41 protein-coding genes and 1 tRNA gene (1 of these 42 running past the window's edge) are annotated in these 57,671 nt (G+C 61.6%); 27 read left to right on the top strand and 15 right to left on the bottom strand.

What is annotated here, in order from left to right; translation table 11 throughout:
• A protein-coding gene (locus OKA04_RS16875) for a hypothetical protein (RefSeq protein ID WP_264502369.1) crosses the window boundary here: on the bottom strand, window positions 1–2,786 show its 5' portion. It extends 715 nt beyond the left edge of the window; the window shows 2,786 of its 3,501 coding nt (coding positions 1–2,786); it begins with the start codon at window positions 2,784–2,786; the stop codon falls past the left edge of the window.
• A gap of 403 nt (window positions 2,787–3,189) precedes the next feature.
• Between OKA04_RS16875 and OKA04_RS16870 the strand changes: the two genes are divergently transcribed.
• The 6 genes from OKA04_RS16870 to OKA04_RS16845 all read left to right on the top strand — a co-directional run bounded on the left by OKA04_RS16870 (window position 3,190) and on the right by OKA04_RS16845 (window position 10,617).
• Window positions 3,190–4,350: a DUF2891 domain-containing protein gene (locus OKA04_RS16870; protein ID WP_319800622.1), complete on the top strand. Its 1,161-nt coding sequence runs from the start codon at window positions 3,190–3,192 to the stop codon at window positions 4,348–4,350.
• Window positions 4,351–4,444: 94 nt separating this feature from the next.
• On the top strand, window positions 4,445–5,314 hold the full coding sequence (locus OKA04_RS16865) for a phosphoenolpyruvate hydrolase family protein (protein WP_264502367.1): 870 nt from the start codon (window positions 4,445–4,447) through the stop codon (window positions 5,312–5,314).
• A 14-nt stretch (window positions 5,315–5,328) separates the two neighbouring features.
• The gene (locus OKA04_RS16860; protein ID WP_264502366.1) at window positions 5,329–6,540 is read left to right on the top strand and encodes a Tm-1-like ATP-binding domain-containing protein; all 1,212 of its coding nucleotides are present in this window, start codon (window positions 5,329–5,331) and stop codon (window positions 6,538–6,540) included.
• Between the two features lie 59 nt (window positions 6,541–6,599).
• A complete protein-coding gene (locus OKA04_RS16855; RefSeq protein WP_264502365.1) occupies window positions 6,600–7,268 on the top strand; it encodes a 3-keto-disaccharide hydrolase in 669 nt (222 codons plus the stop codon).
• Between the two features lie 452 nt (window positions 7,269–7,720).
• On the top strand, window positions 7,721–9,199 hold the full coding sequence (locus tag OKA04_RS16850) for an SMEK domain-containing protein (RefSeq protein WP_264502364.1): 1,479 nt from the start codon (window positions 7,721–7,723) through the stop codon (window positions 9,197–9,199).
• Window positions 9,196–10,617 carry an argonaute/piwi family protein gene (locus tag OKA04_RS16845; protein WP_264502363.1) on the top strand — a complete coding sequence of 474 codons (1,422 nt, stop codon included), beginning with the start codon at window positions 9,196–9,198 and terminating at the stop codon, window positions 10,615–10,617. The genes OKA04_RS16850 and OKA04_RS16845 overlap by 4 nt, the downstream gene beginning before the upstream one ends.
• Before the next feature lie 214 nt (window positions 10,618–10,831).
• On the opposite strand, the gene OKA04_RS16840 is transcribed toward OKA04_RS16845, so the two are convergent.
• Both OKA04_RS16840 and OKA04_RS16835 read right to left on the bottom strand, forming a co-directional pair.
• Window positions 10,832–11,488, bottom strand: a complete 657-nt coding sequence (locus OKA04_RS16840; RefSeq protein ID WP_264502362.1) for a response regulator — start codon at window positions 11,486–11,488, stop codon at window positions 10,832–10,834.
• On the bottom strand, window positions 11,481–13,514 hold the full coding sequence (locus OKA04_RS16835) for a histidine kinase (protein ID WP_264502361.1): 2,034 nt from the start codon (window positions 13,512–13,514) through the stop codon (window positions 11,481–11,483). Before OKA04_RS16835 ends, OKA04_RS16840 begins: the two co-directional genes overlap by 8 nt.
• Window positions 13,515–13,663: 149 nt before the next feature.
• On the opposite strand from OKA04_RS16835, the gene OKA04_RS16830 reads away from it, so the two are divergent.
• Window positions 13,664–14,674, top strand: a complete 1,011-nt coding sequence (locus OKA04_RS16830; protein ID WP_264502360.1) for a DNA polymerase III delta subunit-related protein — start codon at window positions 13,664–13,666, stop codon at window positions 14,672–14,674.
• A 5-nt stretch (window positions 14,675–14,679) separates the two neighbouring features.
• On the opposite strand, the gene OKA04_RS16825 is transcribed toward OKA04_RS16830, so the two are convergent.
• A complete protein-coding gene (locus OKA04_RS16825; RefSeq protein WP_264502359.1) occupies window positions 14,680–15,267 on the bottom strand; it encodes a TPM domain-containing protein in 588 nt (195 codons plus the stop codon).
• Between the two features lie 95 nt (window positions 15,268–15,362).
• Here OKA04_RS16825 and fabG point away from each other — a divergent pair, with 95 nt between their 5' ends.
• The 6 genes from fabG to OKA04_RS16795 all read left to right on the top strand — a co-directional run bounded on the left by fabG (window position 15,363) and on the right by OKA04_RS16795 (window position 25,785).
• Window positions 15,363–16,109, top strand: coding sequence for a 3-oxoacyl-[acyl-carrier-protein] reductase (gene fabG, locus OKA04_RS16820; RefSeq protein WP_264502358.1), 747 nt, complete (start codon window positions 15,363–15,365; stop codon window positions 16,107–16,109).
• A 12-nt stretch (window positions 16,110–16,121) separates the two neighbouring features.
• Window positions 16,122–16,598, top strand: a complete 477-nt coding sequence (locus tag OKA04_RS16815) for a SixA phosphatase family protein (protein ID WP_264502357.1) — start codon at window positions 16,122–16,124, stop codon at window positions 16,596–16,598.
• A gap of 156 nt (window positions 16,599–16,754) precedes the next feature.
• Window positions 16,755–20,957: an alpha-amylase family protein gene (locus tag OKA04_RS16810; RefSeq protein WP_264502356.1), complete on the top strand. Its 4,203-nt coding sequence runs from the start codon at window positions 16,755–16,757 to the stop codon at window positions 20,955–20,957.
• Between the two features lie 145 nt (window positions 20,958–21,102).
• Entirely contained in the window at window positions 21,103–23,238 is a 2,136-nt protein-coding gene (locus OKA04_RS16805; RefSeq protein ID WP_264502355.1) for a glycoside hydrolase family 32 protein, read from the top strand.
• Window positions 23,239–23,438: 200 nt separating this feature from the next.
• Window positions 23,439–24,302, top strand: a complete 864-nt coding sequence (locus OKA04_RS16800) for a hypothetical protein (protein ID WP_264502354.1) — start codon at window positions 23,439–23,441, stop codon at window positions 24,300–24,302.
• Window positions 24,303–24,405: 103 nt separating this feature from the next.
• Window positions 24,406–25,785: a DUF4832 domain-containing protein gene (locus OKA04_RS16795; protein ID WP_264502353.1), complete on the top strand. Its 1,380-nt coding sequence runs from the start codon at window positions 24,406–24,408 to the stop codon at window positions 25,783–25,785.
• A gap of 44 nt (window positions 25,786–25,829) precedes the next feature.
• On the opposite strand, the gene OKA04_RS16790 is transcribed toward OKA04_RS16795, so the two are convergent.
• A complete protein-coding gene (locus tag OKA04_RS16790; RefSeq protein ID WP_264502352.1) occupies window positions 25,830–26,711 on the bottom strand; it encodes a sugar phosphate isomerase/epimerase family protein in 882 nt (293 codons plus the stop codon).
• 136 nt (window positions 26,712–26,847) lie between these two features.
• On the bottom strand, window positions 26,848–27,807 hold the full coding sequence (tal, locus tag OKA04_RS16785) for a transaldolase (RefSeq protein WP_264502351.1): 960 nt from the start codon (window positions 27,805–27,807) through the stop codon (window positions 26,848–26,850).
• 277 nt (window positions 27,808–28,084) lie between these two features.
• On the opposite strand from tal, the gene glmM reads away from it, so the two are divergent.
• From glmM to OKA04_RS16745, 8 genes are all read left to right on the top strand, one after another.
• The gene (gene glmM / locus OKA04_RS16780) at window positions 28,085–29,440 is read left to right on the top strand and encodes a phosphoglucosamine mutase (protein ID WP_425503694.1); all 1,356 of its coding nucleotides are present in this window, start codon (window positions 28,085–28,087) and stop codon (window positions 29,438–29,440) included.
• Between the two features lie 270 nt (window positions 29,441–29,710).
• Window positions 29,711–30,547 carry a hypothetical protein gene (locus OKA04_RS16775; protein WP_264502349.1) on the top strand — a complete coding sequence of 279 codons (837 nt, stop codon included), beginning with the start codon at window positions 29,711–29,713 and terminating at the stop codon, window positions 30,545–30,547.
• A 29-nt stretch (window positions 30,548–30,576) separates the two neighbouring features.
• Entirely contained in the window at window positions 30,577–31,416 is an 840-nt protein-coding gene (locus tag OKA04_RS16770; protein WP_264502348.1) for a DapH/DapD/GlmU-related protein, read from the top strand.
• A 70-nt stretch (window positions 31,417–31,486) separates the two neighbouring features.
• Window positions 31,487–33,328 carry a glutamine--fructose-6-phosphate transaminase (isomerizing) gene (glmS, locus tag OKA04_RS16765; protein ID WP_264502347.1) on the top strand — a complete coding sequence of 614 codons (1,842 nt, stop codon included), beginning with the start codon at window positions 31,487–31,489 and terminating at the stop codon, window positions 33,326–33,328.
• Between the two features lie 89 nt (window positions 33,329–33,417).
• On the top strand, window positions 33,418–35,376 hold the full coding sequence (locus tag OKA04_RS16760; RefSeq protein WP_264502346.1) for a TIM barrel protein: 1,959 nt from the start codon (window positions 33,418–33,420) through the stop codon (window positions 35,374–35,376).
• Between the two features lie 37 nt (window positions 35,377–35,413).
• A complete protein-coding gene (locus tag OKA04_RS16755; RefSeq protein WP_264502345.1) occupies window positions 35,414–35,797 on the top strand; it encodes a hypothetical protein in 384 nt (127 codons plus the stop codon).
• 45 nt (window positions 35,798–35,842) lie between these two features.
• Window positions 35,843–36,550: an NAD-dependent deacylase gene (locus tag OKA04_RS16750; RefSeq protein ID WP_264502344.1), complete on the top strand. Its 708-nt coding sequence runs from the start codon at window positions 35,843–35,845 to the stop codon at window positions 36,548–36,550.
• Window positions 36,551–36,594: 44 nt separating this feature from the next.
• Window positions 36,595–39,237: a tetratricopeptide repeat protein gene (locus tag OKA04_RS16745; protein ID WP_264502343.1), complete on the top strand. Its 2,643-nt coding sequence runs from the start codon at window positions 36,595–36,597 to the stop codon at window positions 39,235–39,237.
• Window positions 39,238–39,272: 35 nt separating this feature from the next.
• On the opposite strand, the gene OKA04_RS16740 is transcribed toward OKA04_RS16745, so the two are convergent.
• Window positions 39,273–40,085, bottom strand: coding sequence for a hypothetical protein (locus OKA04_RS16740; protein WP_264502342.1), 813 nt, complete (start codon window positions 40,083–40,085; stop codon window positions 39,273–39,275).
• A 199-nt stretch (window positions 40,086–40,284) separates the two neighbouring features.
• Here OKA04_RS16740 and OKA04_RS16735 point away from each other — a divergent pair, with 199 nt between their 5' ends.
• A complete protein-coding gene (locus tag OKA04_RS16735) occupies window positions 40,285–40,653 on the top strand; it encodes a hypothetical protein (RefSeq protein ID WP_264502341.1) in 369 nt (122 codons plus the stop codon).
• A gap of 84 nt (window positions 40,654–40,737) precedes the next feature.
• Here OKA04_RS16735 and OKA04_RS16730 read toward each other — a convergent pair whose 3' ends face one another.
• On the bottom strand, window positions 40,738–44,943 hold the full coding sequence (locus OKA04_RS16730; RefSeq protein WP_264502340.1) for a beta strand repeat-containing protein: 4,206 nt from the start codon (window positions 44,941–44,943) through the stop codon (window positions 40,738–40,740).
• 277 nt (window positions 44,944–45,220) lie between these two features.
• On the opposite strand from OKA04_RS16730, the gene OKA04_RS16725 reads away from it, so the two are divergent.
• Both OKA04_RS16725 and OKA04_RS16720 read left to right on the top strand, forming a co-directional pair.
• Window positions 45,221–46,417: a hypothetical protein gene (locus tag OKA04_RS16725; protein WP_264502339.1), complete on the top strand. Its 1,197-nt coding sequence runs from the start codon at window positions 45,221–45,223 to the stop codon at window positions 46,415–46,417.
• A gap of 135 nt (window positions 46,418–46,552) precedes the next feature.
• Window positions 46,553–48,844, top strand: a complete 2,292-nt coding sequence (locus OKA04_RS16720) for a glycoside hydrolase family 2 protein (RefSeq protein WP_264502338.1) — start codon at window positions 46,553–46,555, stop codon at window positions 48,842–48,844.
• 103 nt (window positions 48,845–48,947) lie between these two features.
• Here the strand turns inward: OKA04_RS16720 and OKA04_RS16715 are convergent, their stop codons facing one another.
• From OKA04_RS16715 to OKA04_RS16700, 4 genes are all read right to left on the bottom strand, one after another.
• The gene (locus tag OKA04_RS16715) at window positions 48,948–49,307 is read right to left on the bottom strand and encodes a hypothetical protein (protein WP_264502337.1); all 360 of its coding nucleotides are present in this window, start codon (window positions 49,305–49,307) and stop codon (window positions 48,948–48,950) included.
• 13 nt (window positions 49,308–49,320) lie between these two features.
• Window positions 49,321–49,677: a hypothetical protein gene (locus OKA04_RS16710; RefSeq protein ID WP_264502336.1), complete on the bottom strand. Its 357-nt coding sequence runs from the start codon at window positions 49,675–49,677 to the stop codon at window positions 49,321–49,323.
• 68 nt (window positions 49,678–49,745) lie between these two features.
• Complete coding sequence (locus tag OKA04_RS16705) at window positions 49,746–50,294, bottom strand: SMI1/KNR4 family protein (protein WP_264502335.1); 549 nt, start codon at window positions 50,292–50,294, stop codon at window positions 49,746–49,748.
• Between the two features lie 172 nt (window positions 50,295–50,466).
• Window positions 50,467–50,646: a hypothetical protein gene (locus OKA04_RS16700; protein WP_264502334.1), complete on the bottom strand. Its 180-nt coding sequence runs from the start codon at window positions 50,644–50,646 to the stop codon at window positions 50,467–50,469.
• 580 nt (window positions 50,647–51,226) lie between these two features.
• Between OKA04_RS16700 and OKA04_RS16695 the strand changes: the two genes are divergently transcribed.
• A complete protein-coding gene (locus tag OKA04_RS16695; RefSeq protein WP_264502333.1) occupies window positions 51,227–52,039 on the top strand; it encodes a PEP-CTERM sorting domain-containing protein in 813 nt (270 codons plus the stop codon).
• Between the two features lie 67 nt (window positions 52,040–52,106).
• Window positions 52,107–52,940: a DUF480 domain-containing protein gene (locus OKA04_RS16690; RefSeq protein ID WP_264502332.1), complete on the top strand. Its 834-nt coding sequence runs from the start codon at window positions 52,107–52,109 to the stop codon at window positions 52,938–52,940.
• Between the two features lie 204 nt (window positions 52,941–53,144).
• Here the strand turns inward: OKA04_RS16690 and OKA04_RS16685 are convergent, their stop codons facing one another.
• The 3 genes from OKA04_RS16685 to thiC are packed head-to-tail and all read right to left on the bottom strand — an operon-like array spanning window position 53,145 to window position 57,100.
• Complete coding sequence (locus tag OKA04_RS16685; protein WP_264502331.1) at window positions 53,145–53,888, bottom strand: HNH endonuclease; 744 nt, start codon at window positions 53,886–53,888, stop codon at window positions 53,145–53,147.
• A 4-nt stretch (window positions 53,889–53,892) separates the two neighbouring features.
• Complete coding sequence (locus tag OKA04_RS16680) at window positions 53,893–55,062, bottom strand: AAA family ATPase (protein WP_264502330.1); 1,170 nt, start codon at window positions 55,060–55,062, stop codon at window positions 53,893–53,895.
• A 46-nt stretch (window positions 55,063–55,108) separates the two neighbouring features.
• Window positions 55,109–57,100, bottom strand: a complete 1,992-nt coding sequence (thiC, locus tag OKA04_RS16675) for a phosphomethylpyrimidine synthase ThiC (RefSeq protein ID WP_264502329.1) — start codon at window positions 57,098–57,100, stop codon at window positions 55,109–55,111.
• A gap of 389 nt (window positions 57,101–57,489) precedes the next feature.
• Between thiC and OKA04_RS16670 the strand changes: the two genes are divergently transcribed.
• Window positions 57,490–57,562: transfer RNA gene (locus tag OKA04_RS16670), tRNA-Ala, on the top strand.
• Window positions 57,563–57,671 lie beyond the last annotated feature (109 nt).

Below are 57,671 nucleotides of genomic sequence, written 5' to 3'. Positions count from 1 at the left end.
GTGGCGATCTCGTCGATCTGGGCGTCCGTCAGGCGGCGGAAGCCGGAGAAGGAGTCATTTCCGCTGCCGGTCGGCGGCTGCTCCGAGGAACTGATCTGCTCCAGGCTGCGGGGGTAGAGGGCGTCGCCCGAGCCGCCGTCGTCGGCGGGGTGGGAGAGGTGCTTACTACCGGCAAGCAGGGCCTTCCAGGCTTCCTTTTCCACCGAATTCACGTTGTGGGCACCGTTGACCAACAGGCGGGCAGCGGCTTGCTGGCCGTCTTGCAGATCGTTTGTCGTGTCGCTTGGATTCCAGACAACCAGTCGGTCATTGAGTGGCGTGGGCGAGCCCGAGCGGGGGATCGTGGAGAAGTAGTAGGTGTCCCACAGTGCAGTATTCAGGAGATACGACATGTCGTAGTAGTTCGTGGAAGCTCCCGATGCATTGTTGAAGTCCGTGATGGTGAAGTCCGTACGGTTCTGGACGGCGTAGCGGCGCATCACGAACGGCGTGGCATAGGAATTCCCGACCGCATTGCCGGGCTGGTGGGCCACGGAGACGTAGATGTCATCGGCGGTCAGGTCCGCGTGCTGAAACTGGGCCAGCGAGACGAACTGCTCCGGCGGGCTGAAGAGGATCGTCTGTCGGGAGTCAAACGGGGAGCGGCCCCAAGGCATCGGCGAGACACTCAGGTTGCGCGTGAAGTCACTGCCGGTGTCTTTGCCTGGAGGGGTGAAGGGCAGCGTGGCCGTGCTATTGGCAATCTGCATGAAGTACGGCGGCGGATTATACGAGATGATCGGCTTGCGGAAGCGGGTCGCCTGCAAGTTGAAGTCGGCGAAGGTCCGGACGGTGGAACTGCGCAGGCCGAGCTGGTCCTTCGTTGGAAGCACCGAGGCATAGTCCGCACCCGGCTGGCTGAGCTGGAAGCTGTAGAACTGGAGCGGTACGGCCTCGGTGTAGCGCTTGGCCGTCTCCGCCGTGAACTCGCGGTAGGTCTGCTGATACATCGAGTTGTCCAGTTCAAAGCGCTCGATCTTGCGCAGCAGTGTCGAGGTGGAACCGCCGGAACGGAGTTCGACGTTGATCTGGGTCGTCGTGGCATCTTCGTTCACATCCAACCGCAACGGAGTGCCGGTCATCGTGTTGATACCGCCGTGATCCAGGAAGACACTGTTCCCGAAATTCGACGGGCTGCTGGACGAGAAGTTGGCAAGCGGGATCGTGACGGTGCCAACCACACCGGCCGGACGCACGAGCGAGTTGTTCATGGTGAACGCGCGGGCTTCGCCGGGAGGCAAGGTGGTTGCCGGAATGGTGAAGATGGCGCCGTTCAGCACCGCGGGGCTGGAAGGGTTGCGCGGAAGGTAGGATGGGGAATTCGCAGCACCGCGCAGGAAGGTCGGGCCGCGGGCCGGAGTCGGCACGTGGTTCTTCACTTCGAGCTGCAGCGGGGTGGTCCACTTCAGCGGATAGGGGTAGGGATTGGCCAAGGCGACCGCGATTTTGACGCAGGGCTGGATCGTGTAGTTGTCCCCGCCCTTTGCCACCAGCCTGGCACCGAAGAGCATGCGGAAGTCGGTGATGATGGGGGCGATCGCAGCTTGGAGGTCCGAATTGGCCGGCCTCAGGTTCCCGGATTCCAAGCGGTCCGAGAGCTCGGTGAAGTCCTTCAGCGCGGACCACTTCGGGCCGCGGATACGGGGTGCCACCGAAGACGGGATGATGTTCATGTTCGCGACCGGCGAATTGAGCACGCCGGGCATCGCGGTGGTCGGCAGGGTACCGGCCAGGTAATTTGAGAGATCGAGCTTCAGGCCGCCCTGCGCCACGTCGGCGAGGACCCCGTAGCTATCGGCGGTGGCAGCGTGAAAATTGCGCTGAAGGGGAGTGTCGGAGGTGCCAGCCAGAGCGCTGTCAAGCAAAGCTACCTCGTTGCTGGTGACCACGCGGGTGAGCAGTTGCTCGTTGCCGGAGCCCGGGGTGGGGTAGTTGCCGAAGCCATCCACCGTCTCCCAGCCGCGGCGTGGGGCGGCGAGCTTGGCGTAGCTGATCTGGGCGTTGTCGCCGCCGGTCGGCGTGGCGAGGTTGAGCTTTGCCTTCACGCCTTCGTCACCGATCCACCAGGCATGGCGCCCGGAAGGAGCCTTGCCATTGCCGGAATCCTCGATCTCGACAAGCGGCGCGCTCACGTAGTCGTCGGTCTGGCTGCTGCCGACGGTGTTCTTGCCGGCAAGCACGACTGCGGACTTCGTGTCCACCTCTCCGCCGCCATCGACCGCCGCGATCGAGTCGGCCGGCGTCAGGCGGTTGCTGTCGGACTTGTTCTCGTTGCCGCTGACCAGCCACCCGAGAATGTTGGGTGTAGGGGTGCGGGTGAAGGATTGGACGAAAGTTCCCGTTTGATTGTTCCAGACTCCGGTCCAGTGGCGCGTGCCAGGCTGCACGGCGGACAGGCCCTTCTGGGTGCTGTTAACCGTGTTGTTATTCAGGGGGGCGACCCCGGCGGCGACAGGGTCACCGGTGGCGGTCCCGGCGATGTCCGCAGTGGCGGTCACGCGCTGGTCCGGGCCGGTCATCGCCTGGAGTTCGCCGATGGCGAACATGAGTGCCATGCGGGCATTTGCGCGGGCGGATGCCATGGCGTCGCCGCGGGATGAGGAGCGCAGCGAGATCGAGGACAGGCTCAGCAGGCCCACCGCGAGCACGGTCAGTAGCACCATCAGCGAAAGCGAGATCACCAGCGCGAAGCCGCGCGGGCCACGGGGTCGTGATGCTTTGGAGGGCAGGGTGAGATTCTGAATCATGGTCGTAGGGGTTTGGTCACCGGAACCTTGCTCAAGAGGTCCGGACAAAGAATTCGCCTCGGTGGATCGATTGTCTTTGTGATGACCCAGTATATTCATGTTGAGCGTGTTAAACGAGTTTGCCCCGAGATGTTTCGGGTGGCGAAAGGGAAAAAAGATCTAGGGCGGACGGCCCTAGAGAAAGCTGGATTCGTGCCGCTTGGTAGTCGTGTATTTACGAAAAGGGCGAGAATCGCTTCTTTCTGGGGTGATTTGGCCGAAATTTGGGACGAAACGGGTACAAGTTGATCAAAAACGTAGTTTCACCCCAATTGCCGTGCTGCGACTGTAAGCTAGCTAGGAGTGAGCAAAAATATCCATCGGAAAGCGATCCGTGGAATAAAGTTGCTCATGCCGGGGCGGGATGGGGATGAGAAGAGTTCATCGGTGGCGGGCGTTCCGCCTTTCCGAGTGTCCGGTCGGGAGCTTTGCTCCTCGGGTGTGCCGGAACTTCCTTCTGTCGTTTGCTGCCATCCTTGCCGGATCTGCCTCCTTCGCCAAAGAATCGCCCATGACGATTGATCAGGCGGAGGGCTTCGCAAAACTGGCTCTGGCGGGCATCGACCGTGAGTTCCCCAATAAGACCGGCCACGTGACGACCGGGACGGACGACCTGAAGACGCCACGCGAAATGCACCCGGTCTTCTACGGGCATTTCGATTGGCATTCTTCGGTTCACGGTCACTGGATGTTGGTGCGGTTACTTAAGCAATTCCCGTACGCGCCATTCGCAGACGAGGTTGGGAATACCTTACAACGTCGGTTTTCTGTAGTGGGATTAGCGCTGGAGGCAGAATATTTCAGAAAGAGTGAAAACAAGAGCTTCGAGCGCATGTATGGCTGGGCTTGGGCGCTCCGCCTCGCCGTGGAACTACGTAGCTGGGATGATCCACGTGGTCGGGAGTGGGCGAAGAACCTGGAACCTCTTGAAAAAGAGATCGTTGGCTTGGCAAAGGGCTACCTGCCAAAGCTCGATTGGCCGGTGCGTTGCGGCTTCCATCCCGAGTCTTCCTTCCCGCTCGGACAGATGCTCGACTACGCGCGTGCAGTAGGGGATTCGGAGTTAGAAAAATTGCTGATCGAGAAGAGCAAGCAGTTCTACATGGGAGATCGCGACTACCCGGTGACCTACGAGCCTTCCGGGAATGACTTCTTCTCGCCGGGTCTGAATGTGGCGGACCTCATGCGCCGTGTCCTGCCGCCCGCGGAATTCGCCACATGGCTTGAGAAGTATCTTCCCGGCCTCGCCGAGGGGAAGGCAGGCAACCTCCTCACCCCGGTTAAGGTCAGCGATCCAACCGACGGCCATCTCATCCACCTCGCCGGGCTCAATCTGAATCGCGCGTGGACCATGCAGGGCATCGCCTCCGTGCTGCCCGAGGGCGATCCGCGGAAGAAGGTCCTGCTCGATGCCGCGGATAAGCACACCAAGGACGGCCTTGAGCTGGTCGCCAGCGGCCACTACGAGGGCGATCACTGGCTCGCGTCCTTCGCCGTGTATCTGCTGAGCGAGACCGGTCGCTGAGCCGAGGGGGTGGGGATTTCCGATAGCCGATGGTGGCGGGGTTGACCCTTCCGGCGCTAGACCGCGCGGGTGGGTAGCGCCATAGAATGCCGCCATGCCAAACCCTTGGACCGGAAAAGGAAATCCCTACTCGCGCACGGAAGTGCTGGAGCGCCTGCACGACACGCTTTCGAAAGGCCTTCCCATCATCGCCGCCGGCGCGGGCACGGGCATCAGTGCGAAATTCATCGAGAAGGGCGGAGCCGATCTCATCATCATCTACAATAGCGGCCGCTTCCGCATGGCCGGCCACGGCTCCACCGCCGGCCTCATGGCCTACGGCGATGCGAATGCCGTGGCGATGGAGATCGGCGAGTACGAGGTGCTCCCCATCGTCGAGGAGACCCCCGTCATCTGCGGTGTCCACGCCACCGATCCGCGACGCCGGATGTGGCACTGGCTCGGCAAGGTGAAAGACATGGGCTTCTCCGGGGTGAACAATTTCCCGACCCACTGCATCATCGACGGCAAGTTCCGCCAGATCCTGGAAGAGACCGGGATGAGCGTGAAGAAGGAGTTCGAAATGGTGGCGCTCGCCCGCCGCATGGATCTCTTCAGCATCGTGTATGTCGATGCGCCGGAGGAGGCGAAGGCGATGGCGGAAGCCGGGGCGGACGTGATCATCGCCCACGTGGGCACCACCGTCGGCGGGTCCGTCGGCGTGGTGGATGCCACCATGAGCCTGGAGGAAGCGGCCAAGCGCACCCAGGGAATCATCGATGCCGGGCGCTCGGTGCGCGACGATATCCTCTACCTCAGCCACGGCGGACCGATCAATACGCCGGAGGACGCCGCCTACATCAACGAGCACACGGATGCCGTCGGCTTCGTCGGTGCGTCGTCGCTGGAGCGCATGGCAGTCGAACAATCGCTCACGGACTTGACCCGCGAGTTCAAGGCGATTCCTGTGAAGCGCAAACACTAGAAGTCCCCACTTCAATGGCCACCATCGCAGTCCTCGGCGCTCTCGATACCAAAGGAGAGGAGCACGCCTTCGTCGCAAATCTCATCCGTCGGCGCGGGCATGATGTCCTCCTCATCGACACGGGTAGCGGCGGGCCTCCGGTGGTGAAGCCGGACATCACCCGCGAGGAGGTGGCTGCCGCCGGGAAGATCGACCTGGCGGCGCTCTCCGCCCGGCAGGACCGCGGCGAGTGCGTCGTCGCGATGTCGAAGGCGGCGCCGAAGATGGTGGAGAAGCTTTTCCGCGACGGCCGCATCGAGGGGATCATCTCGCTCGGCGGCGGCGGTGGCACTGCCATCGGCACCGCGGCCATGCGGGCGCTGCCGCTCGGCTTTCCGAAGGTGATGGTGTCCACCCTCGCCAGCGGAAATATGGCACCGTATCTCGGGACGAAGGACATCGTGATGTTCCCGAGCATCGCCGACGTGGCGGGGCTGAACCGAGTGTCGCGCGTGATTTTCTCCCGCGCTGCCGGGGCCATCTGCGGGATGGTGGACGCCGAGATCGCGACGTCCGATGCGAAGCCGCTGATCGTGGCGAGCATGTTTGGGAATACGACCGCCTGCGTCACCGAGGCGAAGCGCATCTTGGAGGACGAGGGCTATGAGGTCCTCGTCTTCGCCGCCACCGGGGCGGGCGGGCAGGCGATGGAGGCACTCATCGGCAGCGGCATGGTGGCCGGCGTGCTGGACATCACGACCACGGAGTGGGCGGATGAATTGGTCGGCGGCGTGCTCACGGCGGGTCCCGAGCGGCTGGACGCCGCGGGCGAGGCGAACGTGCCCTGCGTGATCACCCCGGGCTGCCTCGACATGGTGAATTTCGGCGTGAAGGAGAGCGTGCCGAAGCGCTTCACCGGGCGGACCTTTTACATCCACAATCCGCAGGTCACGCTGATGCGCACCACGCCGGAGGAGTGCGCGGAGCTGGGTGCGATCATCGCGGAGAAGGTGAATGTCTTCGCCGCCCCGAGCGCGGTGATGATCCCGAAAAAGGCGATCAGCGTGATCAGCGCCCCGGGCCAGCCCTTCCATGATCCGGCTGCGGACCGTGCGCTCTTCGCCGCGCTGAAGCGCGATGCCCGGGTGCCGGTGCTGGAGTACGACATGGAGATCAATGACCCGCAGTTCGCTCGCGCCTGTGCGGAGAAGCTGCTGGAGCTGATGCGCGCGGTGGACATGGAGTAGGATTTTTCGCCGATGGTTTTTCCATCGCGGCGGCGTAGAAGGGGAGATCCACCCCTTCCATGAAACCCTTCATCCTTCTTCTCGCCCTGACTTCCGCCGCGATGGCGGAGCGGATTTCCCTGTTCGACGGCAAGACCCTCGACGGCTGGGAAGTGCGGCCCGGCGAGGAGAAATGGTGGAAGGTGCAGGACGGCCTCATCACCGGTGGCTCGCTCGACGAGCAGGTGCCGCACAATACCTTCCTCGCGAGCAAGAAGCGCTACGCGAACTTCGACCTGCGGCTGAAGGTGCGGCTGGTGAAAGGCGAGGGATTCATGAATTCCGGCATCCAGATCCGTAGCATCCGCGTGCCGGGGGATTCCGAAATGAGCGGCTATCAGGTGGATGCCGGTCCGGGATGGTGGGGTAAATTGTACGACGAGTCCCGTAGGAACAAGGTGATCGGCGAGCCCGTCGATCCGGCTGCGCTGAAGGCGCACGATTGGGCCTGGAACGACTATCGCATCCTCTGTGAGGGCCCGCGCATCCGGACGTGGATCAATGGCGTGGCGGCGCTCGATTACACCGAGGCGGACGGCAAGATCCCGCTGGAGGGTCTGATCGGCGTGCAGGCCCACAGCGGGGGCAAGGTGCTGGCGCAATTCAAGGACATCACCATCGAGGAACTCCCCGCCACTCCGGGGGCTCCGGTCTGGGAAAAAGCGGAGGTGCCTGTGCCTGCGAGGTGAGCAGCCAGCCGGGGCGACGGTGCCACGGACGCTTCCTTTAGCTTGGTAGCATAGCTGGAGAAGCGGATTTCGTCGCTATCCGCTCCAGTCCGGCTCTAGGTCTTGGCGGCGGGGAGTATGCCGCTGTCCTTCGTTCCCCTGGGCCCGGCCCCAATGCGTGATGCGTAGTTTTTCGACCCGATACTGCCGGTCATCGAAGTTCCAGAAATACACCGTCACCTTGCCCGTCTCCTCGGATTACTTGCCGACTTCGAGCCGTGGTGCGAGCGAGCAGGAGGCTGGAGAAGGCCTTGGATGCGTTCTAACAGATTCAAGTTTCAAGAATTGGTAACATTGAGGCCACGACGCCCCCAGCCAACCACGGCCACCGGAAGGGACTCGTGGGTTACGAGATAAGGCGTTGCCAATTTTTTGCCGATCAGACAATCTGCCGATAATCCTAAGGCATTTCGATGGCTCTCCCTCGGCTAGATTACGCGACAAGTATTGGCGACCAGCTAAGTGAGTTGGCCGAAGTGATTAAGACTCGATCACGCGCTGGTTTGACCGATGGCAACAAGATTCTTGAGCCAATCATGCGAAAGACTTTCAATGAGCTGTTCGGTTGGAACCTGATTAATCTCAATGGAAACCAAACGAATTACCCAGCAGCAGACCTCGGCGACCGTGAACGCCGAATTGCCATCCAAGTCACCAACGAAGAGAGGTCGGAGAAAATATCCCGCACTGCCAAAAAAGCGGAAGAACACAATCTCCATGATGAATTCGACAGGTTGATTGTATTCTTCCTGCTGGCGAAGAAGCCGGGGTTGCCGAAAGACCTTACGTCGACTTGTGGTCCGATCATTGAAACATGGGACAACTCCGACGTTGTAAAAATGGCGTCGGAAATAGATGATCTCAATGCTATCCGCCGAGCTTCCGAAATTCTTCGTGCGGAAATGCAAAATTCTCGGTTTGAGCTAACACCGAGACCTGTTTCGCTCACTGGATCAGCGACGTCTACCAAGTTTGATCACGGGACGTATGGGCTTAGCGGTGAGACAGAGTGTCTGTTTTCTAGTTTTTTTCCGGTGCACTTTCCAGGAGCTATCCAGAGAGCGAAAATCACATTGAAGCGTGGTATCAGACTTTCAGACCGAATCGAAGCTGCTTGGGAAAGTATGGGGATGAAGGGGCCTACTCCGATGGACTACTTCATCGAGTTGGGAACCGTTTATACCTTTGAGAGTTGGGAGAAACCTCTTTGGCAGGCCCTAATTAGCAGCAAGGCAATCAAGCCGGAATCTTCATTTAGCGCGGGCGATTGGTCCTGTTCGTCGGCTTTGGCGAAGAGAAATCTTTTCAGTAAGCTTCTTCATCGAAACCTGGAGCACCTGTGCAAAAATATTGGGACCGAATTTGAACTTGTCCGATCACGGCAGCTCAAATGCTTTCTGTTTCAGGCGAAACAGGGTGTTGAATCTGGGAAACTCAAAGTGGAGGCGATAAAGAAGGCGGGAACGCGTGAGGTGTTCAAGACCATTCCCAACACGCTTCCCGGCCGTGAAGGGGATATCCAGCACTGGAAGCACCAAGGATTTCGGCATCAATTTGTAACGTTTGGAGGTAATTGGTTCCTCAATATTGAGCCATTCTGGGCCTTTACCTCTGATGGGATGGGCAGTCAAAGCCGCATGCATGGATCGTCCAGCAGAAACATGAAAAAGATTGAGCGGAATCGGACCGTCTTAGGGCATGTAATGTTTTGGGCTGCGATTCTCTGTAAAGTGCCAGATATGTTTGATCCACCGGCTTTGATCAGATTGGATCGTCCAGCCCCGATCAGGGTTAGCCCTTCTATTTCCGACGTGGCATGGAAAACAATCGCCCCAGATGACGAAAAGAGGATTCTGGTTGCAGATGGAGAACAGGAGTTATTTTTTGCATGAGCTGGGACGTTAGAGTTTTTGATGAGCCGATTCTTTCCTTCGGAGGTGAGAACCAGTCATACGATATTCGAGAAGGAATTCAGAATTTTGGACCTGTCGATGCAGGGAGTTCTCGTGCGAAGTTGTCAGTTCGAATCGGGATTGTCGGAACACCCAAAACCATTTCGGCATTCAAGCAGTGGATGAAGACGTGTGAGGAGGGTATCGCAGGCCACGATGTGCAGAACCCAAATCTTCACCCCGCCTTTCCTGGGCTCGATTCGGCTGTTGGCTTCCGCTGCTCCTTTGCGATTGATCCGACATGGGAATCGGTTGTGACGGAAGCCGAAATTATATCGGCTGCCACCAAGTCTGGATCTGTCCTTGCGTTAGCTGGTCTATTTCATAAGCATATTAATGCGCTATACGAGGTCTCATCTGCGAAGCCGGATGTTGTGATCTGTCTGCCGAACGATGTAGTTCGAAAGATCGTGAAACCTCGCTATGACGATGAAGTAAACGAGGATCTTGCATCTGATGATTCCGACAAGGGGGTTGACTTTCACGACTATTTGAAGGGCCTGTGCCTTCAGGGTCGGACCGTGTTTCAATTGATCTGGCCACGAACTTATAGTGAGGGGGCTAAGGGTGTTCAGGACCCCGCGACCAGAGCTTGGAACTTGTTCGGAGCCCTGTTCTACAAGGCGGGCGGGATTCCTTGGAAGCTAACGAAAACCCCTGGAGGACACAGGACGTGTTACGTTGGCATTTCATTCTCTATTAGACCTGAGGGAGGGACTTTCCACTCGTGCCTGACTCAAGTTTTCAATGATCGAGGTGAAGGTACAATCCTTCGAGGAGGCCTGGCGCTGAAATCTGAGGAGGACCATGAATATCACCTTTCGGCGGAATCGTCAGAACAATTGTTGTCCCATGCTCTGTGCAGCTACGCATCGGCAAACAGCGAGACATTTCCTGATCGTGTCGTCATTCACAAATCTTCGGGCTACGACGAGGGGGAGCTTAGGGGATTCAATGCCGCTGCTGAGAAGCATGCTGTTCGTTTTCGTGACTTTCTGGCGCTTCGCGATTCTCGACTCAGGCTGTTCCGAGAAGGCGCTTATCCGCCGCTTCGGGGGACGCATCTGATAATGGATGACCAAAACTCGATCCTCTATACGCGGGGAAGCGTCCCGTTCTACCGAAAGTATCCTGGTCCCTACGTGCCCCGAAGCTTGCACATTCGCTACTTTCAGTCCGATAGTGCTCAATCGGATCTCGCTGAGGAGATTCTTGCGCTGACTAAGCTCAACTGGAATAAAACACAGTTCGACTCGTTCTATCCAATTACACTTGGAGGTTCGAAGCGTATTGGTGAAATTTATCAATGGTGTCTCGATGCTCCTGCTGAACCAATTAGTTACTCGTTTTTCATGTGAGGAAGATGCGGGTTTTGAGTTTTTGTATAAGTGAATATATGGTGTAAATTTGTCGAGCGCTTAATCTTCTGTTGTGTGTATTAGTGATTGGTTGTCTTTGTGTCGTTGAGCTATCTTGTTCGCCGCCGGTGAGGCGTATTTTGGCCGTCAAGGCCCCTCAAAAAAAGGCGCGGGCTGTGCGCCCGCGCCATATTCTCGGCGACGAAGGGATCGGTCAGACGAGACCTTTGCGCAGTGCCTTTGACACGGCTTCGGTCTGGGTGCGGACGTGCAGCTTCCGGTAAACGGCGCGCAGGTGCATGTCCACGGTGTGCTGGGAGATGTCGAGTTGCTCGGCGATTTCCTTCTTGATGAAGCCCTTCACGAGCAGTCGCAGCACTTCTTCCTCGCGGCTGGTCAGCGGCTCGGTTTCTTCCACCGGGCCGTGCTTGGCGAAGCCTTCGAGGATCATGCTGGCGATGGGGCTGCTCAGGGCGGCGGAGCCGCGCATCACGTCGCGGATGCCGTTGAGGATGTCATCGGGATCGGCGGTCTTCAGCAGGTAGCCCGCCGCGCCGTTACAGATGGCACGGTAGACACGCTCGCGATCGTCGAAGGAGGTGAGGATGACGATGCGTTGCTCGGGGAACTTTGCCTTCACCTCGCGCAGGACCTGGAGGCCGTCCTTGCCGGGCAGGCCGAGGTCGAGCATGAGCAGGTCGGGGGGCTGAGCGCAGAAGTTGAATTCCGCCATCAGGTCGTCGGGGTGGTTGAATGCCTTCTCGCACTCGAGGTCGTCCTCGCTTGCGATGAGGCGGCTGATCTGCTTTGCGAAGTTTGCGTGGTCCTCGCAGATCCAGATCCGGATCGGGGTGGTGCTGGTGCTATTCATGGGACATTTTTTTGGTCGCCATCAGGTTGGCGCGTTTCACGGAAAGTCGGAGGGTCGTGCCCTTGCCGGGCTCGGACTCGACCTGGAGGGTTCCTTCGAGCACGCGGGCGCGGTCGTGGATCTTCTTCACGGCAGCCATCTGGTCATTCTGGCCGCGGGGCAGGCCGACGCCATTGTCGACGACCTCCATCACCAGACGGTCGCGCACGTCGTAGAGGCGGACGATGACGGTGGTGGCCTTGGAGTGCTTCACGATGTTGTGGAGCGCTTCCTTGTAGAAGAGGAAGAGGTGGCGCTTGGCATCGAGCGTCAGCTTGGCCGTGGTCTTGGAAGAACGGCAGACCAGCGAGTATTCCACATCGCGCAGCAGTCGCGCGGCGCAGTCGCGCATGCGCTGGACGAGGTCGCCGATGGTGTCCTGCCGTCTTTCCAGCAGCCACACGATGTCGCGCATGGCGAGCGAACTCTCGCGGGCGATGGTCTCCACCTCGCCGAGGTCGTTGGTCAGGTCGTCGGGCCCGAGGCGCTTTTCCAGATCGCGCTTCGCCGAGCGGGCGATGATGGAGATGCTGCCGAGATTGCTGCCGATGTCGTCGTGCAGGTCGGATGCGATGCGCTTGCGCAGCTTGTCGAGCTGGGTGCGCGATACCAGGCGGCGGCGCTCCACGATGGCGACGGGGATGAGGAAGGTGAGGCCGAGGGCGATCGCGCCGCCCCAGGTGGTGTTGAGTTCGCTTTCCGCCGCCATGGTGATGCGGCGGGCATTGAGGTCGCCCAGCTTGCTCTCGACATTGCGGCGCTCCACGAGCTGGGTCAGCCACGAATAGATCGGCAGGATCTGGTGGCTGCCCACGCCATCGGTCAGCTCGCTGATGGGGTGATCGAGGCCGCTGTTGCGGACGGAGATCGTGAGGCCGTTCGAGCGGTTCTCATTGCCCTCCCATGCCTCGATCTCGCCGAGCGCCTGGAGATAGCGGGTGCCGAGTTGCCATGCCTTGTCGGAGACGATCCTCAGGTAGCGGCCGGCAGCCGGCTGGGTGGGCAGCACGAGCGGAGTGGTCAGGTCGGTCGGCAGGTCGTCTTTCCCGGTCGTGGCGACTTCCCTCGCATCGCTGAAGTCGGCGTTGTCGGCCACTTCCACCCTCATGCGAGGTGGCACCACACCGGGTCCGGAGAGTTCCGGCAGGGAGTAGGGGAAAAGGACGAGCCGGTCGATGGTGGCGGATTTTCCGAAGTCCAGCACCCACTCGGCACGCGGATCTTCGGCGGTGACCTCAAGGCAGTCGCCGCGGGAGGTCGTCCAGGTGGAGGCACCGCCCTCCCAGAGGCCGAGAGGCGTGCGGCCATCCACGAGATACTTCGGCGACCAGATCCCCGGGACATCCACCGATTGGCTGGAGGTCACCGTCGCACCGAATGAAACGGGATGGCGCTCGAAATTGAAGACGAAGATCTCCGACAGGGCGGCGGCATTCCGGAGTCCACGATGGTGCCCCTCGTCGAGCGTGAGGCGGATGTGGCGGGCCGGTTGGCCATCGCCGGTGAGCCGGAGCGGATATCCTCCCGGCGACACCTCGAGATTCGTCCCGCTGCTGTGGATCACCCGGGCATCGGAGAAATCCGCCTGGCAGGCGGCTTCCACCGTGAAGCGCCGGGGGAAGAGGTCGTTCATGTCGCCCGTCTGCCGCTGCGCCGGGATCAGGAAAATCTCACCGAGCGGGACATCGCGTCCCAGATCAAGCGCCACCCATGGCTTGCCCGGGGTCTCGTCGAGGCTGCCACACCGCCAGCCCAGCTCTTCCTTGAGCGGTTTTTCCTCAAAGATGGCGAGGTACCCGAGGCTGGATTGCAGCCATTGGACGCGGGCTTCGACATCGACGAGGCTGCGATTGAACAACCGGGCCACGCGCCCGATCGGGTTCATCGTCTGCGCGGGTGTGGCGGCAGCGATGGAATCGGGGAGCAGGGCTGTGAGGAGGCTCAATGCAACACAGAGGCCGGGTAGCCTCATGAGTTGGAATTTCATGATTTAGGGGTGACAGCGGCCAAGTCTTTAACATTATTTAAAAATCTCGGCAAACTTTTTATCATCGATTCCACAAGGGTTCAAATCGGGTCTGGAATTTGAAATTCGGGGTGGCACGGGAGGGGGCAAGCGGCCAGCATCCGCCCGCGATGTCCTTTTCGCCCGACCATGCCTTCGAAATGGTGAAAGCGGCCCACGAGCGGGGTCGGCTGGCCCATGCCTTCCTCATCAGCGGCCCCCGCGGCTGCGGAAAGGAGCGGCTGGCCGCGCGCATCGTGAAGCTGCTGGAGCCCGCGAAGCAGGGCGGGGGAGGCTTCGATCTCTTCGGCGAGGCCATCGTGGAAGAAGTCCCACCGCTGGACGACCTGGCGGGCGAGTGGGTGCGCATTGTCCGCCCGCAGTCGAAGTCCCGCCGCATCGTCGTGGATGCGATCCGCGATTTGGAAAAGGCGCTCTACGTTTCCTCCGGGCCGAATCGCTGGAAGATCGGCGTGATCTGTGACGCAGACCGGATGGCCGCCGCGTCGGAAAATGCTTTCCTGAAGACCCTGGAGGAGCCGCCACCACGGACGCTACTCCTGCTGCTGACTGCGAATCCGGGCGGCCTGCTGCCGACCGTGCTCTCCCGCTGCGTGAGGATGCCGCTGCTTGGCAAGCCCGACCTCAGCGAAGGGGCGGGTGGTGAATTGCTCATCGCCCTCGACCGCGCGGCGAAGGCGGGAATCGGCAGCCCGACGGTGGCTCTGACGCTGAAGTCGGTCTTCGCGGGCATCCTCGAGAGCAGCAAGGCCGAGGCCGTGTCCGCGGCAGAGGATTTGTTGAAGGAAGAGGAGAAAGCGCTCAACAAGGGCTTCGAGGGCGACTACCTCAAGCGCCGCGAGGAAGAGCTGAAGGCGGTCGCGGAGTCCGAATACATCGAGGAACGCGGTCGGCTTTTCGAAGTGCTGCAGTCCTGGATGGCCGACGTGCTGCGCTTCAAGGCAGGCGCGGGCGGGCTGGAGTTTCCAAATTCCACCGGCATCCCGACACTCGCCGCGGCCGAGGACATCGGTCGCCTGATGCGCCGGATGGACGCGGTGGGCGAAATGCGCGCGAATCTGGACACGAACGCCCAGGAGCAACTCGCGCTGGAAGTCGGCTTCCTGAAAGCCTTCGCGTGAGTTGATCAATAGTCGCCTAGTCGTGGCGGGACAGCCATGGCGTTGAGGCCGAATCCATTTGCCACTTCGAGGGCCGCGCTTTCCAGCAGACGGTCGAGCCCGGCGATCAGCTCGAGAATGCCGCGCGTCCACTCGCCGGCTTTCCATGCGGGTTCAGAGAGTTCCAGAAGATGGGCCATCGCCTCGTCGCCTAGGTAGGGCTCGAGTCCATAGCCGACCATCAGGGAGGATTTCTTCTGCTGCGGATCCAGCACGAGGAGGATGCTACGGCTGTCGCCGCCCTTGTGGCTTTCCGGAGAGAGGCCGCCCGCATTGAAGATCCAGAAGACGTGGAGGTCGAAGGGGTGCTCGGTCGGGAAGACGTGCAGGAGGACGTTCAGCGTGACCTGGGGAAAAGTCCACGTCAGGCCGTCGATGGCCTTGTTGATCTTCTTCACGTCGGACTTCGGCAATGCCCTCGTGAGATCGGAGACGCCTGCGGATAGCCGCGGCATGGGCCCGAGCAGGGCGGTTGCCCGGTCAAACGTCAGCTTGCACGACGGACACTCCGGCGATATTTCCTCCAGCCGCGTCCGGCAGTACGGGCAACGCATGGTGATTTCTAACGGCGCCGCCCGGGGACGGAAAGCGGAAAGACCGTCGAGATTCGCCATTGGCAAACCGGTCCGGCGCGTCGCACGCTTTCCCCATGCAACGCTTTGCAGGAAAGACAGCGGTGGTCACCGGTGGTGGCCGCGGGATCGGTGGAGCCATCGCCATGGCATTCGCCGCGGAAGGGGCGAAGGTCGCCGTGGTCAGCCGCAGCGAATCGAGCTGCGGAAAGTCCGCCGAGGAGATCAATGCCGTCTATCCCGGAGCCGCGAAGGCCTACGCCATCGACGTGGCCGACCACGAGGCCGTGCAGGAGCTTGGCAAGACGATCGTCGCTGATTTCGGCAGCATCAATATCCTCGTGAACAACGCCGGCGTGACCCGCGACGGCCTGCTGATGCGCATGAAGGAAGAGGACTGGGACACCGTGCTCGATACCAATCTCAAGGGTGCCTTCAATACCGTGAAGGCCTTCATGCGCACCCTGATGAAGGCGGAGGACCCGCGCATCATCAATATCGCCTCGGTCATCGGCCTCATCGGCAATGCAGGCCAGGCCAACTACGCCGCCTCGAAGGCGGGCCTGATCGGTTTCACGAAGTCCGTCGCCCGCGAACTCTCCGGCCGCCAGGTCACCTGCAACGCGGTGGCTCCCGGCTTCATCACCACGGACATGACCGGCGAGCTGCCGGAGAAGGTGCGCGAGGAAGTGCTCGGCAAGATCCCGCTTTCCAGCTTCGGCGACGTGGCGGACATCGCCTCCGCCGTGCTCTTCCTGGCCAGCAAGGACGCCCGCTACATCACCGGGCAGGTTCTTGCTGTCGATGGCGGGATGACGATGTAAGTTGCGGGTATCATGGAACTTCTCATCATCCGTCACGCGAAGGCCGAGGACCACGGGCACCCCGGGGGCGATGGCGCGCGAGCGCTGGTGGCGAAAGGTTTCGAGCAGGCGGCGAAGGTAGGCCGCCTGCTCAAGCGGGTGAACCGCCGTCCGGACGTGGTGCTGACCAGCCCGCTCGTCCGCTCCCGGCAAACCGCGGAGACGTTGTGCGAGGCCGCGGAGATGCCCGGCCCGGTGGTGCAGGGCTGGCTCGCCTGCGGCATGGACCCCGAGGAGGCCATCCGCGAACTGGTCGCCTTCAGCGATTTCGGGCGCGTGGCGATCGTCGGGCATGAGCCGGATCTTTCCTCGCTGGTCGAGTGGTTACTCGGCTGCACGGGCAGCTCGGTAGAGGTGAAGAAGGCGTGCCTCACGGGTCTGCTCGTCCATCCGCCGGCATGGCATGCCCGGCTGCTCTTCCACATCCCCCCTGCGATGATCGGGGAGTGAGGGGCGAGCCCTCGCGGACATGGTGGTAAATTCACGCGGGCGAACAGGACATGCCCGCGGCGAAATCGCTTTCAACCCGGCGCGGGCCGGTGATACTGGGTCCTTTGAAACCCAAGGTCCGGCCTGCCCAAGCCGGATCGCATGTACGGAAACCCAATGTCGTACTCCCGTGGACTTATCCTGTCGTTGCTTGTCACGGCCTCGGCCGCGCGGGCGGAAGTCATCCTCCAGTACTTCGGCACCTCGTGGAACGAGATCGAGCGGCGCGTGCCCGAGCTTGCCGAGCGCGGCTACGATTCGCTCTGGCTGCCGCCTCCATTCAAGGGTGGGGCTGGCACCTGGTCGGTCGGCTTTGACACCCTCGACCGCTTCGACCTGGGCGACCGGGATCAGGCGGGCACGGTGCGGACGAAGTATGGCACGAAGGACGACCTTCTCCGCCTGATGCGCACGGCGCACCGCTTCGGCATGCGCGTGTATTTCGACAATGTGATGGCCCACAACGCCGGGCCGTTGGACAAGAACGTCGGCCCCGGACAGTTGCTGCCCGGAGCTCCGGGATTCGTGCCGGAGGACTTCCATCTGGTCCGCGAGAGCAATGGCAACTGGAGAAAGGCAGCGGACTGGCCGGATTGGCAGGACGAGTGGCAGGTGCTCAATCGCAATCCCTTCGCCTGGGACATCGCGCAGGAGTCGCCGCAGAATGTCAGCTTCAATCCGAACGGCACCGAAGAAGGCCATACATACCCGAAGTGGAGCGGCATCCGCCACCCGGGGATGACGTGGCGCTATCCGGACACGGACCTGACCGTCGCGACGAATGGCACCGGTGGCGCGGTGCATCCCTTCGCCGACAAGGAGCCTTTCCAGGATGTCGGCTATCAGGACGGTGGCATCGTCGGTGCGAACAACGGCCGCTTCGACTTCAAGGACCTGGATGGCGATGGCCAGCACGATGCCGGCGAGCCATGCGAACCCTTCACCGATACCGGCGTGGACCCCACTGTCCCGGCACGCCGGACCGCGGCGTGGGGTCATGGCGACGGGATCTACAACATGGGGAATCCCGTGGCGGAGGATGTGAATGGCATGCTCAACCGCGCGGTTCGGTGGTTCGTCGATGAGGCAAAGCCCGATGGCTTCAGGCTCGATGCGGTGAAGCACGTGCCGTCGTATTTCTTCGGCAAGCAGGACGGCGAGGACAAGGATCGCTCGAACTGGGGCTATGGCGGGCAGATCCAGGAGCAATTCAATGTCACCCGCGGCTACTCCGACTGGGGAAACCATCGCGACTCGCTTTTCAATGGTGAGAACCATGTGCGAGACGATGCGATGCTCTTCGGCGAGCATCTCGGTGCTCCTCCCGGTGAAGGCGGCTATCTGAATGCCGGGATGCGCATCGCGAACGACAATGTGCTCAACACCATCCGGAACGCGATCGGCAGCGACCTGAGCGGCTTCGGCAATCCGAACCATGGCGGCTTCGGGAACTCCGGGCAGACGGTGAACTACGTGATGAGCCACGACAATGCGTGGCTGTGGGGCGGGGATCGTCCGCTGGCCCACGCCTACATCCTGACCCGCCAGGGTCTGCCGATCATCTACACCGACGGCTACAATGAGGCGGGTGCGCCGGATTACTTTCCGAAGCCATCGGACGTGCCCTTTCTCGGGCAATTCGGCGACAGCAGCGTGATCTCCGCGGTGGCCGTTCACCGGGACTTCGCACGCGGCGATCAGGTCGCGCGGTGGAGCGACCAGAACTTCGCCGCCTACGAGCGTGTGGACATGCGCGAGCGGAAGGACTCGGGATCTTGGAACGGTGCCACGCTGCTCTACATGATGGCGCGCGGCTATCAACCGAATGGCCAGGGGCGTCTCTTTCCCACTGGCTTCCCGGTCGGCGCCACGCTCGTGAATCACTCGGCCTACGGTGGGAACTTCCGCGTCTCGGTGAATGGCTCGACCCAGATCGTGGATGGCAGCGGAAATGCGCCACTGGTGCCGCCGGGAGGATGGTTCGCCTTTTCGTGGCACAATCCCCGGTTGCCGAAGGTGTGGCAGTCTGCGCGACACGAGGAAGAGATCCGCCCCATCACGATCCTGCAGAACGGTAGCCGTGCGCCGGAGATGGATCACTGGCGCACCGACGGGCGCGACGGCGACGAGAACTTCAATCCCTATGGCGTGCCGGCTTCGGATCGCGGAGGGAAATCCTACCGCGTGAAGATCCCGCGCGTCACCGATGGCTCGGACCTGTCATTCATCGCACGGGCGGACGGTTCGGCGCACAATATCCGGCTGAAGCTCGATGGCGGCATCGATGTGAACTCGCATCTAGCCCTCGGCCCGCAGTCCGGTGACCTGCGGGACTTTCCACCCGGGGCCACGGGAGATCAGGTGAATGCAGCCGACCCGAACGACCTTCGTCTGGAAAACTCGACCGACACCTATCTCGGCTACGAGCAGATGAAATTCGTCCGCCGTGGAGCGGAGAAATTCGCCGCACGAGACATCGCCCGCAACGTCATCGGCTCGCCCGGCGCGGAAACCTACGAGGTGGTGATCGGGAGCGCTGGCTTCACGGTGAACAACGGCGGCGGCGTGAACAGCAACCGCGGCACGGCGGCATGGGCCTACCATGACCCTGCCGCGGGTAACCAGCTTACACCGGCTTTGCCACAATTCAGCCCCGCTCCGGAGAATGCCGCCGGGCAACCGGTGGGCGTCTTCGTGAAGACTGGCTACTCCTTCCAGGTGGACAGGGTGAGGATCTACTACACCACCGACGGCACCAGCTATCCGGAAGGCAGCGGTGGGGTGGGCAAGGGGACCACGAAGGTTGTGGAGGCGGTTTTCCATGCCAATGGCAACCACGACGGCACGGGTACGACGGACTGGTGGCGTGCCACCTTGCCCGCGCTCCCGCAGGGGACGGTGCTTCGCTACAAGCTCGGGGTCACGAGGCTCGATGCCGGATCGGTCTTTTCCTTCACCGGCGGCGACATCGATCTGGCCGAGCGGATGGAGACGGTCTTCGAGGTCACGGGCTTCGACGCGACGGATGTGCCGTATCATGTCCACAATGACCACGGGACGATGGGCACGGGCCTGGAGGAGGGCTTCCACGTCCTGCGCACGCGCGCCTTTGCCGATCGAGGCGACGGATCGTCCATCTTCCGCACGGAGACGCAGGTGTTTTACTACGATGTCCATCGTAGCGAGGGCGCGATCCTGTATCCGCGGCAGGGGGATGGCGTGGGCGGCTCCAGCTACGGCGCGGTGGTCGCGACGGATCCCGGCGTGACCGAGGTGTGGTACTACATCGACGATCTCGATCCGGGAAATGACGATCCGGACAAGGGCAACGGCCTTCATGCGTGGAAGCGCGCCAGCCAGGTCGCCACGCCCACCGAGCTCTCCGGCACAGCATTCAAGAAGGAGTGGCGCTTCACCTACGAGAGTATTCCCTCCAGCGGTCTCGCGCGGATCGTCGTGCGCCTGAAGGAGGCGTCGTCGAGCGGGGACATGGGCCTCACCGATGTGGCCGGGCACTACACGACGCTGGAGCGGCAAGTCACGACCGGCAGCCCGGTGAATTTCAACATCGGCTATCCATCCCATGCGGGAGAGACCGTCGATCAGAACTACGTGATGAAGGTCTTCTTCCGCAAGGAACTCATCCCCGCGGGCATGAGCGATGCGGAGTTCCTGAATGAATTCTCCATCTTCATCAGCAGCACCTCCAGCGGAGATCCGGATGGCGCGGTGCTACAGCCCCGCAGCGGCTACCGCCTGGTAAGGGATGCCACAGCGACGGAGCACATGGTGGAGTTCACCTTTCCGAATCTCTACAATGGCATCCCCGCGTTTCTCCACACGGTGCGTGCGGAGCATCGCCGGGGCAGCCTGACGCTGGGCGACAGCGAGCAAGTGAAAATGCGCGCGAGCGGCGATGGCGATACGGATGGCGACGGCATGCCGGACTGGTGGGAGCGCCAGCAGGGCTGGGACCCTGACAATCCCTCGGGCCGCAACGGCGCGGACGGCGATGACGACGGGGACGGGGTGCGGAACCTCGACGAGTACCTTTTCGGGATGAACTCCCGCATCGCCGACCACGAGGCGAAGCCGAAGGTGACGCTCCATCGCTCGTCCGATCCGCAGCATCGCTGGCGTCTCGAATTCCCGACCATCCCGGGCCGCATCTACCGCTGGCAGCGCTCGGGGGATCTCATCGGATGGGGGAACCTCGGCCCCGTGATCGACACGGCGGATCACACCGGACCGGGAGTCATTGAGATGTTGGACGATGGTCTGGGATCTTCGACGTTTTACCGGATTCAGGTCACCGACTGAGCCGGGATTGGCAAGGATGAGCTTTTCAGGTTGGGTGATCTGTCCTTACAATTACTTTCCGAAATGTAGTGTCGCACGATAGCAATGAGGTCACAGGTTTCGTTTCTGGGCGGCCAGAACGACACGAAATCCGATACCTATCCCAATGCGACTCCTACTCCTGCCCCTCCTATGCCTGCCCGCCCTGTCCGCTGCCGCGACCGATGTGATCGTGGCCGATTTCGAAGGTGAAGACTTCGGCTCCTGGAAGGTGACCGGCTCGGCCTTTGGCAAGGGCCCCGTGGCGGGATCGCTGCCCGGGCAGATGCAGGTGAGCGGCTTCATCGGCCAGCGCCTCGTGAATGGCTATCACGGCGGCGATGATGCGCTGGGCACGCTGGAGTCGCCGGAATTCAAGGTGGAGCGGAAGTTCCTGAATTTCCTGATCGGCGGCGGCCGCTTCCCCGGTGAGACCTGCATGGACCTGCTGCTGGATGGCAAGGTGGTCCGCACCGCGACTGGGCGCTACACTCAACCGGGCGGCTCCGAGCGCCTCGACTGGCAGACATGGGATGTCGCGGATCTCGCGGGCAAGTCCGTCTCGCTGCGCATCACGGACAAGCGCACCGGCACTTGGGGGCACATCAACGTGGACAACATCGTGCAGAGCGACGCGCCGAAGACGCTCGAGCTGAAGAAGGAATTTGCCATCACGGACCGCTATCTCATCTGGCCGGTCTCGCGCGATCCGTCACAGAGGCAGCGCTTCTGGTTCACGCTTGATGGCGAGGAAAAGCCGCTGCTTTACGCGGACATCTGCCTTTCCAACAACCCGGACTTCTGGGTCTTCACCGACCTGGCCGATCACCAGGGCCGCAAGGTCACCGTGACCGGCACCATCCCCGGCGTGCTGGGCGATGCGTGGGAAAAGGTGAAGATCAGCGACACCTATCCCGGCGAGGAAGTCATCTATCAGGAGGAGCTGCGGCCGCAGTATCACTTCAGCAGCCGCCGCGGCTGGCTGAATGACCCGAATGGCATGGTGTGGCACGACGGGCAGTGGCACCTCTTTTACCAGCACAATCCCTACAACCACGGCTGGCACAACATGACTTGGGGCCACGCGGTCAGCAGCGATCTCTTCCACTGGAAGGAGAAGCCTCCGGGCCTCCAGCCGGACCAGGAAGGCTACATGTATTCCGGCTCCGGCATCTTCGCCCCGAAGGGCAGCACGGCCCTGCCGGTGAAGGGTGACTCGCTGGTGCTGGCCTACACGGCCAATGGCAACCACGGCTACGAGCCGGGCCACAAGGTCGTGCAGTCGCTGGCCTTCAGCGAGGATGGCGGCAAGACCTTCACGAAGTTCAAGGGCAACCCGGTGCTGCCCCACGTGGTGGCGGAGAACCGCGACCCGAAGATCTTCTGGCACGAGCCGTCGAAGCACTGGGTGATGCCGCTCTACTACGATGGCGAGGACTACGGCATCTACACCTCGCCGGACATGGTGAAGTGGGAGAAGACCTCGGACTACAAGATCCCGACCGATGGCGAGTGCCCGGACCTCTTTGAGCTGCCAGTGGACGGCGACGCGAAGAACACGCGCTGGATCGCCTGGGGTGCGCAGGGCAAGTACATGCTCGGCAGCTTCGACGGGAAGACCTTCAAGCCCGAGAGCGGGCCACATCAGCACTACTTCGGCGCGGCCTACGCGGGCCAGAGCTATGACAACGCGCCGGACAAGCGCCGCGTGCACATCGGCTGGATGCGCGACACGGGCGCCGGCTTCCAGGGCATGCCCTTCAACCTGCAGATGACCCTGCCGATGGACTTCACCCTGCGCAAACAGGGTGATGGCATCCGCCTGTGGTCCGAGCCATCGAAGGAAGTGGAAGGCATCCGCTCGGCGACGAAGGACCTGAACGGCCTCGCCTTCAGCTCCGGGCAGGTCGATCCGCTCGCGGAATTCAAGGGCGGCCAGTATGAGATCGAGGCGGTGATCGACGTTGCCGCGACCACGGCCTCCGAGGTTGGTTTCCGGATCTTCGACGACCACGCCGCGATCTGGAAGCCGGGTGACGAGCAATTCACCGGCGCCCGCGGCAAGCAGGCTCCCGTGGATGGAAAGCTGAATGTCCGCATCTTCGTGGACACCGTGTCGATGGAGGTCTTCGTGAACGGCACCTACGTCAGCAAGTTCATCCGCCAGCTTCCCGGCACGAAGCCGATCCGCATCGTCGCCAATGGCGGTGAGGTGAAGTTCGACACCCTCAAGGTCCACACCTTGAAGTCGGTCTGGAAGTAACGGCGCAGGCGGGCACGACGCCCGCAATGCATCATCAACGAGAGGCGGCGGCAGGAATGTCGCCGCCTTTTTCATGGGATCTAACAGCGCGCGGACGATCGTCTCTCGGGATCGTCACGATGGCCTGCTCGACCGCCTCGGCCGATCTTGGAATGAAAGGGCCGCTGTCACTTCCGCGTTAGTCGATCCACTTCCATCCCATGCGATTTTCCAAAGGCCTCACCCTCCTCTTCGGCATTCTCACCGCAGTCGTGTCAGCCGGGGAAGATCAGTCGGCTGCATCGAAGCCGATCCGCGTGGGTGTCCTCAGTTCCGCCGAGACGCCGGGACCGAATACGAGCCAGGGCCTCTACATCAAGATCCTGAAGCAGGCCGGGATGGACGCGGGTGCCGTGTCCGCGCAGCGGGTGAAGGAGGGTGCGCTGGACGAACTGGACATCTTCATCATCGGGGGAGGAAGCGCCACGGCCTTCAACAAGGCGCTCGGTCCGGATGGCGGGGAGAAGGTGGAGAATTTCGTGAAGGCGGGCGGCGGGGTCCTAGCAAGTTGTGCCGGTGGCTACTCCTTCGTCCGCGGTCACACGGAGGCGCTGCGCTACATCGAGATCGCGAATGCCGTGTGCATCGATACGGAAAATGGCCGCTGGGCGAGGGGATCGGGCACGGTCTCGATTGCGCCCGCAACCGAAGGCGCGGCACCGCTGAAGATGTTCTATGCGAATGGCCCGCTGTGGAAGATCACTGACGCGCCGGGATTCGGGCGGACCGAGGCATTGGCGAGCTTCGAGACGGACGTGAAGCGGAAGGGCGATGAAGGCGGCATCATGCCCGGCACGCCTGCCATTCTCGCCGGGACCTTCGGGGACGGGCGCTATGTGCTTTTCAGTGCCCACCCGGAGTTCAAGTGGAAGATGGGAAACACGCCGATGATCGTCGATGCCGCGCGCTGGGTGGTGAAAGGAAAGCTGGGTGCCGAGGAGAAGATAAGCTATGAGGTGGTCTTCCCCTCCATGCTGAAGAAGTCCGGAGAGGCTACTGAAACTTCGACATCAGGAATCAAGTAGGGAGCCAGGTAACCCTCGTCGGCTTCGCCGGGGGCACCGGATCGAGTGCTCTGTCATGCAACGGTTATCCCCAACATCTCCATCGGCCACTATTCGGCGAGGTTTGGCTCTGTTGCTGGCGGCCGTCGCCTTGGGGTTTGCCGCGTCCGCACGCGCGGATCAAAGGGAGGAGGAAAGGTGGGTAAGTGATGTTCACGCGCCTGAAATTGCCGGGATCGAGGAGAACCCGCTCAAGGGGATGGTCCCGTATCGAAACGGCATGCGGCGATCATTCCCGCACAGCATGGAGTGGTTCTACGTGCCGCTCAGAGAGCTGCAGAAAGGGGACGATGAGTTCGATTGGGAACCGATCGAGAGGCAGCTTGAGGAGATCGCGGGACGAGGCAATCATGCCGTTTTCAGGGTCTATCTCGACTATCCCGGCAAGCCTGTCGGCACGCCCCAATATCTGATTGACCGCGGGGTGCCGATGCGCAGCTACACCGACGCCGGAAATGATAACGTAGCCAGCAAATCGCCAGACTGGAATGACCATCGTCTGATTGAAGCGCTGGAGAATTTCATCCGCCATTTCGGGAAGAAGTATGATGGAGATCCCCGGATCGGTTTTCTAACCGCGGGGCTCTATGGCTTCTGGGGGGAGTGGCACAACTATCCCCACGACCCGAAATGGGAGATGAAAGCTGAGAATCGGGACCGGTTGCTGATCGCCTACCGTCAAGCGTTCACCAAAACGCAGGTGCTCTTGCGCAATCCGACTGGAACAACGAATCTGGACCTGAAAACCAGCTTCGGATATCACGACGATTCATTTGCTTACGAGACCCTGGCCCCCGAATGGGGATTCGTGCCCCGTCTGCGGGAAAACGGTTTGCTGGAGATCTGGAAAGAGAAAGCCATCGGCGGCGAGATCCGGCCTGAATTGCAGGCAACGATCTTCGATGCGTGGCCAAATGTCCCGGTAAAGGCAGGCAGCAGGAGGAGCGAGGATCTCTCTGAATGTATCGAAGCCACTCACGCGAGTTGGATGCTGAATGAGGACATCTTCGCCGGTCCTCTCACCGAGGCCCGAAACAAAAACGCTCTCCGTGCCCAGCGGCGTCTCGGCTACGAATTTCAGGTTACGGCTTCTTCCATCTCCCGGGATGAGAAGGGCAAGCTCCGCGTGAAGGTGAAGATCCGGAATGCAGGCGTGGCACCTTTCTACTATCGGTGGGCCGCCGAGTTTGCCGCCTATGACCCGCAAACCCGGGAAACGCGGATTCTGGGTCAGGCCACGAATTGGAACATGCCTGAAATCCTGCCTGACGGGCGAGAATACCAGAGGGTGTTCATCGCTCCGAAGGCCGAGAATTTACGGGGGCAGCGTCTGATAGTCCGGCTCAAAAATCCACTGAAGGACGGGAAGCCTCTACGCTTCGCGAACGGCCGCCAGGATAAGGACTGCGCGGGCTGGCTGACCTTGCAAGAGATACCGGACTGAAATTATGAGGTTACCCGGTTGATGCCTTGTGGAGAGCATTCCTGTCAGCCGCCTACCAGGTGTCTCTTCATCTGCGCGAGGATCTCACCACAGGCCGCGCGGTCGCCGCCCTGGACCTCGGCGGTGGCCCAGCCGGTGTAGCCGATCTCGGCGAGGACCTTGCGCACCTCGGCCCAATCGACGTCACCTTCGCCGATCTTTCCGAAGCCACCCTTCACTCCCCAGTCCTTGCAATCGAGCTTCACGATCCGCTTGCCCAGCGTGCGGATCCACTCGGCAGGCTTGCCGAAGCGCTGGTGATTGCCGATGTCGAAGTAGGAGCCGACCCATGGGGAGTCGATCTCATCGAGATAGGCCGCGAGCTTTGCCGCCGACTGCGCATCGCCTCCGTCCTCGGTGTAGAACATCCGGTTCCACACGTTCTCGATTAGGATGTGGATGCCGAGTTCGGCAGCCATGGGCAGGGCCTTGCGGATCTGCTCGATCGAGCGCGAGCAGGCGTCGTCGTGGTTCGTGTTTGCGTCCACAACGCCCGGGACGAGGAGGACCGAAGAGCCTCCGCAGGCGTGGCTCTCGCGGATGGCGGTGAGGAGGCCCTTCAGGCCCTCCTCGCGGACGGAGGCATTGGGGTCGGAGAGGCGGGTCTTCCAGTGGATGGAGTCCACCACGCCGTGGATGGGGAGGCCGACCGCCTTTGAGGCGGCGAGAGCTTCCTCTTTGTTCTGCCCGCCGGGGGAGTCGAGCTCCACGCCATCGTAGCCGAGCTCCTTCAGGATGCGGAATTTCTCCTCAAGGTTCGCCCCGAAGTCCGCCATGCCGCATTTCAGCGAGAGCTTGATGGGCAGCGGGGCAGCCGCCGATTGCGCGCGGAGCGAAAGGGGAGCCGAGGCAGCGGCAAGCGTGGCGAGAAAGTGGCGGCGGAGCATGAACCGCATACCACATGGTTTGGTTGAAAATTGCACGAAAGTTATTCATTCGTGCGAAAAATGACAAATGGGTGCGCAAAGAAAAGGCGGACCCAAATCAACGGGCCCGCCTTGGAAATAGTTTCGGTCGATTCCGTTAGAGTAGCTCTTGGACGAGCTTCTCCAGCTTCACGATGTCAGCGGAGAAGGCGCGGATGCCTTGGGCGGTCTTTTCGGTGGCCATCGCGTCCTCGTTGAGGGCGAAGCGGAAGGACTTCTCGTCGAAGCTGACCTTCTCCAGATCGGCGGAAGCGGATGCTTCCGGGGACAGGCGGCGCTCGAGTGGCTCGGTCGAGGCTGCAAGCTCGGCAAGCAGGCCCGGGCTGATGGTGAGCAGGTCGCAGCCGGCGAGGCTGGTGATTTCGCCGGTATTGCGGAAGGAGGCACCCATGACCTCGGTCTTGTAGCCGAACTTCTTGTAGTAGGTGTAGATCTGCTTCACCGAGACCACGCCCGGGTCGGCATCACCCTCGTAGGTCTGGCCGGTGGAGGCCTTGTACCAGTCGAGGATGCGGCCCACGAAAGGCGAGATGAGCTGCACGCCGGCCTCGGCGCAGGCGACGGCCTGGGCGAAGGAGAAGAGCAGGGTGAGATTGCAGTGGATGCCTTCCTTTTCGAGGATCTCGGCAGCCTTGATGCCTTCCCAAGTGGAGGCGATCTTGATGAGGATGCGGTCCTTCGAGATGCCTTCCTTGGCGTAGGCGTCGATCAGTTGGTGCGCCTTGGCGACGGTGCCCTCGGTGTCGAAGGACAGGCGGGCATCGACCTCGGTCGAGACGCGGCCGGGGACGATCTTGAGGATCTCAAGGCCGAAGAGGATCAGGATGCGGTCCAGGATGGACTCGACGAGTGCGTCGCCGGTGAGGCCGGAGTCCTTGTGCTCGGCCACGGCTTTCTCCACGAGGTGCTTGTATTCCGGCTTCGCGGCAGCCTGGAGGATCAGCGAGGGATTCGTGGTCGCGTCCTGCGGCTTGTAGGCCTTCATCGACTCGAAATCGCCGGTGTCGGCGACGACGGTGGTGAACTGCTTGAGTTGATCGAGTTGCGTGGCGCTCATGGCGGGGGCGGGGTAGGGCGGAATGATGCGAGAGGCGAGATTAAATAGTGTCCGCCGCGTGGAAACATACCGGTGCGGCGGGAACGTCAAATGGCGTTTCCCTGACTGGGAGATGCGTCACGGGAGGGCGTGCGGGATGTGAATGTTATTTCACATTTCTGAATAAATTATCCCGATTTGCATGATTCCTGCGGTCCGTGTCGCCACTCCATCGCAAAATTCCGTGTTGCTGCACCCGAAGCTTTCAATCCGTGCCAATTCCTCCACCGTCCCGCCCATGAAGCTTTTCGGCACCGACGGCATCCGTGGCAGGGCAAATGAATTCCCCATCACCCCGGAAGTGGCGCTGCGTGCCGGCAAGGCAGTGGCCCAGGTGCTGCGCTCGTCGGGCCACAACCGCAACCGCGTGGTCATCGGCAAGGACACCCGCATTTCCGGCTACATGCTGGAGACCGCGCTGACCTCTGGCCTGGTCTCGATGGGCATGGACGTGCTGCTGCCGGGCCCGCTGCCGACTCCGGCGATCGCCCACCTGACGAAGTCGATGGGTGCCGCCGCGGGCATCATGCTCACGGCCTCGCACAATCCCTACGAGGACAATGGCCTGAAGATCTTCGGGCCGGATGGATACAAGCTTTCCGACGCGCTGGAGGAAATCATCGAGCGCCACATCCTCGGTGACGAGCCGGAGCCGCGCGCGATGTCGCCGGAGAAGATCGGCAAAGCCTACCGCATCGACGATGCCCGCGGCCGCTACATCGAATTCGCCAAGCATACCGCGGACAATGTCTCTCTGCACGGCTTGAAGATCGTGGTCGATTGCGGTCATGGTGCTGCCTATTCCATCGCACCCCTCATCTTCAAGGAGCTGGGCGCCGAGGTCATCAAGCACGGCTGCGAGCCGGACGGCATCAATATCAATGCGAAGTGCGGCGCGCTCTACCCGGAGACGGCGGGCGATCTGGTCCGCCTGCACGGGGCCGATCTCGGCATTTCCTTCGATGGCGATGCCGATCGTGTTATCTTCACCGATGCCACGGGCACCCCGGTTTCCGGCGACCGCATCCTCGCCCTTGCCGCACTCTCGCTGCACGAGCAAGGACGCCTCCGCGGAAATCGCATGGCCTGCACCGTGATGAGCAATCTGGGCCTGCACGAGGCGATGCGCCGCGCGGGCATCGAGGTGCTGACCACGGCGGTGGGCGACCGCAATGTCATCGAGGCGCTGCGTGAAAAGGGCGGCTCCTTCGGTGGTGAGAATTCCGGTCACCTGATCTTCGCCGATCACGCCACCACGGGCGACGGCATACTCAGCGCGCTGCAGGTGCTGCGTGTGATGAAGGAGAAGAAGGCGACCCTTGCCGAGCTCGCCGCCTGCATGCGCGAGTTCCCGCAGGAGCTGGTGAATCTCAAGGTGGCCGCGAAGCCGCCGCTCAATACCTTGCCTGGCCTGCAGAAGCTCATGCAGGAAGCCGATGCCGCCTTTGGCGACGCCGGCCGCCAGCTCATTCGCTACTCCGGCACGGAGAACAAGATCCGCATCCTGGTGGAGCACCGCGACTCCGATGCCGTGCAGGAGTGGGTGGAGAAGTTCACGAAGGCGGTGAAAGAGGATATCGGGGTGGCGGTGTGACGCCTGCCCTGCGTGGGAAGATACGTTGCCTTATCCATGAGCTGGCGCTTCAGAACATCATTCACTCCACCCCCAAGCGTTCGGATCACCATCGCACCGGATGGGGTCTTCACGTCCGTCGAAGGGGAATCGTTGCCCAATTTGGCATCTGGTCCCGATGTCGGGGACCTTCACGGCGGTCAGCTTCCGGACAATTCCCTGCCTCATGCCGGGCCCACCGCTCTGGCCTCGATCAGAAGTGCGGGGACCGGCTTGCTGACCACGCCGGGATTGAGCGAGTTCAAGCGACTGCTGGACAGCGTCCGTCGCGAACTCGGGACGATCGGAAATGCGCTCGCCCATGCCCGCAATGAAGAGGCCTTCGCGGTGGGAGCCTTTCGCAAGTGGGAGCAGGGGTGGTTGATGCGTCGTCTTTTCAAGGCGAAGTATGAAAAGCTTCGCGAGTCCGCCGAACTGAACTTCGCCATGCGCGCGGAGCTTGAGGAACAGTGGAAACTTTCCCAATTGCGCACCGATTTCGAGCTGCCTGAAGGCGTCTTTCGTGCGTTCAACAACATGCACCGGGAGTTTGCGGTGCTCATGAATAGTGACCGGATCTGGGACTCGGTGGGGCATCGTGGTACGGACCGTGTCGCCGAGCGGACCACCGCCACCCGTTCGGTGGATCGGCAGCCGGTCAAATTCCAGCTCGGTGCCTGCGATCTGATCGAGGCTGGCGTTGGCGTCCCACGTCTCGGGAATGCCAATGGCGGCGATCTGTTCTTCTATCCTTTGTTCGTGCTCTATTTCATCTCGGCGGAGAATTTCGCGCTGCTGGAGTACAAGGATCTCGATGTCGAATACCGGGTCACCAAGTTCATCGAGAGGGAGACACTTCCACGCGATGCAACAGTGGTGGGGCAGACGTGGTCGAAGACGAACAAGGACGGCTCACCGGACAGGCGCTTCAACGACAACAAACAGATCCCGATTGCCAAATACGGCAGGATTTCGATCCGTTCCACTACCGGGTTGAACGAGGAGTATATCGCGAGCAATGCGGATGCCGCGGAGTCATTCGTCTCGATGTTAGACCTATATTCAAAGGCGATCGCCGCGGGTGTGTAATTCGATCCGCTGCATCTTTTTCCAGTTCCATGCCTCTCTTCAACACACGCGCCATCGAGGACTTTCCGATCGGGAACATCTTGCTCCGCGATCATCACGCCGCCCTGACTGGTGAAGGGCTTGCGGCTGGAAGCCGCGGCCACTTCCGCACGCATCCGCATGCCTGGCTGACGGCGGAGGATGTGGCGTTGCTGACGTCCGAGGTCACGACATTGGTCGATGACCGCAGCACGCCGCTGGCTTGGTTCGGCGATGTGCCAAACGTCTCGAAGTCGGTTGTGGCGAAGACCTCGTTCCTCATCGTGCATCCGTGGGACCTGCTGCGGGCGAACGAGCAGTATGTCGGCACGCTTTCCGAGAAGAAGATCGAAGGCGATATCCATCCGAATGCGGTGATCGAGGGAACGATCCATCTCGGCCCCGGCTCGCGGATCTTGCCCGGCGTTTTCATCGAGGGGAACGTGGTCATCGGCGCGAACTGCAAGATCGGTCCGAACTGCTACATCCGCGGGTCCACATCCATCGGCGACAAGTGCCACGTCGGCAATGCGGTCGAGATCAAGAACTCGATCCTCCTTTCGGGGACGAACGTCGGGCACCTCAGCTACGTCGGCGATTCCGTGCTGGGCGAGAAGGTGAACTTCGGCGCTGGCACCGTAACCTCGAACCTCCGCCACGACGGCAAGAACCACCGCACCGAGGTGGATGGCTCGCTTGTCGATACGGGCCGCCGCAAGTTCGGCTGCATCGTCGGTGATGGCGTCCATACCGGCATCAATACTTCCATCTACCCTGGCCGAAAATTGTGGGCCGGCACCAGCACCCGCCCCGGGGAAGTCGTCCAGCGCGACATCACCGGAAATGCCTGAATGACCCTTTCCCGCCGCGGTGTCACAGCCCGCGGCATCCCTCCTCTCCACTCCATCATTTCATCCCAACATGTGCGGCATCGTCGGATACATCGGTAAAGCTTCTGCACCCAGCGTGCTCATCAACGGCCTGCGCCGTCTGGAATATCGCGGCTACGATTCCGCGGGTCTGGCCATCCTCGAGAATGGCTCCATCGTCGTCAGCAAGGCTCCGGGCAAGGTCGCGGCACTCAATGACAAGGCTCACGCGGATTGGCCGGCGGAGCGCTTCGTGAAATCTTCCACGGGCATCGCGCACACCCGCTGGGCCACCCACGGCCCGCCGACCGAGGTGAATGCCCACCCGCACCTCGATGAATCGGGCGACATCGCGCTGGTCCACAATGGCATCATCGAGAACTACCGTTCCCTGCGCACCCGCCTTGAGGGCAAGGGCCAGACCTTCTACTCGGAGACCGATACCGAGGTGCTAGCGCACCTGATCGGCGACCGCTACAAGGGCGACCTCTTCCAGGCGGTGTGCGACGCCCTGAGCCAGGTGGAAGGCACCTTCGGCATCGCCGTCATTTCGGCGAAGGAACCGGGCAAGATCATCACCGCGCGCCGCGGCAGCCCGATCGTCATCGGCGTGGGCGAAGGCGAGACCATCGTGGCCTCGGACGCCTCCGCAATCATCGCTCACACCCGCCAGGTGATCTACTTGGAGGACAATGACATCGCGATCGTCACCGCCGACAATATCGACATCCGCGACCTCAACCAGGTGCCAGTCACCCGCGAGGTGAATGAACTCGGCTTCGATGCCGCAGCCGCGGAGAAGGGTGGCTACGACCACTTCATGCTCAAGGAAATCCACGAGCAACCGGACTCCCTGCGCAATGCCATCCGCGGTCGCCTCGATTTCAATCTCGGCTCGTCCGTGCTTTCCGGCATGGGTACCTCGCCGCGCGATCTTGCGGAGATCCAGCGCGTCGTGTTCGTCGGTTGCGGCACTTCGCTCCACGCGGGACTGGTGGGTGAATATGCGATCGAGGATCTGGCTGACATTCACGCGGAGGTCCAGCAGGCCGCGGAATTCCGCTATCGTAATCCCATCATCGGCAGCCGTGACCTTGTCGTGGCGATCTCGCAATCCGGCGAAACGGCTGACACGCTGGCCGCGGTCCGCGAGGCAAACCAGAAGGGCGCTTTCGTCATGGGCCTGTGCAATGTCGTCGGCTCGACCATCGCCCGCGAGACCGGTCGCGGCGTCTATCTGCACGCCGGTCCCGAGATCTCGGTCGCCTCGACGAAGGCCTTCACCTGCCAGGTGGCGGTCATGCTGATGATGGCGCTGAAGCTCGGCCGCGGTCGTCGCTTCTCCCGCGAGGAGGGCATGAAATTCGCGAAGGCCATCGAGTCCATCCCGGATCTCGTGCAAAAGGTGATCGAGCAAAGTGACCGCATCGCCGCCATCGCCGCGCGCTACGCGCAGAACGAGCATGCCTTCTTCATCGGCCGTGGCCCGATGTATCCGGTGGCGCTGGAGGGTGCGCTGAAGCTGAAGGAAATCTCCTACATCCACGCCGAGGGCTATCATGCGGCGGAACTGAAGCACGGCCCGATCGCGCTCTTGCAGGAAGGCACGCCGGTCATCGCCCTTGCGAACGACATCCCGGGCAAGGACAAGACCCTCGGCAATGTCGAGGAATGCCGCGCCCGCGGTGCGAAGATCCTCGGCATCGTCACGGAAGGCGACCACGAGGCGGCGGAGTTCATGGATGATGTCATCGAGGTGCCGGCCACGCATCCGCTGGTCGCCACCGTTCCGACCGTGGTGGCGCTGCAACTTCTCGCCTACCACATCGCCAACGAGCGCGGCTGCGAAATCGACCAGCCCCGCAACCTGGCGAAGAGCGTGACGGTGGAGTGATCCACCGGCGGGCCCGGAAATGATAGGATACGTGGAGGAATCTTGAGATTCCTGCGCGTATCCGGCAGGTGGTTTCGTTAGATCCTGCCATGCCAGTCCGTGCCATCGCTTGCGTTTTCCTGTATCTGCTCCTCTGCCTCACGGGCAGGGGAGCGAATCCATTCTTCGCGATGGACCCCGGCATCTCCGGTGAGCCGGAGGCGGTGGCCGGGACCTTGGACGCGCTTGGCTATGATGGTCTCGGTGGCAGCGGTCATGAGGTATCCGCGCTCAGAGGAAGGCTGGAGGCGCGCGGGCTGCGCTTGTGGAATGTTTACCTGACCCTCGATTTTCCCGCCGGGGAGCCTGCGCTCACCCCGGAGATCAGGAAGCTGGTCGGGGATTTGAAGGGGCATGACTCCACGCTGTGGATCGCCGTTCGCAAGGTGGCGGGAGGAGATGACGTGGCCGTGGCTGCGCTGCGGGAGATCGCCGACCACGCCTCCCTGGCGGGCGTGAAGGTGTCCCTCTACCCCCATGCAGGCCACTGGCTGGAGATGTTTTCCGATGCGTCGAGAATCGCCTCGGTCGTGGATCGCGGCAACGTCGGCATCACCTTCAATCTCTGCCACTGGCTGAAGGTGGAGGGCGACGTCGATCCGCTCCCGGCGATTTCGCGAGAGGCGGCGCGCTTGCAATTTGTCACCATCAACGGTGCCGACAAGGGTGACACGAAGTCGATGGGATGGGACCGGCTGATCCAACCGCTCGGGCAGGGGACCTATGACACTGCAGGATTCATCCGGCGGTTGCAGGATGAAGCGAAGTGGCACGGGCCGGTGGGCCTGCAGGCTTACGGCGTGAAAGGCGATCAGCGGGAGAACCTTCGCCGCTCGATGTCAGCGTGGCGAAAGATGAACGGGCTGCTGGATGGCAAGATCTTCACCGGCTACCAAGGGTGGTTCCGTTGTGAGGGCGACGGCTCCGGCAATGGCTGGCATCACTATGCGGTGGATGGGAAGTTCGAGCCTGGGCATTCGCACATCGAGATGTGGCCGGATGTGAGCGAGCTTGGTCCCGGCGAGCGACACGCCACGGCCTTCCGTTATGCGGATGGCTCGGTGGCGGAGGTCTTCAGCTCGGTACATCCTGATACGATCCGGCGGCATTTCCGCTGGATGCGCGAGCACGGGATCGACGGTGCATTCCTCCAGCGCTTCGCCACGAACGCTCGCGATCCGCGCTCTCGCGATCCCATGGATCGGGTGCTTTCACACGTCCGTGATGCCGCGAAAGAGGAAGGCCGGGAATGGTCGCTGATGTATGACCTCTCCGGGCTGAAGCCGGAGGACTTCCCGAGCGTGATTGAGGACTGGCAGCGGCTGAAGGTAGGCGGCGACCCTGCTTACCTGAAGTATCGTCACCGGCCCCTGGTCACGCTGTGGGGACTCGGCTTCAATGATCGCCCACCCGCGCTTGCGGAGTGGGAGAAGCTCATCCGCTTTTTCAAGGGCGAGGGGCTCTCGGTGATGCTCGGCGTCCCGTGCTACTGGCGCACGCTGGATCGCGATACGATCCAGGATGCGAAGCTGCATGAGCTGATCGCGCTCGCGGACATCGTCAGCCCGTGGTCGGTTGGTCGCTTCGGGACACCGCAGGATGCCGAGGCTCGTCGCGGTGCCCTGCTGGAGCCGGATCTGGCGTGGTGCAGGGTGCGGGGCCTGGACTATCTCCCGGTGATCTTTCCCGGGTTCAGTTGGCAGAATCTGGAGAAGAGCCGCGGACGCGATGCAAAATTCGACATGATCCCGCGGCTCGGCGGGCGATTCCTCTGGGGCCAGGCTACCGCCGCCCGGCAGGCCGGGTCGCGCTCGCTGTATGTCGCGATGTTTGACGAAATGGACGAGGGTACGGCGATCTTCAAGACGACGGGCAATCCGCCGGTCGGGGCCAGCCGGTTTCTCGCCGAGCCCGACGTGAGATCGGACCACTACCTGTGGCTCACCGGAGAAATCGGAAAGATGCTGCGCGGAGACATTGCCATATCTCCCGGGTTGCCAAAGCGATGATTGCCAAGTCGGCCTGATGTCGCAACGCTGACGACAGATGCCTGCGGATGAAGTCATAGGGGCAATCATTGCTCCAGTAGCCACTATCGTCGGCTATGTCTTCGGCGCGTTGGGCCATTTGACCGGCTCGGCATTCCTCACAATTATTACCCTCGGTCGGCTCGACCTCGCGCCGTTGGATGCTTTGTTTGAAGAAAACCGATTCAGGAAAAAGAAGCAGGATGTCATCTCTTCAATCTTTTGGCGACATCAGCCTGGCAAGCGCAGGGCGCTGAAAGCGGGCTGGGTCTGCTTCGTCGGGCTCTTGCTCTGGGTGGTGATCGGAGTCGGCACTTATCAGGTCCTGAAAAGTCAGCCCGCCGAGGTGCCTGACATGCCCGTCGAGGCGGAGGACGATTGGAAGCCCACAGGCATCGATTGAGCTGCGCGATTGCTTCCGATGCCTGCCGCGGCTTTCTTGTCGCGAATGAAAATCGTGGTGCTGACAGGGGCCGGGATCTCTGCGGAATCGGGCGTGCCCACTTTCCGCGGCAGCGATGGCCTGTGGGAGGGGCATCGCGTCGAGGATGTCGCGTCGCCGGAAGGATTTGCCCGGGATTCGCAGCTCGTGCACGAGTTCTACAACGGCCGCCGGCGAAAGGTGCAGGAGGTGGAGCCGAATGCCGCCCACCATGCCCTCGCCAAGCTTGGCCGTGCCCGCGGGGTGGATCTCACCCTGGTCACTCAAAATATCGACGATCTCCACGAGCGCGCCGGGTCGCACGAGGTGCTGCACATGCACGGCGAGTTGCTCAAAGCGCGCTGCAAGGAGTGCGGCGTGGTCGTCCCGTGCCGCGAGGATCTCAGCCGCGCCTCCATCTGCCCGGCATGCCGGGGTATCGATTGCATGCGGCCCCACGTCGTCTGGTTCGGCGAGATGCCATTCGGGCTGGATGAGATCTCGGCGGCGATTTCCTCGGCGGATCAATTTGTCGCGATCGGCACCTCGGGCCGGGTGTATCCGGCGGCTTCCTTCGTCACGTGGGCGCGGCATTCCGGCGTCCCCACGCTGGAGCTGAATCTGGAGGAAAGTGCCGCGAGCGGGGTTTTTCATGAGAGCCGGCGCGGCCGGGCGGGGGAACTGGTGCCGGCCTGGGTGGAAGGTGTGATCTCGGCCGCCAAGGATCTGAGTTGATTTCCCGCCCAAAGATCGGACGCTGTGACCCGATGAAGCTGAGAGTGGCACCGACATATTGGAGCATCGCGCTGGCAGCCGCTTCGCTGGCCGCACCGGTGACCCCGACGAAGGACCCCGTGCCGCTCCCGGACTCGGTGGCCGCGCTTTCCGATGAATCCTACGCGGTGCGCGAGAAGGCGACCCGCGAGCTCTGGGCTCTGGGCGACAAGGCCCTGCCGGATCTGGAGAGAGCCATGGAGTCAAAGGACCCCGAGGCCGCGGTGAGGGCCCGAGAACTGGTGCGGAAGATCCAGCTCGGCATCCTGCCGGACAGCTCGCCGAAGATCGTGGCGGAGGTGATGCGCTACGACCGAGGCAGCGTGGACGAGAAGCGCGCGGCGATCGCGGAGCTGAAGCGGCAGCGCGCCTTCCGCCAGATCCTGAAACTTTACGCACTGGAAAAGAATACGGACACGCTCGCGATGCTGGAGGAAACGGTGCGCGGTGTGGCCGTGGAGGCCGCCCGGGATTGCCTGTCCAGCGAGCAGCCGGATCTGGCGGGGGCCTTCGCGTATCTCGACATGGCCCGCCCGGAGTCCCCGGAGCTGATGGCAAAGGCCGCGCTCCATCGGGCGACCGGTACGCTGGATCAGGAGCTGGAGAAGGCGAAGAATCTCGAAGGCGAGGCCGGCTCTCTCTGGCGCTATGCCCTGCTCGCCTGCGCCGGGCGTCTGCCGGAGGCCGCGGAGGAAGCGGAGAAGGCGGGGCTGGAACAGGCTGCAGCACGCCTTCATCTGCTGTCCGGCGATCCTTTGCCGTGGCTCCATACGGCCGGACCGGCACCACAGATGCAGGCAGCCGCGGGCTTCCAGCGCTATCGGGAATTCGCGATCCTGACTGCCGAGGGCAAGCCCATCCCGCCGGAGATCGGTCGCGAACTGCGACGGCAAGCTCGTGGCGGTGATGTGGAAGATCAGTCAAAGGAACTCCGTCTGCTGTTTTTGACCGGCGATGTGGCAGAGGCGGAGAAGCGTCTCGTGGAGCTGGATCCCTGCGCGGCATTCTACTACTTCGAGGCCACCGAACGGATCGAGGAGGCGCTGAAGGCGCTGGGGCTCGACCCGGAGAAGCCGGACTACAAGGGCTGGGCGGCCAAGCGCTTCCGCACGCTGCCGGATGAGGACAGCGAAGGCACCGAGGTCGGCGAACTCGCGACGCTCGGATATTTCCTGGAGCATCGCGGGCTCACTGCGGAACTGGATGATGCTTTCCTGGCGCCGCTTCTGGAGCTCAGCCAGGCGGATCAGGAAATCTACATCGGCACGTTGAACCGGCTTTTCCGCGGGCCATTCACCTACGTCAACAGCATCGCGACCGTGCAGCCTGTCTTGAAATCGGTGGCGCAGTTCGCGGGTGATGACGAGGTCCGCTGGGGGCTGGCGGTGTCGAATCTCTTCGACTTCCTCGACGACCCGGATCGCCTCTGGAGCTGGACGGCGAGGCTCGATCCAACGCTGGATCACACCGAGCGGCTGGAGTGGATGTGCCGCATCTTCGACTTGCTGCCGGATACGAAGGGAGACCGCGCCCGCTTCATCGACCTGTCATGGAAGGCGATCGAGAAGGAGGAGGCTGGCGCCCGTCGCCCGATGGTCGAGCTGATGACGTCGCTGGATGATCATCTGGGTGACAAGGAAAATACCCTGCGCTGCATCGAGGCCCTGGAGCTGAATGACAATATCTACATGCTGCGGCAAAAGGGCCGCGCTCAGGCAACGCTCGGCAAGTGGAAGGATGCCGCCGCGACCTGGATGAAGGTGGTGGAGACCGAGCCGTCCCAAGCCGTGGACCGCATCCGCGCGTCCATCTGCCTCCGCCTCTCCGGCGATGTGGAAGCTGCCGATGCCCAGGAAAAGCGGGCGGAGATGCTGGCTCTCGGCGAGGTGCAGACGCAATTCGGCTGCGCGGACGAGCTGGCGGTGGCGGGTGATTTCGAGCGTGCCTCCCGCTGGTGGATGCGGGCAGGAGCGGAGTGCACCCGGGGTGCCGCCTATTTCCCGGATCTGATGCCGCGCCTGGCCGACGATGCCCAGGCGAGGGGAGACTGGCGGATGATGGCCGCACTTTCCGAGGCGCAGGCTTTCAGCCAGGCATCCGCGAGCGGGGGAAACTATCGCATCTCTCCGACCTTTTCCATGTCGGCCTCACTGCAGGCGCGGATCGATGCCGGCGTCGCGCGGGCGATGGCCAACCTTCAGAAAGACCGCGCCGCTGCTTCCGCGGAGATCGAGCGCTGGGCGGCCTTGCCCTATGCCGAGAATGCGATGGCCGATCACTTCTTCGCGGCGATGCGTGTGGAAGGACTGACCAAGCTGCACGACGACATCTTCCAGCGCATGTGGACATCAGTGACGAAGCGCATCGAACAGTTCCCGGAGTGCGACAATAGCCGCAACTCCGCCGCCTGGCTGGCATCCCGCGCGAGCCGCAACCTCGACGAGGCGGAGGCGTTCCTGACGAAGGCACTGGAGCGACATCCACTCCAGGCTGCCTACCTCGACACGATGGCCGAGGTGGAATTCGCACGCGGCGACCGGGAGAAGGCGGTGGAGTTCTCCACCCGGTCCTTGAAAGGGGGTGCCCTCGATTTCCAATTGATCCGCCAGCACCGGCGCTTCGTGGAAGGACCCTTCCCGCCGAAATGATCAGGTGGAGTTGATGGCGGTTAGCGAGCCCGCCATCACTTGATCTCCAGGATCACATTTTCCGACGCCTTGCCAAAGCCGTTCTTCTTGAAGAATTCCGAGGCGACGGATTCGTCCGCGGTGTAGTACGGGATGGTCGTGATGATGCCGTCTCTGTCTTTGTAGCGGATCTTGCCGATCCTCCATCCCTTGCCTTCCCATGCAAAATACCTGGTGGTGTAAGATGGCAGGCCGTAAGGGACCTCGTAGGAATGGGAAACCCTTTTGATATCTGCGCCGGTGGCTTCTGAAATGATCGCGTTGAACGACTGGGTTCGATAGCGCCATTTCTGCTCCGTTCTGATGGTGCTGCCCATCTTGCTTTTCACGGGTTCGGAGACGAGCGTCCCAACGGTGAGCCTACCGATCAAGCCGATGCGCGAATCCTGGAATGCGTGCATCTGCACCATGACCGCCGCCTTCTGGAGGTTCTTGGTCAGCTCCTCGTTGGCCTGCTTTTTCGTGTGATCGGCCGTCGCTTTCTCCCGCTTCTCGCGGGCGACCTGTTCGGCCTCCGCTTGTCTCAGCCGGGCTTCCTCCATCTTCTCCTTGTGCTCGGCGGCGGCTTCCTTGGTATAGCCGTATTTCTCCTGCAGTTCGGAGGAGAGTTGCTCGAAGGGCACCTTGGCCGTGCCTGCGGCGTGCAGGATGGAGAGGCCATCGGGCTCCACTTTCCGGATGGTCACGTCCTGATAGAGCTTCCCGTTCAAGGTGACGAGTTCCGCCAGCTTGTCTTCTTTCTTATCCTTGGGTTCTTCCGCAGCCAGGAGCATCGGAAAGGTCAGCAGGAGGAGAGGGAGGAATTTCACGCCGCTATAAACGCGGAATGCGCGATTCTCATTCAATCAATTTTTCCGATTCCATGTCTCCGGGGTTGGCGATGCCGGTGTCTTGACCTCATCTGGTGGGTTCGGCTATCGCTGGCACGTGGTCGGCGGCGGTTGAAGCCTCGCCGATTCTCACCGGGTTGAAAGTTCACCTGCTTCTACGAATGATATTTTTACGCTCATGAATCGCCGGGAGGAGAAGATCAGGAAGCGCGCGGTGAAGGCGGGCATCCGTGAGGCGAAGAAGCAGCATCACGCGCTCGACCGGGAGGAGGTGCTGTCGCTGAAGGTTCAGATGCTGCATCCCTTGACGCGTTTCTTGCTTGGTACGATAGGGATTGCCTTGATTGCCGGCGGTGGCACCGGAATGGTGCTCGACATGTCGGTCGCTTATGCAGGCATGTTCGGCGCGGGCATCCTGTTGCTCGTCTTCTCGGTGTACGGCGTGCGTCGTACTTTGTCGGACGTCCTGGACCATGTGGTGGCCGAAAGTGCCTTCGCATTGGTGGAGTCTATCGTCGATTCAATTGGGTCGGCCGTGGATTTCTGAATTCCGGAGGGCCAGCTCCACGGAAAAGGCCGGGAGACGGTTTCTCCCGGCCTGATGATTTCAAAGGATGGCTCGCAGGAAGCTTCAGGGAGTGACGCCCTTCACGACGGCACGCAGGAATCCCTTTGAACCCCGCGGCGTTGATCCTCCGATTGCTCCGTCGAGGCGGAAGGTCCGGTAGGTCCAGCCCGCGGAAAGCGGCGTGGGCATGCCGGCCGCGCTGACCGGGATCTCGGTCACGCCTTGGTCGAAGAGGCTCAGGTTGTTCGATCCCTCGATCTTGTATTCGATCCCGTCCACGATTGCGGTCTTCGATGCGGCACCTTGAAAGTCCGCGCCATTGCGGACCGGCAGGGTGATGACCAATGCTTGCTCGGCTCCGACCATCTCGATCCGCGAACGCACTTTGCCGGAGGCGGCCCCGCTGGCCGGGTTTCCGTCCAGGGCGAATTCCTCGATGTTCTTCAGGCCATCGCCATCCGGATCGTTTGCCTTGCCCGTGAGGCCGCCCACCGCGAAGCCACCGATCCAGCCGGTGAATGGATCTCCGCCCACCTGGATGAATCCGGGTCCGGTGATGCATGCGGTTTCATACTCGGCACCGGATCCGATCGCCCCGTAGATGCCATCACCGATTAGCGTGTCGAAATTCACCGCCGCGACCCTGTCGGTCCCCGAGAAGGCCAGATGCAGCGTGGCACCGTTCGCGACGGTCACGGTGCTGGCGTCGCCCAGGTTGTTTACGGCCAGGGAAAGCGTGCCCGCGCTGACTACTACGTTTCCAGTAGGCGATGTGCCGGTGAGGGACAGCGCGCCTGAGCCTGTCTTGGTCAGGTGGCCAACGAGCGTCTGCCCTGCGAAGGTGGTGCTCGTATTGAGCGCTCCGATGCTGAGTGTGGATGCTCCGCCTTGCGAAGGTCCCTTGATGCCTGCGGTTGCAGAGTTCCCGGAGAGCGCGCCAAAAGTGTAAGTGTTGCCGTTGGTGTTGTTGCTCGGTTCGAGCAGGACGCTTCCGACGAGATCGACCGAGGTATTCGCGAACGACGCAGCATTGAAGGTGCCCCCGTTGTTCAGGAGGCGGACGGTGCCGCTGCCCGCGATGTTCAGTTGCCCGGCGAAACCCGCCCAGTTGTTGCTGAAGTCGTCGCGCGTTGCGGTCGTGTTGACGTTCACGTTCAGCGTGCCACTGCCGGAGACCGCGGCACCTCCGCCCAGGCTCATCCGGTTGTTCATGTTGATCGTTCCGGTCTGGCCCGCGGGGACGGAGATGGGATTGTTGAAGTAGTAAGAATTGTTGTTGCCGTAGTTGTTCTGGAGCGTCCCGCCTTGGAAGGTGAGCGTCCCCGCAGGCAAGTAGGAGGCATTGTTGATTGCTAGGGTGCCGGTGCTGATCACGGTGCCGCCGGAGTAGGTGTTGGCATTGCTGCCGAGCGTCAGGGTGCCGCTGCCGGTCTTGTGGAGTGCACCGCTTCCACCCACCGCGCCATTCGCCACGTAGGTGACGCCGGCGTCCACCGAGATCGCGCTGTTCGCATTTCCCAGTGTGATGATGCGGTTGCCATTGAAGCTCGCGGTGGCCTGCAGGGTGCCGCCATTCAGGGTGAGGGGGCTCGAGAAGTCGCCGAGGCTGTAGGCGTTGTTGACCTGCACGGTGCCGGCATTCACGACCGTGCCTCCCGTGTAGGAATTCGAGTTGGTAAGCACCAACGTGCCGCTGTCGGCCTTGTTCAGCACGCCGACATTCGCCGCGTCGGTGATCTGTCCGTCGATGGTGTAGGTGGTGCCCGGCGCGACGGAGATGGTGCTCGCGAGATCACCGACCTGGAAGGTGCGGGTGCTCACGATGTCCGCCGTCGTCCGCAGCGTGCCGGCATTCAGGATGGTGATGAACGCGGGGTCACCCAAGCTGCTGGAGTTGTTGATGGCAAGGGTGCCACCATTGATGATCGTGTCCGCATAGTAGGTGTTGCCGCCGTTCAGTGCCAGGGTGCCCGCGCCGCCTTTCGTGAGTGCCGTGGCACTGCCGTCGATGACTCCGTTCACCGTCAGCGTGTCGGCCGGGTTGGTGATGGTGAAGGTGGCACCGTTGTTCGTGATCGTGACCGGCGAGTCGATGGCATGGCTGCCGGACGTGCTCGTGACGAAGGCCCCGGTGGTGCCGTTGTTCAGGGTGATCCGCGCGCCGCTGCCTGCGGCCAGCGTGTAGCTCCGGCCATTCGCCGCGCCATTGAAGGCGAGCGTGCCCACGGTGTAGGCTCCATTCACCGTGATGGTGCGGTCCGCCGTGATCTCCGTGCCACCGCCACCGAAGCCCGCGAAGGCCCCCGTTGCATTCGGTGCCGCACCGGGGCTCCAGCTTCCTGCGGCATTCCAGTTCGCATTGGCATTCGCGTTCCAGAAGTTCTGCACTGCTCCGCTGTTCGCCACGGTCAAGGTGACGAAGCCACCGCTGGTGCCAAAGGTGTAGGTCTTCGTGACCGACTTGTTCAGTCCATTCACCGACAGCGCGCCCACTCCGGAGCCCGCGACCGAGCCGCTGTAGGAGATGAGATTGTAAACGCCATTCGTGGTGAAAGGCGCGCTGCCTCCATTGATGTTGAGCTGTCCGCCTCCGATCCAGAGGCCACCGCTGTTGGTGACATTGATGCGGTCGAGCGCGGCGGTGCTCGTGATGTCGTAGTCGAGCTGCGAATCCGAGCCGAGCGCGAGCGATCCGGTGGAGAGCGTGCCGACGCTGCCATTGCCACCGTCGCCGGGAGCGATGTGGAAGCCTGCGCTGGTGCTGACGCTGCCGCCGATGCTCCCGGTGCCCGAGAGTGTCGCGCCCGATCCACCGCTGACGAGGGTGTTGCCGAGGCTGCCTGTTAGATTCAGCCCGCCGGTGGAAATGGTGGTGACGTCGGTGTAGGTGTTCGCTCCCGCGAGGGTCAGGATTCCGGCTCCGGTCTTGGTGAATGCAAGGATGCCTGCCGCGCCATCGTGGAGCTGGCCGCCGAAGGTGCTGGATGTCGCGATATTCGCCGTGATCGTGGATGGGCCTTCGATGTCGTTGGAAATCGAGCCATCGCCCGAGAGATGACTCAGCGTCACGTTGTAGCCGAGCGTCCGCACCTTGGCCCCGGCACCGACGTGGAGACTGCCGGACGAGCCGAGTGCGGTCGGAGATCCAAGGTCGAGCGTGCCTCCATCCACCGACCATCCGCCGGTGTAGTTGTTGGCATAGGGGAGAAAAACGGTGCCGGGCCCTGTGACATGGACCACCGAGTCCGCTGCACCTCCGGTGAATTCATTCGCGGCATTCCCGATGGTGAAGACATTGCCCGCGAAGACCGTGGAAATCGTCGCGCTGGTCCCCGCCGCGGCACCGACATTGATGCGGCCCAGCGTGCTGGTCGTCCCCGCGGAGCGGATGGTGCCGCCGTTGTTGAGATTGAGCGAGACGCCATTGTCCACGGCCAGTCCGTCGCGGATCTCGAGGGTCCCTGCACCGCTGACGGTCGTCTGGATGGCATTCACCGTCCCGCTGGTCCCGAGGGCGGCGTTGTTCGTGATCGCCAGCACACCTTCCGTGATCTGGATGCCGTTTGCTCCGTTGGTCGCGCCCGTGCCGGAAAAGTTGTTCGCGCCGGACAGCACCCAGGTGCCGGCTCCTGTCTTGTTGATCATGTTCACCGCCTGCCCGCCCGAGGCATTGGTGATGGCGGAGCTGATGATGTTTTCACCGGCGTGGGAACCGCCGAGGGTCAATGTCGTCGGACGACCGTTTGCGTTGGTCAGCGTGAAGACGGGGTTCGTGATGCTCAGCGTCGCAGCAGGAGTGGACGAGTTGTTGGTGAAGGAATACGCGCCATTCGAGCTGGAGCTCTGCCGCACGCGGATGATGGCGGAGATCTGCTGCGGCGCGGTGACCTCGGGCGTCATCGAGATGCTCCCTCCGGTCCTGAGGTAGAGCAGGTTTCCCGCGACATTGTAAGACGGGGCCGCCCCGGCGAAGACGATGGAATTCACGAAGCGCGTGTCGTCGGCCGTGACGGTGGTATTTGGCGAGGCCGCATCGAAGGTCACGACGTCGCCTTGGCCGACGTTGTTGTTCGCCGGTGCGGTGATGCCGGGCGGAACATTCGACACCCAGTTGTTGGCGGTCGCCCAGTTACCATCCACCTCTCCGTCCCACGTCTGGTTGGCGGCGAGGGCGGAGGTGGTGACGGCGCACAGCGCGGCGGACGTGACGAGGGCGGAGCGGGTGGGAGAGTGAATGATGCTGGCTTGGGAGAGGAAACGGGCTTTCATCGGGTTGCTTGGGTTTGGATAAACGCACCGCGGGCACCGCTGGGGACGGGCGATCACGGCCTTAGGTCTTGGTTGGGTTTCCCGGGTCCATGGACGGAAATCGGCCATGAAAGGGCAGGGTTATGCATTGAAGCTATTCAATCGCGGAGGCACTCCCAATAGCCCGAAGGGAGTAGTCGGGTGATCACCCGAACGGGGAAGTGGCCTCGCCTTCCCGATCATGTATCTCCGCGATCCGGAAATGGACTCCACGCGATGTCGGTGATATAGCGACATCATGATCAGAGTGCTCGTAGCCCTGTGCCTGTCGCTGCTGGCGGCACCGGTGTCCGCCGTGGAGGAGGTGAAGCCACCAGCTCCTGCCGCGGCGGAGGAAAAATACCTGCCAGGCGTCGCAATCACCCAAGGCATCACGGAGATCACGGGTGTCGCGATTTCCCCGCTGCTGGGCGTGAGCACGGTGGGTGCGTGGCGCTACTGGAAATCTCCCGCCGAGGCGCGCCCGGACTTGCCATGGTACGCGCAGCCGTGGGCGTGGGGGACGGGCTTCGTGCTGCTGGCGATGTGCTTTCTCAAGGACTCGCTCGGGACCGCCGTGCCGGGCGTGCTGAAGAAGCCCTTCGACATGGTGGAGCTCTTCGAGGACAAGGCGAGCGCGCTCGTCGCCAGCGGGGCCTTCGTACCATTGGTCGCCACGGAGATGGCGAAGCATCTCGAAGCAGAGAAAGCGGTGGTCCCGGCGGCGGCGATATTCGGCGAGACGATGGCCGTCATCAATCTGTCCTGGCTGATGGTGCCCGGCGCGGTGATTGCCTTCCTACTGGTGTGGGTTTGCAGCCACGCGATCAACGTGCTGATCGTCCTCTCGCCTTTCTCGACGGTGGATGCCGCGCTGAAGCTCCTGCGCACCGGCTTGCTGGCGGTGATTGGTCTGGCCTATGCCGTCGCCCCGTGGCTGGCGGCGGTGCTATGCGTGGTGATCATCTTGGTCGCGATCTGGCTGGCCCCGGCGGCGATGAGGCTCGCGATCTTCGGCGCGCGCTTTGCCGTGGACATCCTGCTGCCATGGCGGGGCAAGCGACGGGCGACTCCGGAGCGGCCGCACGTCTTCACGCTCGGCCGGATGTCCGGGCTGCCACCGCGCACGGGCGGACGTCTGGTGCTGTCGGAGGATGGCACCGCGGTCTTCCGCTACCGGCGCTGGTGCGTGTTAGACGAGCGTATCATCCCGCTACCCGAGGGCATGAGGCATGTGGAAAAGGGGATCTTTTCCCCTTCGCTGATCCACGCGGGCGAATCCTCGGAGGCCACGCTGTTGATATTCCTGCCGCGCTACCGTGGCCACGAGGAGACTCTGGCGGATTACCTGAAGCTCCACGGCGTCCGCGAGCATGCCATGGCGAGGGGATTTGCCGCGGTGAAGGGCTGGATCGGCGGCGTGCTGAGGCGGAAGCCGGAGCCTGCCCGCCTGTGACGCGATTGTGCCGCCGGGAGATTTGCGTCCCGTCATATCCGGGCGATTGATCTGGTTTTCCTTGCGGGAAAGTCCGGCATGCGTGGAAGATTGCCCGGTCAAACCCGTATCACTGGTCAAACCTTTCCGATTCTCATGAAAGACACCCAACCGAAACCGCGCCGCGCGCTCGCTGGCTGCCTCGGCCTGCTGGCCCTGGCTGCCACGACACAGGCTCAGGAACCACCGGCCCTGCCGCAATGGAAATATACGACCGACAAGCCTGCCGACGGCTGGGAAGCCCCGGGCTTCGATGACGCGGCATGGAAGTCCGGCCCCGGTGGATTCGGCGGCAAGGAAGGTCCGAAGCGTGCCCCCGGCGGCATCGTGAATACGGAGTGGACCACCGATGACATCTGGCTCCGCCGCACCTTCGAGCTGAAGGAATTGCCCGCGAAGCCCGCGCTCTTCATCCATCACGACGATGACGCGGAGGTCTTCCTGAATGGCAAGCAGATCGCGAAATTCAGCGGCTACACTCAAGCCTACAAGATCGTGCCGCTGGAACTCAGCGCCCGCGATACTCTCGTGGCCGGTGCGAATCTCCTCGCCGTGCATTGCCACCAGGGCAGCGGCGGCCAGTACATCGATGCCCACGTGATCGACACCGAGGTCCTGCCCGACCTGCGGACGCTGCTCGGCAGCGATGGCGCGGTGCATTCGAAGCTCATCACCCCGTGGGGCGAAAAGGTCACCGCGGAGAATGCCTGGCGCGAGTATCCCCGCCCGCAGCTCAAGCGCGAGCAGTGGACGAACCTGAACGGCCACTGGGACTACGCCATCACCACCCTGGACGCCGGCACCCCGGCGAAGTGGGCGGGCAAGATCCTCGTGCCCTATCCGGTGGAGTCAAAGCTCTCCGGCGTGCGCCGCATGCTGCAGCCCTACGAGGCGCTGTGGTACCGCCGCCCGCTCGATCTCACCCCGAAGGAAGGCAAGCGCACGATCCTCCACTTCGAGGCGGTCGATTACCGTGCGAAGGTCTGGGTGAATGACAAGGAAGTGGGCACCCACGTGGGTGGCAACCTGCCCTTCCACTTCGATGTGACCGATGTGCTGAAGAAGGAAGGCGGCAACACGCTCACTGTCCGCGTGGAGGATTCCACCGGCGGCTCCCAGCTCCGCGGCAAGCAGGTCCTGAATCCCGGCGGCATCTTCTACACGCGGAATTCCGGCATCTGGCAGACCGTATGGGCGGAGGAAGTCCCGCAGATGCACATCACCGGCCTGAATATCACCAGCGACATCGCCACCGGCGAGATCAAGGTGGATGGCAAGCTCCACGGTGCCGACTACGCCGACGTCTCCCGCAAGATCGAGGTCCTCGAGGATGGCAAGGTCATCGCCGAAGGCACCGGCGGCCAGCCCGTCAAGATCCCGAATGCCAAGCTCTGGTCTCCGGAAAGCCCGCACCTCTATGACATCCGCGTGTCCATCCTCGGCCAGGGCGACGAGGTCACCGACCAGGTGACCAGCTACACCGGCCTCCGCCAGGTGGGCAAGGTGAAGGACAAGGACGGTCGCTGGCGCTTCACGCTGAATGGCAAGACGATCTTCCACTGGGGCCCGCTCGACCAGGGCTGGTGGCCGGATGGCCTGCTCACCCCGCCGTCCGACGATGCCATGGTCTTCGAGATCCAGTGGCTGAAGGACGCCGGATTCAACATGATCCGCAAGCACATCAAGGTGGAGCCGCAGCGCTACTACTACCACTGCGACAAGATCGGCATGCTGGTCTGGCAGGACCAGGTGAGCGGGGGTGCGAGCCCGCCGTGGACGAAATTCGACCTCGACCCGAAGGACGCCGAGTGGTCCGACGAGGATCACAAGCAGTGGCTCTCCGAGCTGGATGACATGATCACGCTGCTCGGCCACTTCCCCAGCATCGTCGTCTGGACTCCCTTCAATGAAGCATGGGGCCAGCACCGCACGATGCAGGTGGGCGATTGGTCGGTGAAGCGCGATGCCACCCGCCACATCAATATCGCCAGCGGTGGCAATTTCTGGCCGGTGGGCGATATCGCCGACCTCCACCACTACCCCGATCCCGGCTTCCCGACTGAGGACAAGCGCTACGATGACTTCATCAAGGTGGTCGGTGAATTCGGCGGCCACGGCTGGCCGGTGAAGGACCACCTCTGGAACGTCAGCAAGGAAAACTGGGGCTACGGCGGCCTGCCGAAGAGCATCGAGGAATACCGCGAGCGCTACGTGAAATCGATCCAGATCCTCACCGACCTCAAGGCCAAGGGCATCGCCGGCGGTGTCTACACCCAGACAGCCGACGTCGAGGAAGAGATCAATGGTCTCATGTCCTACGACCGCAAGGTCATCAAGATCCCTGCCGAGGAGCTGAAGAAGATCCACGCGCCGCTCACCGCGGAGTGAGGTTTTCCTGAAGCGACAGGGTCATCCCATCATCACCGGAAGCGCGGGCCTCATCGACCGCGCTTCTTTTTTGCCCCAGGGGAAGCAGGGCGGGGGAGATCCCTCATTCGATCCACGATCGCTTGTCGATATAGTGGCGATGAATCCGTGTGGTGACGTAGGCCGCGAGGCATGCCGCGGCCATGGGCATGATGATCCATGACGGCGCGAAGCGGCTCCAGAAAAGGATCAAGCCGCCGTAGATGACGAGAACGAACAGGGCCTCGACGGTATTCTGCATCAGGAATCCCCCGAACAACACCAGCGAGATGATCGTCCACGCGGCGTAAGCCCACGGCGAAAGGGACCATCCGGAAATCAGGTTCACCGTGAGAAGGCTCGCCGCGCACACCGGAAGCGCGAGCACCACCGAGACCACGAGTTCCTCCTTCGGCGAGATCGGTCTTCGGACAGGTGCGCTCATGGGGAAGGGGCTCCTACGGCATCTGGGAATCACTTGGCTGATCGCGGATCGCGGCGATCCCACGGAGAGCGGTGATAAGCCAGGGGCAAAAGAAAAGCAATGCCACAAACATCATGGCGGCGATCCCTTGCATCGGTGAACCCTCGCCGCGTGGCCCTTCGCCACCGCGGGTGCTGGCGAGATAGACGAAGTCCGCCAGCAGTGAGACTCCGGCTAGACCGGCGATTCCCGAGGCGATCGCGACGGAAAGCTTCAGGCACCCGAGGATGCCACCCGGGCGCAGGATAGGACTTATCGCAATGCCGACTACCACCAGGAACAACGCGCCGATGACCACTTCGCCATCGAAGATGAAGCCGCCGGCGGCCATGCCAAAGGAGGTCCCTAGGATGACGAGCGACGCCAGATATGCTCTCCGGAAGCTTGCCAGCCGGGAGGTCATGGCGAGGTCTCGCCTCCCGCTTCCTTGCGCTTGCGGCGCTCGTCGAGTTCCAGGAATTCCTGCCGCAGGAGATCGAAGAAGCCGCCCTCGTAGGGCTCGAATGCATCTTCCTCATGGAGCCAGCGTTGGATGCTCCCGTTCGCGTCGAAGCAATAGACATCGGCGTCCCCGATGATCTTCAGGAAGGGCACGACCTGATGGCCCATCTCCCGGAACTCCTCGGCAACGGGGCCGAGCTGCATCCACTCCGGAGCCTCATCGCTCAGCGCATGGGTGAATACCCCGTAAAGGAAACTCCAGAAAGGCCCCACATCACCGGCCTTGTGGCGGGGCCAGATCTCCTCGTTCACCACCAGATACAGCCCGCCGAAGTAGTTCGATGCATGGGCCAGATAATCCTCCGGAAAGGTCACTCCATACCGCGCGGCGAAGGCTAACAGATCCTCGCGCGAAGGAGCGGATTCGCACGCGGACACGATGTAATACTTCTCGCGATCCCAGATGAGATCAATGATGTCGCGGGTCTGGTCTTGGGCGGATGACATGGCCGGTAGACGTGGCAGGATAAGCGAAAGGCCGATGTCTACCGCCCAGCCCGGGGCGGCATCAAGCCTGTGCGGTCACGCCATGATAACTCCGCCAGCGTCCGGCTTTGTCACGGAGAGGCAATCCCACGCTCCCCAATCCTCACAGACACCGGCCAGCTCGACCCGCCGCTCACTCCGCGCCCAGCAGGATCGGAACGATCGGGATCGCGCCGGAGCGGAAATCCACCGGCGGCGAATTCCGCGACGTGGAATAGGCCCACGCGATCAGAATGCCCGTGCTCACGATCATGGCGAGCAGGGTGGTGTCAGGACGAGACTTCGGGGAGGTGTTTTCCGTTTCGCGCTTCATCGCCGACGCTTTTCGCAGGCGTCGTGCCGGGGACAATCTGCCACGTGGGAACCCGCAAAACCCAAGTCGATAGTGTCGTAAATGACTGACAATCAGTTTGGATGCTTCCTTCCCAGCCTCGATGGTTAGAAATCAGGATACCCAAACCTGAGCCTGCTCCATAGGCATCTCGCCTCCCTTGCCGTGCCGTATGCAACTTCGGGGAATCCATCTCGAATACGAGATCGCCGTGCTCAAGGCCCGGCAGATGCCGTAGGGGGAGGGGAATCGAAACGCGGAGGTGCGGAGAGCACCGATTCCACTCCTAGGGCTTCAATGCATGTCAGTCGGGATTTACCACATGGAGATCTCTAGGACTGATTGAATTCGAGTTCCTTACCGATCCGCGCGTGTTCGTGAACAGAGCAGCATCGTTGGGTTGGGAGTCGGAAGCGAGCTTTAAAAACGGCCTTCGTACATAGCTATCTAAAATAGCCGAAATGCTTCTCGACGATGATCAAAATAGCCCGGAACTTTTTCTATCCGCGGAAAATTTCCCACGGATGCCCGGTCAATTCCACATGCGTACCCCCTGAAATCGATGAGAAAAAAAATCAACCTCGCGTGGCTTCTGTTCGCTCTTCCAGTCGGCACTTCCGGTGCGGCGACTGTTTTATATAGCGAAAACTTCAACAACGAGGCGTCTCCCAACTACAATGCCGGCACCACTCCGGAAACCAATTTCGGTGGTTTGATCGGAGTCCTCCAATCAAGCGGGACCGGTCAGGGTAACAACGCCGGAAGCACCGCCTGGCAATTCTCTTCGGGGTTGGCGGGAGGGGCGTCCGGTGGTGGAAGCAATGGCCTCCGTTTCGGAACAAGTCCCGGTTTCAACTGGGCGACGGGTCCGATCGGCTCGCTCATCCTGGCTGACGGTGGCTTCTCGGTTTCATACGACTTCGATCTGAATGGATTTGGAGCGGCCGACGACTGGATGAGCGTCCGCGTCGGCAACAGTGCCGAGAACATCGGGGTCAACAACGCCAATGTTGATTACGGTGTTTTGACACGGGGTGATGGCAGGATGCAGACTTTCGAAGGCGGCGGTCCGACTATGGATGTCAACGAAATGGGGACTGCGAGCGCGCCGACCGTTCATAGATTCACCCTTCAATACGCGTTCACATCGTTTGCCGCCGGATCCACCGTGAATTTCACGGGTTTCGTGGACGGGGTTCCGATCGGCACGGATACCTTCACATGGAATGGAACGGATGACGTGAAGATCTTCCTCGGTGGCAGGGTGAACGGATCGCTGATCGACAACGTTCAGGTCAGCACCATTCCCGAGCCATCCGTGGCACTGCTCTCGGGTCTCGGGATTCTCGCTCTCGTCCGCCGCCGTCGGATCTGACCGAGCTCCGGCGCTTGGGCTGGATTTCCTCAAAAGGTCGTTCGCAGGCATGCGGGCGGCCTTTTTCATGAATCCGAAGCACCGGCGACGCTACTCCGCCGAATTCAAAGCACAGGCACTCGCGCTCCTCGAGACCGGCAAGCCCGTTTCCTTCATTGCAGCGACAGGCTTTGGGGCCGTGTGCTTTCTCGTGGTGCCTCGGGGTCCGCTGTCCTTACACTCCGGCGCGACCATGCAGCACTTCCCTGAAATCCAGCTCACGTTTCAAGAAGCCAGGGTCCTCGGCTGCTTGTTGGAAAAGGAAATTCTCACGCCCGACAGCTACCCGCTCACGCCGAACTCCCTGCTGCTGGCCTGCAACCAGACCACCAGCCGGGAACCCGTGACCCGCTTCACCGGGGACGAAGTGGCGGAGGCCCTGCGCGGACTTTCGGAGAAATACCTCGTCGAAAAGAACCTCGGCGGCCGTGCCCCGAAGTTCGAGCACTGCATCCAGGACGTGCTGAGCATGCAGCGGAGCGAGCGCGCCGTCCTGACCGTCCTGCTGCTACGCGGTCCCCAGAGCGCCGGGGAAATCCGCCAGCGCACCGACCGGCTGCACACCTTCTCCTCCCTGGAGGAAGTGGAAGAGACGCTCACGTGGTTCATCGAGTACCCGCACGGTCCGCTTGTCCGCCGTATCCCCGTCGGCGAAGGCCGCCGGGTCGAGACCTTCGTCCACCTCCTTTCACCCGCCGCCGCAGACGGCTACTCCGGCATCGTCACCCCTTCCGCCGCCGCCGACACACCTGCGGAGAACGATTGGCGTGCCGCCATCGAGGCGCGACTCGCCAGCCTCGAGGCCGAGATCGCAGAGCTCAAAGCCGGCCAGACGCCGCGATCCGTCGATGGGAATCCGTGAGAGTGCTGCGCCTTGTCAGGCTTCAACGCTTGTGAGTCGGGGCCGCATCCCATCGAAATCCCGGCGATTGATTTTCTTAATGTAGGGACAGGCATTTTGCCGGACCTTTCGCCACGCCCAACCAAGGCCGCCTATGAAAGCGCTGTCAATGCAGGTCGGATCTGAGGGAGGTGAGACTGGGCCTTGCGATCCTCAATCTGAATCTCAAGGATATGTAATCATTTGTGAGAGCTGCTCTAGATCTGTCAACTGTTCATCCCAAACACCTTGCCGCTGAAACTCAGCTTTGATGAAAGCGTATTCCTTGCTGCTAAGCAAAACTGTAGACGAAGTGGCAGCGTATTCTGACTTCGGCTGCGCCTCGATAAGCAGGTTTTTAAGTTTTGAGACAAATCTATTGCGAGTGCGCACGTTCCAATCCGTCCCATCGGGCAACTCTCTGAGCCTCTGCGCTAGGTCAGATAATTGTTCCGATATTTCATGTGCAATCTTAAAGCGGACCAGGGCCAAAGATTGGTAGTCGTTAATTTCCAGTGTTTCCACTGTGGTTCGACCCTTCTCGTTGAGACCTTCAAAACGACAGCATCGGAAAATCAAGCTGTCCCGTGGATCTTCGGAGCTGGGGTTAACAATGGGCTCTGCAATTACATCGTGGACTGATTTTTTTCCATTGCAGCGGCGGCAGGCTGGAAGGAGGTTAGTCCATTCTACAACCAAATCGGGATATTGAGCTTTGTGCTGAAAGTGCTCCACTTCCAGATATTTGCTTTCTTCTTCTAACATGCATTCGCAGAATGCGCATTTTGCGCCCGACATGGCTCGTAAAGCGGACCTAATGTAAGGCTTGTCCCAAGCTCGCTGACCGGTCCGGATAAATTCGGCAGTTAGATCCGCCTGAGTTTGAGCGTTCAGTTCTGCTGGACATGCCGGACGTTGTAGTTTGATCATCGCTTCAATCTTCTAGGCGTCCGAACTGAAGACGGAACAACTTCCTCTGAACATTGGTAGGATGTAGGAAGCTATCTAAATTGGAAAAAATCCGTTCTGCTGCATCTCGGTTATTCTCTGCTATGGCATGTTCAAATTCCCGCTCTAGTTGATGGTATTTTTCTGAACGAGTATCTGACATGCCCATTATGTCTGTGAGGATCTCTTCGATCGTCCAACCTTGGAATCCTGAATCACCATATGCAAGTTCCCGTCGGGATACCACGCCTTCCTCATTAGCGGTAAGTGCGATTACCTCATGAGGAAGGGCTTCTTGTATCATGTGAGGGCTGTGAGTGGCCGCTACGAATTGGACGTGTGGGAAAGTGGTTCGAAGTAACGGGACTAGCTTGGCTTGCCAGTCGGGATGAAGGTGAAGATCTAGTTCATCAATAACCACGATTCCTGAAAAATCTGATGCGGGAATATAAGGTGAATTGAATCTATATTCAATTTCTTTGATTAATCCCAAAATCAGGCAGAGACAAGACTTGAAGCCTGAGGAGAGGTATTCGAAGTATATCTCTCCATTTGACGTATTTAGCAATATGTCAAAGGAAGCTGGCAAAATCCGTGAAAACGTAACAGTCGGATCCAATGCGGAGAATGCTGCCTTGGAGAGTTCTAGATTGGCGATTTGTTCCGTCGTTAGAGCGTTTTCATGGGCCGAGAATAGGAGTCGATTTACGAACCAATTCTTTATGTCGGTGAATTCGATTCCCGTTGCACCCAGCGCCCGATGTCGATTCTCATCTGAGGGGTCCCTCTGAAGGGAGTCTATCCCTATATAGTTGAAGAAGCGGTTTGTTTTTAGTGTAAGTACACTTTTCTCCCATGGCCCTGCACCCTCTGACCATCGAGTGGTTTCAGGGGTGAAAAATTTCAATTCATTTCGTAAAGCCAGAGGCCCTTCGTGGGTAGTCGCAACGATCTCGAAGCTGCCCGTGTCTGATCCTACTCGCTTTCGTAGAATTGTTGAGTACGCACGGCTAAACGCCTGCCCGATGCATTCTAGGATCGTAGTCTTTCCAATGCCATTGGGTCCACAGATCAGGTTGACGCCGGGGTGAAGCTCCAAAGACAAATTGCTGATTCGTCCAACGTCTAGAATTGTTAATCTCTGGATGTGGACCATTTATTGAGGTAGGTAGATATTATGCCAATGATGTGACATCTGATTTCTACGCGGGCGTGTAAACCTCAGCTCCCTTTTCGACAAACTCTTTCGATTTATCAACCATGCCTTTTTCTAGGGCGGCTTCTTCGGAGATGCCTTGTTCGGCGGCGTATTTGCGGACGTCTTCGGTGATCTTCATCGAGCAGAAGTGCGGGCCGCACATGGAGCAGAAGTGGGCGGTTTTGGCGCCATCCTGCGGGAGGGTTTCGTCGTGGAATTCGCGGGCGGTTTCGGGGTCGAGGCCGAGGTTGAACTGGTCTTCCCAGCGGAACTCGAAGCGGGCCTTGCTGAGGGCATTGTCGCGGTATTGGGCACCGGGGTGGCCTTTGGCGAGGTCGGCGGCGTGAGCGGCGAGCTTGTAGGTGATGACGCCGTCCTTGACGTCCTTCTTGTTCGGCAGGCCGAGGTGTTCCTTTGGCGTGACGTAGCAGAGCATGGCGCAGCCATACCACCCGATCATGGCGGCACCGATGCCGCTGGTGATGTGGTCGTAGCCGGGGGCGATGTCGGTGGTGAGCGGCCCGAGGGTGTAGAAGGGAGCCTCGTGGCACCACTCGAGTTGCTTGGCCATGTTTTCCTCGATCATGTGCATCGGGACGTGGCCGGGGCCTTCGTTCATGACCTGGCAGCCCTTTGCCCAGGCGCGCTTCGTGAGCTCGCCCTGCACTTCCAGCTCGCCGAATTGCGCCTTGTCATTCGCATCCGCCACCGAGCCGGGGCGCAGGCCATCGCCGATGGAGAAGGAGACATCGTAGGCGGCGCAGATGTCGCAGATCTCGTCCCAATGGGTGTAGAGGAAGTTCTCCTTGTGGTGCGCCAGGCACCACTTCGCCATGATGGAGCCGCCGCGCGAGACGATGCCCGTCATGCGGCTGGCGGTGAGCGGGACGAAGCGGAGCAGCACGCCGGCATGGATGGTGAAGTAGTCCACGCCCTGCTCCGCCTGCTCGATGAGGGTGTCGCGGTAGAGCTCCCAGGTGAGGTCCTCGGCCTTGCCATTCACCTTTTCCAGCGCCTGATAGATCGGCACGGTGCCGATGGGCACGGGGGAATTCCGCAGGATCCACTCGCGGGTGGCGTGGATGTTCTTGCCGGTGGAGAGGTCCATCACGGTGTCCGCACCCCACTTCGTGGCCCAGCGCATCTTTTCCACCTCTTCCTCGATCGACGAGGCGACGGCGGAGTTGCCGATGTTGGCATTGATCTTCACAAGGAAATTCCGACCGATGATCATCGGCTCGCACTCCGGGTGGTTCACATTCAGCGGGATGATCGCGCGACCGGCGGCCACCTCGCTGCGGACGAATTCCGGGGTGATCTCAGCCGGGATGCGCTGCGGGAAGCGGCGGAAGATGCCCGGCGTGTAGGGGCTGTCCGGGAGCTGGTTCGATCCGGAATGCTGCTTCTCGAGGTTGTTGCGGACGATGTCCTCCTTCATGTCCGCGATCTTCGCGCGGCGCATGTTTTCACGGATGGCGATGAACTCCATCTCGGGCGTGATGATGCCATTGTCGGCATACCACTTCTGCGTGACGGGCTTGTCCTTTGCGCGGAGCGGCTGGCGGCGCTCGGAGGTGAGGCCGGGGAACTCGACGAACTTGTTCGCGCGCTCGGACTTCGAGGCGAATTCCACGTGGCGCTCGGTCAGGTAGCCATTGTCCTGCGGCTGCACCTTCCGGCCGTCGTAGGCCTCGACGTCGCCGCGCTGCAGGATCCACTCGCGGCGCAGCGCGGGCAGGCCCTCGTCCGAGGTGCCGGTGAAGGCGGGATCGCCCCACGGGCCGGAGCAGTCATAGACGCGCACCGGCTCGTTCTTCTCGATGCGGCCGTTGAAGGTCTTCGTATCATTCAGGGTGATCTCGCGCATCGGCACGAGAACTTCCGGGAAAAGCTCGCCCTGCACATAGACGCGGGTCGAGGCGGGCAGGGGAGCGCGCGAGGCGTCGTGGGTGGCTGCCGCGGTGTCGTTGCCGGTGGATTCTTCAGGAGCGATCATGGAGTCGAGAGTCGGTGGTTGAGAGTTGAGAGTGGGAAACCGTGGAAAAGAAAAAGCCGCGCCCTGACAAAGGCGCGGCCGGAAGGAAAAGGTCGGGATGGTACGAACTTCCTAGGGCGGAGCGACCCGCATCAGGTTCGGAGGATTTTCGCCGCGCGCCGGCCGTTCTCAGTTCCGCGATCGTGGAACTCTCCTGTCGTGTGACGGCCACGTTACCGGAGGAAGGGAAACTGCCAAGCCGGAAGTGTTTTGCAGTGCGAAACAGCCGGACCGGCCGGAGATACCCGGCGGAAATCGGCATGGCATTCACCCTGAATGGTTTCGCCCCGATTTCCCCCTTGATTCCCGCCTCCGCGTCTGGCAACCCATAGCTCGTCCGACAGGAAAAGGGGGCATTAGCTCAGTTGGTAGAGCGCTTCGTTCGCAATGAAGAGGTCAGGGATTCGAATTCCCTATGCTCCACTCCCTGTAATCACCGCAAATCTGCCCCGCTCTAGACGGTGTCGTCACAAGATTTCCGCCCACATAAGCGCACAGCGCAGTTGGACCGCCGCCAAATATGAGGACGCCT

Source organism: Luteolibacter flavescens (genome assembly GCF_025950085.1).
In the GTDB taxonomy this organism is placed as follows: domain Bacteria; phylum Verrucomicrobiota; class Verrucomicrobiia; order Verrucomicrobiales; family Akkermansiaceae; genus Haloferula; species Haloferula flavescens.
Note: the sequence above shows the minus strand (reverse complement) of the source record. Positions and strands in the feature narration are given on the sequence as shown.

Coding starts and splice junctions, on each gene's coding strand:
- OKA04_RS16870 (WP_319800622.1), top strand. CDS start 3,190: ATGGGGATGAGAAGAGTTCATCGGTGGCGGGCGTTCCGCCTTTCCGAG.
- OKA04_RS16865 (WP_264502367.1), top strand. CDS start 4,445: ATGCCAAACCCTTGGACCGGAAAAGGAAATCCCTACTCGCGCACGGAA.
- OKA04_RS16860 (WP_264502366.1), top strand. CDS start 5,329: ATGGCCACCATCGCAGTCCTCGGCGCTCTCGATACCAAAGGAGAGGAG.
- OKA04_RS16855 (WP_264502365.1), top strand. CDS start 6,600: ATGAAACCCTTCATCCTTCTTCTCGCCCTGACTTCCGCCGCGATGGCG.
- OKA04_RS16850 (WP_264502364.1), top strand. CDS start 7,721: ATGGCTCTCCCTCGGCTAGATTACGCGACAAGTATTGGCGACCAGCTA.
- OKA04_RS16845 (WP_264502363.1), top strand. CDS start 9,196: ATGAGCTGGGACGTTAGAGTTTTTGATGAGCCGATTCTTTCCTTCGGA.
- OKA04_RS16840 (WP_264502362.1), bottom strand. CDS start 11,488: ATGAATAGCACCAGCACCACCCCGATCCGGATCTGGATCTGCGAGGAC.
- OKA04_RS16835 (WP_264502361.1), bottom strand. CDS start 13,514: ATGAAATTCCAACTCATGAGGCTACCCGGCCTCTGTGTTGCATTGAGC.
- OKA04_RS16830 (WP_264502360.1), top strand. CDS start 13,664: ATGTCCTTTTCGCCCGACCATGCCTTCGAAATGGTGAAAGCGGCCCAC.
- OKA04_RS16825 (WP_264502359.1), bottom strand. CDS start 15,267: ATGCGTTGCCCGTACTGCCGGACGCGGCTGGAGGAAATATCGCCGGAG.
- fabG (WP_264502358.1), top strand. CDS start 15,363: ATGCAACGCTTTGCAGGAAAGACAGCGGTGGTCACCGGTGGTGGCCGC.
- OKA04_RS16815 (WP_264502357.1), top strand. CDS start 16,122: ATGGAACTTCTCATCATCCGTCACGCGAAGGCCGAGGACCACGGGCAC.
- OKA04_RS16810 (WP_264502356.1), top strand. CDS start 16,755: ATGTCGTACTCCCGTGGACTTATCCTGTCGTTGCTTGTCACGGCCTCG.
- OKA04_RS16805 (WP_264502355.1), top strand. CDS start 21,103: ATGCGACTCCTACTCCTGCCCCTCCTATGCCTGCCCGCCCTGTCCGCT.
- OKA04_RS16800 (WP_264502354.1), top strand. CDS start 23,439: ATGCGATTTTCCAAAGGCCTCACCCTCCTCTTCGGCATTCTCACCGCA.
- OKA04_RS16790 (WP_264502352.1), bottom strand. CDS start 26,711: ATGCTCCGCCGCCACTTTCTCGCCACGCTTGCCGCTGCCTCGGCTCCC.
- tal (WP_264502351.1), bottom strand. CDS start 27,807: ATGAGCGCCACGCAACTCGATCAACTCAAGCAGTTCACCACCGTCGTC.
- glmM (WP_425503694.1), top strand. CDS start 28,085: ATGAAGCTTTTCGGCACCGACGGCATCCGTGGCAGGGCAAATGAATTC.
- OKA04_RS16770 (WP_264502348.1), top strand. CDS start 30,577: ATGCCTCTCTTCAACACACGCGCCATCGAGGACTTTCCGATCGGGAAC.
- glmS (WP_264502347.1), top strand. CDS start 31,487: ATGTGCGGCATCGTCGGATACATCGGTAAAGCTTCTGCACCCAGCGTG.
- OKA04_RS16760 (WP_264502346.1), top strand. CDS start 33,418: ATGCCAGTCCGTGCCATCGCTTGCGTTTTCCTGTATCTGCTCCTCTGC.
- OKA04_RS16755 (WP_264502345.1), top strand. CDS start 35,414: ATGCCTGCGGATGAAGTCATAGGGGCAATCATTGCTCCAGTAGCCACT.
- OKA04_RS16750 (WP_264502344.1), top strand. CDS start 35,843: ATGAAAATCGTGGTGCTGACAGGGGCCGGGATCTCTGCGGAATCGGGC.
- OKA04_RS16735 (WP_264502341.1), top strand. CDS start 40,285: ATGAATCGCCGGGAGGAGAAGATCAGGAAGCGCGCGGTGAAGGCGGGC.
- OKA04_RS16730 (WP_264502340.1), bottom strand. CDS start 44,943: ATGAAAGCCCGTTTCCTCTCCCAAGCCAGCATCATTCACTCTCCCACC.
- OKA04_RS16725 (WP_264502339.1), top strand. CDS start 45,221: ATGATCAGAGTGCTCGTAGCCCTGTGCCTGTCGCTGCTGGCGGCACCG.
- OKA04_RS16720 (WP_264502338.1), top strand. CDS start 46,553: ATGAAAGACACCCAACCGAAACCGCGCCGCGCGCTCGCTGGCTGCCTC.
- OKA04_RS16715 (WP_264502337.1), bottom strand. CDS start 49,307: ATGAGCGCACCTGTCCGAAGACCGATCTCGCCGAAGGAGGAACTCGTG.
- OKA04_RS16710 (WP_264502336.1), bottom strand. CDS start 49,677: ATGGCCGCCGGCGGCTTCATCTTCGATGGCGAAGTGGTCATCGGCGCG.
- OKA04_RS16705 (WP_264502335.1), bottom strand. CDS start 50,294: ATGTCATCCGCCCAAGACCAGACCCGCGACATCATTGATCTCATCTGG.
- OKA04_RS16700 (WP_264502334.1), bottom strand. CDS start 50,646: ATGAAGCGCGAAACGGAAAACACCTCCCCGAAGTCTCGTCCTGACACC.
- OKA04_RS16695 (WP_264502333.1), top strand. CDS start 51,227: ATGAGAAAAAAAATCAACCTCGCGTGGCTTCTGTTCGCTCTTCCAGTC.
- OKA04_RS16690 (WP_264502332.1), top strand. CDS start 52,107: ATGAATCCGAAGCACCGGCGACGCTACTCCGCCGAATTCAAAGCACAG.
- OKA04_RS16685 (WP_264502331.1), bottom strand. CDS start 53,888: ATGATCAAACTACAACGTCCGGCATGTCCAGCAGAACTGAACGCTCAA.
- OKA04_RS16680 (WP_264502330.1), bottom strand. CDS start 55,062: ATGGTCCACATCCAGAGATTAACAATTCTAGACGTTGGACGAATCAGC.
- thiC (WP_264502329.1), bottom strand. CDS start 57,100: ATGATCGCTCCTGAAGAATCCACCGGCAACGACACCGCGGCAGCCACC.